52 protein-coding genes, 1 tRNA gene and 1 riboswitch (1 of these 54 running past the window's edge) are annotated in these 57,671 nt (G+C 44.7%); of the genes, 26 read left to right on the top strand and 27 right to left on the bottom strand.

Annotation, left to right across the window (positions count from 1 at the left end; translation table 11 throughout):
- Positions 1–1,305, bottom strand: partial view of a transcription-repair coupling factor gene (gene mfd / locus ACO1NU_RS10165; protein WP_448818364.1) — the beginning only. It extends 2,040 nt beyond the left edge of the window; 1,305 of the gene's 3,345 nt are visible here — the first part of the coding sequence; its start codon is at positions 1,303–1,305; its stop codon lies off the left edge, out of view.
- 181 nt (positions 1,306–1,486) lie between these two features.
- On the opposite strand from mfd, the gene ACO1NU_RS10160 reads away from it, so the two are divergent.
- The 6 genes from ACO1NU_RS10160 to ACO1NU_RS10135 all read left to right on the top strand — a co-directional run bounded on the left by ACO1NU_RS10160 (position 1,487) and on the right by ACO1NU_RS10135 (position 4,961).
- Positions 1,487–1,900, top strand: coding sequence for a DUF4199 domain-containing protein (locus ACO1NU_RS10160; RefSeq protein WP_448818363.1), 414 nt, complete (start codon positions 1,487–1,489; stop codon positions 1,898–1,900).
- Between the two features lie 90 nt (positions 1,901–1,990).
- Positions 1,991–2,200 carry a DUF2752 domain-containing protein gene (locus ACO1NU_RS10155; protein ID WP_448818585.1) on the top strand — a complete coding sequence of 70 codons (210 nt, stop codon included), beginning with the start codon at positions 1,991–1,993 and terminating at the stop codon, positions 2,198–2,200.
- On the top strand, positions 2,197–2,565 hold the full coding sequence (locus tag ACO1NU_RS10150; protein WP_448818362.1) for a TM2 domain-containing protein: 369 nt from the start codon (positions 2,197–2,199) through the stop codon (positions 2,563–2,565). The genes ACO1NU_RS10155 and ACO1NU_RS10150 overlap by 4 nt, the downstream gene beginning before the upstream one ends.
- Positions 2,566–2,633: 68 nt before the next feature.
- Positions 2,634–3,122, top strand: a complete 489-nt coding sequence (locus tag ACO1NU_RS10145) for a hypothetical protein (protein ID WP_448818361.1) — start codon at positions 2,634–2,636, stop codon at positions 3,120–3,122.
- The gene (locus ACO1NU_RS10140; protein WP_448818360.1) at positions 3,112–4,209 is read left to right on the top strand and encodes a Nif3-like dinuclear metal center hexameric protein; all 1,098 of its coding nucleotides are present in this window, start codon (positions 3,112–3,114) and stop codon (positions 4,207–4,209) included. The genes ACO1NU_RS10145 and ACO1NU_RS10140 overlap by 11 nt, the downstream gene beginning before the upstream one ends.
- A complete protein-coding gene (locus ACO1NU_RS10135; protein WP_448818359.1) occupies positions 4,209–4,961 on the top strand; it encodes a zinc ribbon domain-containing protein in 753 nt (250 codons plus the stop codon). The genes ACO1NU_RS10140 and ACO1NU_RS10135 overlap by 1 nt, the downstream gene beginning before the upstream one ends.
- Before the next feature lie 90 nt (positions 4,962–5,051).
- On the opposite strand, the gene ACO1NU_RS10130 is transcribed toward ACO1NU_RS10135, so the two are convergent.
- On the bottom strand, positions 5,052–6,137 hold the full coding sequence (locus ACO1NU_RS10130) for a PA0069 family radical SAM protein (RefSeq protein WP_448818358.1): 1,086 nt from the start codon (positions 6,135–6,137) through the stop codon (positions 5,052–5,054).
- A 303-nt stretch (positions 6,138–6,440) separates the two neighbouring features.
- Between ACO1NU_RS10130 and ACO1NU_RS10125 the strand changes: the two genes are divergently transcribed.
- From ACO1NU_RS10125 to ACO1NU_RS10115, 3 genes are read left to right on the top strand one after another with little or no spacing between them, the layout of a single operon-like run.
- Positions 6,441–7,223: an MlaE family ABC transporter permease gene (locus tag ACO1NU_RS10125; RefSeq protein WP_448818357.1), complete on the top strand. Its 783-nt coding sequence runs from the start codon at positions 6,441–6,443 to the stop codon at positions 7,221–7,223.
- Positions 7,223–7,996 (top strand): ABC transporter ATP-binding protein, encoded by a 774-nt coding sequence (locus tag ACO1NU_RS10120; RefSeq protein WP_448818356.1) that lies wholly within the window; start codon positions 7,223–7,225, stop codon positions 7,994–7,996. Before ACO1NU_RS10125 ends, ACO1NU_RS10120 begins: the two co-directional genes overlap by 1 nt.
- Positions 7,996–8,973 (top strand): MlaD family protein, encoded by a 978-nt coding sequence (locus ACO1NU_RS10115; protein ID WP_448818355.1) that lies wholly within the window; start codon positions 7,996–7,998, stop codon positions 8,971–8,973. The genes ACO1NU_RS10120 and ACO1NU_RS10115 overlap by 1 nt, the downstream gene beginning before the upstream one ends.
- A 34-nt stretch (positions 8,974–9,007) precedes the next feature.
- Here the strand turns inward: ACO1NU_RS10115 and rnc are convergent, their stop codons facing one another.
- The 3 genes from rnc to ACO1NU_RS10100 form a co-directional block, all read right to left on the bottom strand.
- Positions 9,008–9,736, bottom strand: a complete 729-nt coding sequence (gene rnc, locus ACO1NU_RS10110; protein ID WP_448818354.1) for a ribonuclease III — start codon at positions 9,734–9,736, stop codon at positions 9,008–9,010.
- A 142-nt stretch (positions 9,737–9,878) separates the two neighbouring features.
- Positions 9,879–11,132: a beta-ketoacyl-ACP synthase II gene (gene fabF, locus ACO1NU_RS10105; protein WP_448818353.1), complete on the bottom strand. Its 1,254-nt coding sequence runs from the start codon at positions 11,130–11,132 to the stop codon at positions 9,879–9,881.
- Positions 11,133–11,151: 19 nt separating this feature from the next.
- A complete protein-coding gene (locus ACO1NU_RS10100) occupies positions 11,152–11,388 on the bottom strand; it encodes an acyl carrier protein (protein WP_016194153.1) in 237 nt (78 codons plus the stop codon).
- Between the two features lie 150 nt (positions 11,389–11,538).
- Between ACO1NU_RS10100 and ACO1NU_RS10095 the strand changes: the two genes are divergently transcribed.
- Both ACO1NU_RS10095 and pyk read left to right on the top strand, forming a co-directional pair.
- The gene (locus ACO1NU_RS10095) at positions 11,539–11,955 is read left to right on the top strand and encodes an IPExxxVDY family protein (protein WP_448818352.1); all 417 of its coding nucleotides are present in this window, start codon (positions 11,539–11,541) and stop codon (positions 11,953–11,955) included.
- A 56-nt stretch (positions 11,956–12,011) separates the two neighbouring features.
- Entirely contained in the window at positions 12,012–13,442 is a 1,431-nt protein-coding gene (pyk, locus tag ACO1NU_RS10090; protein ID WP_448818351.1) for a pyruvate kinase, read from the top strand.
- A 313-nt stretch (positions 13,443–13,755) separates the two neighbouring features.
- Here the strand turns inward: pyk and ACO1NU_RS10085 are convergent, their stop codons facing one another.
- Together ACO1NU_RS10085 and ACO1NU_RS10080 are read right to left on the bottom strand one after the other, a co-directional pair.
- Positions 13,756–15,333 carry a PspC domain-containing protein gene (locus ACO1NU_RS10085; RefSeq protein ID WP_448818350.1) on the bottom strand — a complete coding sequence of 526 codons (1,578 nt, stop codon included), beginning with the start codon at positions 15,331–15,333 and terminating at the stop codon, positions 13,756–13,758.
- A gap of 4 nt (positions 15,334–15,337) precedes the next feature.
- The gene (locus ACO1NU_RS10080; protein ID WP_448818349.1) at positions 15,338–15,697 is read right to left on the bottom strand and encodes a PadR family transcriptional regulator; all 360 of its coding nucleotides are present in this window, start codon (positions 15,695–15,697) and stop codon (positions 15,338–15,340) included.
- Between the two features lie 256 nt (positions 15,698–15,953).
- Between ACO1NU_RS10080 and ACO1NU_RS10075 the strand changes: the two genes are divergently transcribed.
- From ACO1NU_RS10075 to ACO1NU_RS10050, 6 genes are all read left to right on the top strand, one after another.
- Positions 15,954–19,121 carry a SusC/RagA family TonB-linked outer membrane protein gene (locus ACO1NU_RS10075; RefSeq protein ID WP_448818348.1) on the top strand — a complete coding sequence of 1,056 codons (3,168 nt, stop codon included), beginning with the start codon at positions 15,954–15,956 and terminating at the stop codon, positions 19,119–19,121.
- A gap of 11 nt (positions 19,122–19,132) precedes the next feature.
- The gene (locus ACO1NU_RS10070; protein WP_448818347.1) at positions 19,133–20,560 is read left to right on the top strand and encodes a RagB/SusD family nutrient uptake outer membrane protein; all 1,428 of its coding nucleotides are present in this window, start codon (positions 19,133–19,135) and stop codon (positions 20,558–20,560) included.
- Between the two features lie 350 nt (positions 20,561–20,910).
- Positions 20,911–21,600 (top strand): hypothetical protein, encoded by a 690-nt coding sequence (locus ACO1NU_RS10065; protein WP_448818346.1) that lies wholly within the window; start codon positions 20,911–20,913, stop codon positions 21,598–21,600.
- Between the two features lie 3 nt (positions 21,601–21,603).
- Positions 21,604–24,402, top strand: a complete 2,799-nt coding sequence (locus ACO1NU_RS10060; RefSeq protein WP_448818345.1) for a TonB-dependent receptor — start codon at positions 21,604–21,606, stop codon at positions 24,400–24,402.
- On the top strand, positions 24,402–25,556 hold the full coding sequence (locus ACO1NU_RS10055; RefSeq protein ID WP_448818344.1) for a DUF4249 domain-containing protein: 1,155 nt from the start codon (positions 24,402–24,404) through the stop codon (positions 25,554–25,556). Before ACO1NU_RS10060 ends, ACO1NU_RS10055 begins: the two co-directional genes overlap by 1 nt.
- Before the next feature lie 8 nt (positions 25,557–25,564).
- Entirely contained in the window at positions 25,565–27,937 is a 2,373-nt protein-coding gene (locus ACO1NU_RS10050) for a hypothetical protein (RefSeq protein WP_448818343.1), read from the top strand.
- 42 nt (positions 27,938–27,979) lie between these two features.
- On the opposite strand, the gene ACO1NU_RS10045 is transcribed toward ACO1NU_RS10050, so the two are convergent.
- A complete protein-coding gene (locus ACO1NU_RS10045) occupies positions 27,980–28,873 on the bottom strand; it encodes a S66 peptidase family protein (RefSeq protein ID WP_448818584.1) in 894 nt (297 codons plus the stop codon).
- A gap of 76 nt (positions 28,874–28,949) precedes the next feature.
- On the opposite strand from ACO1NU_RS10045, the gene metG reads away from it, so the two are divergent.
- On the top strand, positions 28,950–31,019 hold the full coding sequence (gene metG / locus ACO1NU_RS10040; RefSeq protein WP_448818342.1) for a methionine--tRNA ligase: 2,070 nt from the start codon (positions 28,950–28,952) through the stop codon (positions 31,017–31,019).
- 58 nt (positions 31,020–31,077) lie between these two features.
- Positions 31,078–31,149, top strand: a tRNA-Arg gene (locus ACO1NU_RS10035).
- Positions 31,150–31,302: 153 nt separating this feature from the next.
- On the opposite strand, the gene ACO1NU_RS10030 is transcribed toward ACO1NU_RS10035, so the two are convergent.
- A complete protein-coding gene (locus tag ACO1NU_RS10030) occupies positions 31,303–31,914 on the bottom strand; it encodes a 2'-5' RNA ligase family protein (protein ID WP_448818341.1) in 612 nt (203 codons plus the stop codon).
- Between the two features lie 132 nt (positions 31,915–32,046).
- On the opposite strand from ACO1NU_RS10030, the gene ACO1NU_RS10025 reads away from it, so the two are divergent.
- Positions 32,047–32,754: an SAM-dependent methyltransferase gene (locus ACO1NU_RS10025; protein ID WP_448818340.1), complete on the top strand. Its 708-nt coding sequence runs from the start codon at positions 32,047–32,049 to the stop codon at positions 32,752–32,754.
- Positions 32,751–34,349: an FAD-dependent oxidoreductase gene (locus tag ACO1NU_RS10020; protein WP_448818339.1), complete on the top strand. Its 1,599-nt coding sequence runs from the start codon at positions 32,751–32,753 to the stop codon at positions 34,347–34,349. The genes ACO1NU_RS10025 and ACO1NU_RS10020 overlap by 4 nt, the downstream gene beginning before the upstream one ends.
- Here the strand turns inward: ACO1NU_RS10020 and nadD are convergent, their stop codons facing one another.
- The 3 genes from nadD to ACO1NU_RS10005 are packed head-to-tail and all read right to left on the bottom strand — an operon-like array spanning position 34,350 to position 36,397.
- Complete coding sequence (gene nadD / locus ACO1NU_RS10015; protein WP_448818338.1) at positions 34,350–34,922, bottom strand: nicotinate (nicotinamide) nucleotide adenylyltransferase; 573 nt, start codon at positions 34,920–34,922, stop codon at positions 34,350–34,352.
- A gap of 4 nt (positions 34,923–34,926) precedes the next feature.
- Positions 34,927–35,496, bottom strand: a complete 570-nt coding sequence (gene gmk / locus ACO1NU_RS10010; protein WP_448818337.1) for a guanylate kinase — start codon at positions 35,494–35,496, stop codon at positions 34,927–34,929.
- A gap of 25 nt (positions 35,497–35,521) precedes the next feature.
- Entirely contained in the window at positions 35,522–36,397 is an 876-nt protein-coding gene (locus tag ACO1NU_RS10005) for a YicC/YloC family endoribonuclease (protein WP_448818336.1), read from the bottom strand.
- Between the two features lie 118 nt (positions 36,398–36,515).
- On the opposite strand from ACO1NU_RS10005, the gene ACO1NU_RS10000 reads away from it, so the two are divergent.
- Positions 36,516–37,232: a carboxypeptidase-like regulatory domain-containing protein gene (locus ACO1NU_RS10000; protein ID WP_448818335.1), complete on the top strand. Its 717-nt coding sequence runs from the start codon at positions 36,516–36,518 to the stop codon at positions 37,230–37,232.
- Here ACO1NU_RS10000 and ACO1NU_RS09995 read toward each other — a convergent pair whose 3' ends face one another.
- Both ACO1NU_RS09995 and ACO1NU_RS09990 read right to left on the bottom strand, forming a co-directional pair.
- Positions 37,233–37,427: a DUF6358 family protein gene (locus ACO1NU_RS09995; protein ID WP_448818334.1), complete on the bottom strand. Its 195-nt coding sequence runs from the start codon at positions 37,425–37,427 to the stop codon at positions 37,233–37,235.
- Positions 37,428–37,485: 58 nt separating this feature from the next.
- Positions 37,486–37,803, bottom strand: coding sequence for a rhodanese-like domain-containing protein (locus ACO1NU_RS09990; RefSeq protein WP_448818333.1), 318 nt, complete (start codon positions 37,801–37,803; stop codon positions 37,486–37,488).
- A 145-nt stretch (positions 37,804–37,948) separates the two neighbouring features.
- Here ACO1NU_RS09990 and ACO1NU_RS09985 point away from each other — a divergent pair, with 145 nt between their 5' ends.
- Complete coding sequence (locus ACO1NU_RS09985; protein WP_448818332.1) at positions 37,949–39,058, top strand: DUF4407 domain-containing protein; 1,110 nt, start codon at positions 37,949–37,951, stop codon at positions 39,056–39,058.
- Here ACO1NU_RS09985 and ACO1NU_RS09980 read toward each other — a convergent pair.
- From ACO1NU_RS09980 to ACO1NU_RS09960, 5 genes are all read right to left on the bottom strand, one after another.
- Complete coding sequence (locus tag ACO1NU_RS09980) at positions 39,033–39,527, bottom strand: GNAT family N-acetyltransferase (protein WP_448818331.1); 495 nt, start codon at positions 39,525–39,527, stop codon at positions 39,033–39,035. The two genes, ACO1NU_RS09985 and ACO1NU_RS09980, sit on opposite strands and share 26 nt — an antisense overlap.
- 6 nt (positions 39,528–39,533) lie before the next feature.
- Positions 39,534–40,100, bottom strand: coding sequence for a thiamine pyrophosphokinase (locus ACO1NU_RS09975; protein WP_448818330.1), 567 nt, complete (start codon positions 40,098–40,100; stop codon positions 39,534–39,536).
- A 1-nt stretch (position 40,101) separates the two neighbouring features.
- Positions 40,102–40,737: a thiamine phosphate synthase gene (locus ACO1NU_RS09970; RefSeq protein WP_448818329.1), complete on the bottom strand. Its 636-nt coding sequence runs from the start codon at positions 40,735–40,737 to the stop codon at positions 40,102–40,104.
- Positions 40,737–42,389: an alkaline phosphatase PafA gene (pafA, locus tag ACO1NU_RS09965; RefSeq protein ID WP_448818328.1), complete on the bottom strand. Its 1,653-nt coding sequence runs from the start codon at positions 42,387–42,389 to the stop codon at positions 40,737–40,739. Before pafA ends, ACO1NU_RS09970 begins: the two co-directional genes overlap by 1 nt.
- Before the next feature lie 98 nt (positions 42,390–42,487).
- A complete protein-coding gene (locus tag ACO1NU_RS09960) occupies positions 42,488–44,941 on the bottom strand; it encodes a TonB-dependent receptor (RefSeq protein ID WP_448818327.1) in 2,454 nt (817 codons plus the stop codon).
- Between the two features lie 40 nt (positions 44,942–44,981).
- Positions 44,982–45,118, bottom strand: a riboswitch (TPP riboswitch).
- A gap of 90 nt (positions 45,119–45,208) precedes the next feature.
- Between ACO1NU_RS09960 and ACO1NU_RS09955 the strand changes: the two genes are divergently transcribed.
- A complete protein-coding gene (locus ACO1NU_RS09955) occupies positions 45,209–48,106 on the top strand; it encodes a DEAD/DEAH box helicase (RefSeq protein ID WP_448818326.1) in 2,898 nt (965 codons plus the stop codon).
- Here ACO1NU_RS09955 and aat read toward each other — a convergent pair.
- On the bottom strand, positions 48,103–48,735 hold the full coding sequence (gene aat, locus ACO1NU_RS09950; protein ID WP_448818325.1) for a leucyl/phenylalanyl-tRNA--protein transferase: 633 nt from the start codon (positions 48,733–48,735) through the stop codon (positions 48,103–48,105). The genes ACO1NU_RS09955 and aat overlap by 4 nt on opposite strands.
- Before the next feature lie 109 nt (positions 48,736–48,844).
- On the opposite strand from aat, the gene ACO1NU_RS09945 reads away from it, so the two are divergent.
- Both ACO1NU_RS09945 and ACO1NU_RS09940 read left to right on the top strand, forming a co-directional pair.
- Complete coding sequence (locus ACO1NU_RS09945; protein WP_448818324.1) at positions 48,845–50,236, top strand: DUF1800 domain-containing protein; 1,392 nt, start codon at positions 48,845–48,847, stop codon at positions 50,234–50,236.
- Between the two features lie 11 nt (positions 50,237–50,247).
- Positions 50,248–51,444 carry a DUF1501 domain-containing protein gene (locus ACO1NU_RS09940; protein WP_448818323.1) on the top strand — a complete coding sequence of 399 codons (1,197 nt, stop codon included), beginning with the start codon at positions 50,248–50,250 and terminating at the stop codon, positions 51,442–51,444.
- Here ACO1NU_RS09940 and ACO1NU_RS09935 read toward each other — a convergent pair.
- The 7 genes from ACO1NU_RS09935 to ACO1NU_RS09905 all read right to left on the bottom strand — a co-directional run bounded on the left by ACO1NU_RS09935 (position 51,437) and on the right by ACO1NU_RS09905 (position 57,379).
- A complete protein-coding gene (locus ACO1NU_RS09935) occupies positions 51,437–52,111 on the bottom strand; it encodes an energy transducer TonB (RefSeq protein ID WP_448818322.1) in 675 nt (224 codons plus the stop codon). The genes ACO1NU_RS09940 and ACO1NU_RS09935 overlap by 8 nt on opposite strands.
- A 41-nt stretch (positions 52,112–52,152) precedes the next feature.
- Complete coding sequence (rbfA, locus tag ACO1NU_RS09930; protein ID WP_448818321.1) at positions 52,153–52,527, bottom strand: 30S ribosome-binding factor RbfA; 375 nt, start codon at positions 52,525–52,527, stop codon at positions 52,153–52,155.
- 91 nt (positions 52,528–52,618) lie between these two features.
- Positions 52,619–53,797 carry a GTPase HflX gene (gene hflX / locus ACO1NU_RS09925; RefSeq protein ID WP_448818320.1) on the bottom strand — a complete coding sequence of 393 codons (1,179 nt, stop codon included), beginning with the start codon at positions 53,795–53,797 and terminating at the stop codon, positions 52,619–52,621.
- A 3-nt stretch (positions 53,798–53,800) separates the two neighbouring features.
- Complete coding sequence (gene trpC, locus ACO1NU_RS09920; protein ID WP_448818319.1) at positions 53,801–54,631, bottom strand: indole-3-glycerol phosphate synthase TrpC; 831 nt, start codon at positions 54,629–54,631, stop codon at positions 53,801–53,803.
- A gap of 5 nt (positions 54,632–54,636) precedes the next feature.
- Positions 54,637–55,200, bottom strand: coding sequence for an anthranilate synthase component II (locus ACO1NU_RS09915; protein WP_448818318.1), 564 nt, complete (start codon positions 55,198–55,200; stop codon positions 54,637–54,639).
- Positions 55,201–55,291: 91 nt separating this feature from the next.
- On the bottom strand, positions 55,292–56,713 hold the full coding sequence (locus tag ACO1NU_RS09910; protein WP_448818317.1) for an anthranilate synthase component I family protein: 1,422 nt from the start codon (positions 56,711–56,713) through the stop codon (positions 55,292–55,294).
- A gap of 219 nt (positions 56,714–56,932) precedes the next feature.
- A complete protein-coding gene (locus tag ACO1NU_RS09905) occupies positions 56,933–57,379 on the bottom strand; it encodes a cytochrome B (protein ID WP_448818316.1) in 447 nt (148 codons plus the stop codon).
- Positions 57,380–57,671: the final 292 nt, after the last annotated feature.

Below are 57,671 nucleotides of genomic sequence, written 5' to 3'. Positions count from 1 at the left end.
TTTTAGCTCTTTCAGCGTGATAGCCTGCGATTTGGTGTAGCCTTTCTTGAGTTTGTATTTGTAATACCGGTCAAATATCTGATGATCGGTATAGCATACAATTTTCTGCTCATAATCCAGAAAGCCTTCCCTGATGGATATATGAATAGGTGTAAAAGTCACCGTCCGGTCGATGTCACTAAATATCGTGTACAGACGTTCAACCTGTTTGGCAGAATCAGTAAAGATATAGTTGGTGAGTTTTTGAGCCTCATTTTGCCTGATATTATGGATAAGGAGATTGAAATCTTTATTAAATGAAGGCTGGGGCTTTGTATCGAATTCAATTATTCTACCCGCTGGATAGAAGAACTGCTTTCCAAATTCAACGATGGCAAAGTCTCTCAGCTGGTCTGCCAGAAGCTTATCTTCCGTAAAATTGAACTTCGGATCTATCCACTCCTGGTTCTGGTGTTTGTCTGCCAGACTTAGGCCTCTCCATAAATCAGTAGCTTTCTTATAACCTGTTTTGAGGATATCCAGCGTAAACTGCACATCCTTAAACCATATCGATGTATTCGGATCGATGTACTCGAGCAGGGATATATTATGTTCAGTCAGGAATTTTGATTGAACATTGGGAACTATCGTGATCGTTTTTACATGCTCCTGGGATAGCTGATCTTCAATCTGGAAGGTCCTGATACTTTCTACAAAGTCGCCAAAGAACTCGATCCGGTAAGGGAGGTCATGAGAGAAAGAGAAAATATCTACGATACCTCCGCGGATAGAGAACTGTCCCGGTTCATAAACGAAGTCCACACGCTCAAAATCATACTCAATCAGGAACTCATTGATGAACTCTATGCTTAGTTTATTTGAGATCCCAATCTCGAGGGTGTTTTTTTCAAGGGAGTCCCGGTTGATTACACGTTCTGCCAGGGCTTCGGGATAGGTAACAATCACCTTTCCGTATTCTGTTGAGTGAATCAGCTCATTCAGTACCTCTGCACGCATCAGTACATTACCACTGTCAGGCTGTGTAAATTCAAACGGTTTCCGGTACGAAGATGGAAATATCAATACCTCCTTCTCCAGCAGACTTTCCAGATCGCTCTGAAAATAGGCTGCCTCGTCCCTGTCTGGCAACACAAAAAGCATATTGGTATGTTGAATGAAATAGGTCGCAGTAGCCACCATGGCGTCACTGGAACCAATCAACCCCTTCACATGTACCCTCGGATTTTTTGAAGAGTTCAGCACGGATACCAGGCTTTCTACCCTCGGGTCTTTTTTATATTGATCTAATATGCTCCTTATATTCACGTTTCTAAATATTCACAAATATACATTTTCACAAAGGTATACCACAAGGCTCCTCATTGCCACTTTATGGCCTACATTCAATACTAACGCAATTTTCGAGGAAAATATGTTAAGCATAAGGAACAATTCTTGACGAGTATATGTTAAGGACTACAATACATTTACTAAATACCTTTTAGATATGAAAAACGCAGTCAAATACGGAGTGATAATAGGTCTCTTGAGTGGTATATGGATTTTCTTCCTTCATGTGATGGGGGTGTATGAGGAGCAGTATCCGAAAATAGACAAAGCTTCATGGCTGGAATATGTTTCAGTACTTATTCCTATGATCGGACTGTACTTAGGGATTAAAAGCTTCCGGAATAACTACAATGGCGGTAGAATGGAGTTCTTCGAGGGGATTTTCGAAGGCTTTAAGATCATGCTTGTAGGTGGGGTTATCGCAGCATTCTTTGTTGTGGTTTATATTCAGTTTGTCAATAATGAGCTCGGTGCCGATATCATGGGACGCGTGGGTGCTGCCGGATTTGTAGGTGTACTGTTTACGTTGGTTATTTCATTACTTTTAATGAATAAACAACGCAACCTCTAAGTGAAAATAAATGGGCTTCTAACCGAATTCCTCTTCTGGATACTGGCCATTTGCCTGCTGGCATATGTTGACCTCGATGGAGGCCGGCATATGTCATTGTGTCCCCTGGCCAGTTTGGGTCTGAGCTGGTGTCCCGGTTGCGGTTTCGGAAGGTCTATTACTGCCCTGCTTCAGGGGAATCTACAAAGATCGCTTGATTACCACTGGTTTGGAGTACCAGGCATGCTGATAATATTTCACAGGATTTTTTCTCTATGGCAAAAAATAAAACTATCTTTCCTGTCTAAATCAGTTATATGAACTTGCCTAACTTCCTTTATGGTATTAAAGGGATCACACCAGAAGAACTTCAATTCTTGACACAGCTTTTAAATGGAATGACTGACGAGCAGGTACAACGCTTTGTTATGATTTATTCTGGAAAGCGATTCAGTACAGACACCATCCTTCTGTTCACTTTGTTGGGCTTTGTTGGTATTTCCGGTGTTCAGCGGTTTGCTACCCGGCAGATCGGTATGGGTATTCTTTACTTCTTCACTGCAGGGCTATGCTTTATCGGAACGATCGTGGATCTGATCAATTATCGCAGTATAGCCAACGACTTCAATCAAACCATTGCAGTGGAGTGTGTGCAAATGGTAAAGATGTCATATAATGGATACTAAGCCTCAAGCTTATCATCCCGGCTAAATGCGTACTTTTGTCTGTTTAAGACAATATTTAACTCAGAACTATGGCTCCAATATTTATAGCCGCCTTTATTAGCCTTTTGATGACTGGCTTTTTTTGCTATACCATCACCAGGACTCTTGCTCATGTCTCTCCCGAAAATCAGGACATCAAACCAAAGTTTATCTGGCTGCTTCTTATCCCCGGTTTTAACTGGATCTGGAACTTTTTTGTGGCTTCCAAACTAAGCTCTTCCTTGAAGAAGGAACTGGTTGCGAGAGACTTTGAGGTAACCCAAAGACCTACCTTCACTCAGGGAATGCTGTATGCTGCTATATCGCTGATCTCTGTTGTACCCTCTATGATGATCAGGATGTCGGCAACGACCGCTGAGGAGATCCTCAGCGCAACAAAAAACATCCCGGAAAATGTAGCTATGGCTATTGAGATCATCGGGATACTGCAGATTATCCTCTTTCTGACTTACTGGTCCAAGATCAGCTGGTATAAGAATGTACTGGAGAAAGACGAGCAGACAAACTATGAAGATTAAGGAAATCACCACATATCTGGAGAGTATCGCCCCACTTTCCCTTCAGGAAGATTATGACAATTCAGGGCTCATTGTAGGAGAACCCGACGCCGAAGTAAAAGCCGCATTAATCAGCCTTGATTGTACCGAGGAGGTCATTGATGAGGCCATCAGCAGCGGTTGCAATCTGGTTATATCGCATCATCCTATCGTTTTCAAGGGTCTGAAGAAATTCAACAAGAAAAACTATGTTGAGCGGGCCGTCATGAAGGCGATCAAGCATGATATAGCACTCTACGCCATCCATACCAACCTTGATCATATTCAAGGCGGCGTTAATGGCAAAATATGTGAAAAGCTGAACCTTCAGCATATTCAGATACTTTCACCAAAGAAGAATATTCTTAAGAAACTCGTCACTTTTGTGCCCCTGTGCCACGTGGAACGGGTTAGAACAGCTATTCTGCAGGCAGGGGCCGGCCACATTGGCAACTACTCTGACTGCAGCTTCAATATAAGTGGTACAGGTACTTTCAAGCCTGGTGATCAGGCTAATCCCTTCGTGGGGAACATCAATGAATTGCATCAAGAGGAGGAGGTTCGCATCGAAACTATTTACCCTGAGTATCTGGAAAGGAAAGTACTCGTTGCTTTGATTGAAGCTCATCCCTACGAAGAAGTTGCTTATGACCTCTATCCCTTGTCGAATGCTTTTTACCAGGCTGGAGCGGGGATGATCGGCACGCTAGAAACGCCAATGGAAGAATTGGAATTCCTTCAGCTCACGAAATCAGCCCTGCGCGCGAAGGTTATCAGGCATACTGCTCTCCGGGCTAAGCAGGTGAGACGTGTAGCTGTATGCGGAGGATCCGGAAGCTTCCTTTTACCCGCCGCGATAGCTGCCGGAGCGGATGTTTTTGTTACGGCAGATTTCAAGTATCACGAGTTTTTCGATGCGGAGGGGAAAATAGTCATTTCTGACCTCGGACATTTTGAAAGTGAGCAATTTACGCAGGAGCTCTTATTTGATGTTATTAAGAAAAAATTTCCTAACTTTGCAATCCATTTAACATCAATAGATACAAACCCCATAAATTACTTAATTTAATGGAACAAACCGTAGAACAGAAGCTTAAGGCTTTATACGAACTGCAGACAATTCACACCAAAATTGATAAAATCAGACAGGTAAGAGGTGAACTTCCAATGGAGGTTTCAGATCTTGAAGATGAAGTTGCCGGTCTTGAAACGCGTATACAAAAAATAAAGGCTGATCTTGATGATCTGGAAGACTCAATCGTTACCCGGAAGAATATGATCAAGGATGCTCTTGCCAATACCAAGAGATACGAAACTCAGCTTAACGAAGTAAAAAACAACCGTGAGTATGACGCTATCTCCAAAGAGATCGAAATCCAGGGTTTAGATATCCAGGTAAGCGAAAAGAAGATTAAGGAGTTTAACTTCGAAATCGTCAACAAAACTCAGGTTTACGAAAAAGCACTTCTTGATTTGGAAGAACGCAAAAAAGACCTTGAATTAAAGAAATCTGAATTGGAGAATATCACCTCAGAAACGCAGAAAGAGGAGCAGGAACTTGCTTCTAAAGCAAACGAAGCTGAAGTGAATATCGATGAGAGACTTCTTACAGCATATAAGCGTCTTCGTGGAAACGCGAAAAATGGTCTTGCTGTGGTAACCATCCAGCGTGATTCATGCTCAGGATGTTTCAATCAGATCCCTCCTCAGCGTCAGCTGGATATCCGTCAGCATAAGAAAGTTATCGTATGCGAGCATTGCGGCAGAATCCTGGTAGACGAGGCATTAAGTGGCGAACACACAGAAGAAGGTGTATTCTAACCGACAAAACAGGTCAGATATACATTAGCAATATAATACTAACAAAGAGGCTATACGGGCAACCCCTGTATAGCCTCTTTTGCTTATAGCTTAAAATAGTGAGGTTTGTCTCCCCGAAGAAGGGACAAAATGGCTGAGGTCGAAGTCGGGAAGCTTGTTTTCCGGCATATACTTTTTTACTGCGATAGAAAACAGTGCATGGATGCTCTCCGCTATTTTCCCATCACCCTTTATACGGGTACCCCACCTGCTGTCGTTCAGTTTCCCTCCATGACAAGAGGCGATCATGTTAAGTACCTTCGTAGCACGGTCCGGATAGGCTTTGTGTATCCAGTCTGTAAACACCTCCGGAATGATCCCGTTCAGCCTGATTAGGGTGAAAGACGCTGATTTCGCTCCTTCTTCTGCAGCTGCCTTGATCAGGGCAGGTATTTCATCACTGTTTAGACCCGGCACAATCGGAGCAACCATCAGGTGTACCGGAATTCCTGCAGCACTCAGCTCTCGAATTACTTTCAGCCTGCTCGTAGCGGTCACCGTCCTCGGTTCCATCTTCTGTCGCAGGCTTTCATTCAGTGAGTTGATCGTAATAGCTGCATGCACGAGGTTGAGCTCAGCCAGTGGGCGTAGTATATCCAGATCGCGCAAGATGAGATTGTTTTTGCTGATCAGGCTAACCGGATGCTTATATCGGAGGAAGATCTTCAGGAGCTCCCTGGTAATGCCCAGCTTCCGCTCTATGGGCTGGTAGCAATCCGTATTTCCCGAGAGCATGATCGGATGGGGCGTATATCCGGGCTTGTTCAGGAATGCCTCAAGCAATTCAGCTGCATTCCGCTTCACGATGATCTTTCGCTCGAAATCAAGTCCGGCGCTAAATCCCCAGTACTCGTGCGAATTCCTGGCATAGCAATACAAGCAGCCATGTTCGCAGCCCTGGTAGGGATTAAGTGAATACATGAATCGGATGTCGGGACTCTCAGTCTTGGTTACTATGCTTTTCGGGTACGTGTCAATGAGCTGAGTGGCTGTATTCTCATACATTTCCTCATCAAGTCCCTCGATATGCTCCTTCACGTAACGGAGTTTAGAGAATTTGTTGTGCGTATTTATCTGGGCTCCCCTTCCCTTGAAATACGCGCTGTTCTGTTCAAATGTATCTGATTTGTTTTTCATGGTCAAAGAAGCTGTCGGAACCAAAGGTATTTTGCCCGATGATGTATAATCCTTTAGGTGAATGAGTAGGATTGATCAAAAATACTAAATATATTAGTATTTTCGTCTGCTTCTTTTGAGCGTATTTTTTTTATCTGAAACAATTGAGTGCTAAAATTTATCTTAATACAAGCTATTACATAAATATGAGAATAATCATATGTGATATAGTATATTTTGAAGTAAGTTTGCGCCGCGTATGAAGTTTTTGAACATAATGAACGAAAAGTCAGGAACCCATAGCAATACCTCTCACATTCATCTATGAAGAAATCAGGTAAATACGTTATTTCTAAAAAGATAGACGGGCTGTTTATAGCCCTGCATGATGTCTACAGGTTCTTGCTCAGGTTCTTTAAAGAGGTACTGCTCCCTCCCTACGAATTCAAGGAACTCGTCAAGCAATGTTATGATATAGGATATAAATCCTTGCCGCTGATCACACTGACGGGCTTCATCACCGGGCTTGTGTTCACCAAGCAGTCCCGCCCCTCTCTTGCAGAGTTTGGTGCTGCTTCCTGGCTGCCCAGTTTGGTATCCATTGCCATCATCAGAGCCCTTGCTCCTCTCGTAACTGCTCTTATCGCTGCCGGTAAGGTGGGATCACAGATCGGAGCTGAGCTTGGATCTATGAAGGTGACCGAGCAGATCGATGCCATGGAAGTATCCGGAACCAACCCGTTCAAGTTTCTCGTCGTCACGCGTATTCTGGCCACTACTTTTATGATACCTATTCTGGCTGTTTATACGGGGGTCGTTGCGCTTGCCGGTTCATTTATCAACGTGACTCAGAACGAGCAGACGAGCTTTTCTTCTTTCGTGGAAAGTGCTCTACAAAACATCTCCTTTCTCGATCTGTTCTCTTCGGTTATAAAGGCTACGCTATTTGGATTCACCATCGGCGCTGTAGGCTGCTATCAGGGATACAATTCATCAAAGGGTACAGAAGGCGTCGGTAAGGCTGCAAACTCTGCCGTGGTTGTTTCCATGTTCCTCATATTTATCGAAGAGATTTTAGTGGTTCAGGTAGTTAACGCGATACGATAATGATAAAACCAACTTCACCTATCGACCCGAGTAAGCACCCCATCTCAATTGTGGGACTGAAAAAATCGTTCGGGGATCTTCACGTACTGCGCGACATCGATCTCGAACTGTACAAAGGTGAGAACCTTGTTGTGCTAGGCAGATCGGGTACCGGAAAGTCGGTACTCATCAAGATTGTGTCGGGGCTACTTAAACAAGACTCGGGTACGGTAAACGTACTGGGTCAGGAAGTAGACAAGCTGAACACAAACGAGTTGCAGCAGTTACGTCTTAAAATTGGTTTCTCCTTCCAGAACAGTGCTCTATACGACAGTATGACCGTCAAGGAAAACCTCGAGTTTCCCCTTGTGAGAAATACTCCCAATATGACGAGAAAAGAGATCAATATCGCCATCGAGGATGTGCTTGAGGGTGTAGGTCTTTTGCAGGCGTTAAATCAGATGCCTTCGGAATTATCAGGCGGACAGAGGAAACGTATCGGCATAGCCCGAACGTTGATTATGCGGCCGGAAATCATGCTCTACGACGAGCCTACGGCGGGCCTCGATCCAATCACATGCATTGACATCAATAACCTCATCAATGAGGTGCAGGAAAAATACAATACTTCATCCATTATCATCACGCATGACCTGACATGTGCCAAATCAACGGGCGATCGCGTCATGATGTTACTTGACGGTCGCTTTGTTCGTACAGGTACATTCGAAGAGGTCTTCGCAACTGACGATGAGCGGATTAAAACTTTTTATAATTATAATTTTACATCTTGATGGAAACTTCAGAAAATAAGCGGTCAATAATAGTCGGGATCTTTGTCTTCCTGGGTATCGTTCTTTTCGTAGCCGGTATCTTTACCCTGGCAGGGCAGCAAAAGCGCTTTGTGAAGAGTATTGAGCTGAACGCGATATTCGATAACGTAGCGGGACTAAAAGTTGGAAACAACGTATGGTTCTCGGGCGTGAAGATCGGTACTGTAAAGAAAATTGACTTCTACGGCACCTCGCAGGTGAAGATCAAAATGAATGTGGAGCAGGAAGCTCAGAAGTACATTCATAAGAATGCCACTGCGCAGATCAGCTCTGAAGGCTTCATTGGAAACAGGATCATCGTGATAGAGGGAGGAAGCATCAATCTGCCGGTGGTCGAATCCGGAGACAACCTTCACGTGAAGAAAGCCCTGAGCACAGATGCCATGCTGGAAGATCTGCAGGCAAATAACCGTAACCTGATTGAAATTACAGGTAACCTGAAGGTCATCAGCGGAAAAATGGCCAGAGGGGAAGGCGCTATCGGTGCACTTTTATCCGACTCTCTGATGGCCGGAGATCTGAAGAATACCATGTCTGGACTCAATAGGGCCTCCCAGAACATCAACAAGACTGCGGTATCCCTTTCCTCCTTCTCAAACAAGCTGAATACAAAGGGAGGCCTGGTAGATGAACTACTTACCGACACAGGCGTATTCTCTCAGTTGGAAAGCTCCGTTGGAAACATCAGGAAGCTCTCTGTCGCAGCTGCTTCACTTTCAAACGACCTGAGCACTGCCGGACAGAAGCTGAACGACAAGAACAACGCTATTGGTGTATTGCTGAATGATCAGGAGTCAGCAGCAAGCATGAAGAATACTTTGCATAATCTGGAGACCAGCTCTCAGAAGCTAGACGAAAACCTCGAAGCGTTGCAGCATAACTTCCTGCTTCGCGGATTCTTCAAGAAGAAGGCAAAAGAAGAAGAAAAGAAAAAATAATTAAGGGATGGTGCGGGCAGAACGCCCGTGCCACTTAAATACCTAGCTCCTCACAGGCTTTCTCTGCCGCGAGCTTCTCTGCATTCTTTTTATTGTAATCGCGCCCTACGCCTCTGTTTTCGCCGTCGACCAAGGCATTCACGGTAAACAGTTTCAGGCTTTCCCCCTCACCATTCGGTACAATCTCAAAAAGGATTTCCTTTCCCTGCCGCTGACACCATTCAATGAGCTTACTCTTAAAGTTCGTCTCCGTCGTTTCCAGCGTCAATATATCGATATGCGGCTTGATGATCCGCATTAACAGGAAGTTATGTGTAAACTCGTATCCTTTGTCCAGATAGATAGCCCCAATGAGCGCCTCAAAGGCATCTCCAAGCAGAGAACTTTGTTTGGTAGGGAAGTTAACGATACGGTTATCATACTCAATCAGCTCGTCCAGGCCAAGCTTTTTAGCCAGCTGGTTCAGATTAACGCGACTCACAATTTTGGAGCGCATCTCAGTCAGAAAACCTTCCGTTTTGTAGGGATAGCGTTTAAAGAGCTCATCTGCTATTACAGCACCCAGGATCGCATCGCCAAGGAACTCGAGTCGCTCGTTGCTGTTCTTGGTGCCATTCTTCAAAATGATGGCTACAGAGCGGTGTCTGAAAGCCATTCTGTAAAGCTTTATATTACCGGGTACAAACCCAAGCAAATTGTTCATCAGGCTGATATACTTGCGCTGAGGGGAAAAATAAAGCTTATAAATAGTGGATATTGGCATTCCCTTGTATGATGCGTTTATTAAAGGTCAAAAGCCCGAAGTCGGTACTTAAAACATTTGAAACAAATCCCATCTCCGAAAAGATATTTATTTCAAATGCAAATCAGACAGACCCGGGCCTTATGGCTTTAATAATTCCAGATTAACCTTCGTACTTTCTGAAGATCACAGAAGCGTTATGACCACCGAAGCCGAATGTGTTGCTCTGAGCAGCACGTACAAGCCTTTTCTGAGCTTTGTTGAAAGTCAGGTTCAGACGTGGATCAATCTCCGGATCATCAGTGAAGTGATTGATTGTTGGAGGTATAATGTCATTCTTAACAGCAAGGATGGCAGCGATACTTTCAACGGCGCCAGCGGCTCCGAGTAAGTGGCCTGTCATAGACTTGGTGGAACTGATGTTCAAGCGGTAAGCATCTTCACCATAAAGAGCTACAATAGCTTTAGATTCGCTCTTGTCACCCAAACCGGTAGACGTACCATGAACATTGATGTAATCCACATCAGCAGTGGTCAGACGCGCATCTTTCAATGCATTAGACATAACCAGCTTTGCACCCAATCCTTCCGGATGCGGCGCGGTGATATGGTTGGCATCAGCACTCATGCCCCCACCGATAAGCTCAGCATAAATCTTCGCACCACGGGCAAGTGCATGGTCCAGTTCTTCCAGGATGATCGTTCCTGATCCCTCTCCTGCAACAAAACCATCTCTGTCTTTGTCAAACGGACGGGAAGCAGTAGCCGGATCATCGTTCCGGGTAGAAAGTGCATGCATGGCATTGAAACCACCCATTCCCGCTTCATTAATGATAGACTCGGAGCCACCAGATATGATCACATCAGCCATGCCGAGGCGGATGTAGTTAAATGCATCGATCAACGCGTTGGTTGATGAGGCACACGCAGAAACAGTAGAAAAGTTAGGACCTCTCAAACCATATTTAATAGAAATATGACCAGGCGCGATATCCAAAATCATCTTGGGGATGAAGAAAGGATTAAATCGTGGAGTTCCGTCACCGTGAGCAAAGCTCGTAACTTCGTCCTGAAATGTTTTCAAACCACCTATCCCAGAGCCCCAGATTACTCCGATGCGGTGGGTGTCAAGGTTTTCGAAATCAAGGGCGGCATCTGCTACAGCTTCGTCAGTAGAAACAAGTGCATACTGTACAAATGGGTCTAACTTTCTTGCTTCTTTACGATCAAGAAAATCTTCAGGTTTGAAATTTTTTACTTCGCAGGCAAACTTTGTTTTAAATAAACTTGCGTCAAACCTCGTAATCGGAGCAGCGCCACTTACCCCATTAATCAAACCGTTCCAGTATTCCGGAACCGTATTTCCAATTGGGGTAAGCGCACCAAGTCCTGTTACAACAACTCTTTTTAGCTCCATTTATGTTTTGGCAGCGTGATTACTTTACGTTTTTTTCCAAGTAGGCGATAGCCTGACCTACAGTACCGATTGTTTCAGCCTGGTCATCAGGAATAGCTACATTGAACTCTTTTTCGAACTCCATGATCAACTCAACGGTGTCCAGTGAGTCAGCTCCTAAATCGTTTGTAAATGATGCTTCAGGATTCACCTCACTCTCATCCACACCTAATTTTTCCACGATAATTGCTTTTACTCTTGAAGCGATATCAGACATAGTTTCTATTTTTTATATGGTTATTAATTATCTGCAAAGAAAAATAAAATCTGATAAATATCAAACCTTTTTGTTTTTGGTTAAAAATGATCAAAATCACATACCCAGTGGCTATTGTTTTGTACCTTCGTGGCGATTTCAACGATCATTTTGAACAGATTTACTCTTAAATACGAATTAGATCTTGGTTTTGTTTTGATAGCTATTACATCTTCGTTAAAAGATTATAGGCTAGCATTCAAGATCAACCGGCACATCTCAAAAGATTTTGCCCGCATAGAAGATTTGTCTGTTCCCCTAGCCAGTTCCGGACATTCGTTCTTCTCCAGGTATATTTATCAACTACCTGAATCTGAGACTGATCTCTTTTTACTGGCCAACAAAGGTACGGAGGGTTATTTGATCCCCGAAATGAAAAACGTAGATTACTTTATTTTGATTAAGAATTTTATCGATCAGGAAGACATTGATCAGCTGATTTCAGGGCTCAACGCTATCCCCGAAATAGTAGTAGCTGCCGAAGTTGACCCAGCGAAATTAAAATCTAAAGAAAATCTGATATTTTAGTAAATAATTAATGGTGTATAATGTACACCTTTACAAACATAATAGTTTAGGTTAAGATGAGACAAGTTCACAAAAGGACAAAAATAGTTGCCACCCTAGGGCCGGCTTCGTCCAGCAAAGAGACTTTGCTGGCTATGATCAAGGCAGGAGTAAACGTATGCCGTTTAAATTTTTCTCACGGAAGTCAGGAAGATCACCAGAAGGTGATCGATGTGATCCGCGAGATCAATCAGCAGTATAAACTGCACGTAGGCATCCTGGCAGATTTACAAGGGCCCAAGATTCGTATCGGTATGGTTCAAGACGGCGGCATTAAGCTGATTAATGGCAGCCAGATCGATATCACAACCGAAGAGATGGTGGGTAATGATAAACAGATCTACATCACTTATTCCAGCTTCCCCAGAGACGTTCGTGCAGGTGAAATCATCCTTTTAGATGATGGAAAGCTTCAGATGCGCGTAGTCGATACCAATAATAAGGATAGAGTGACTTGTGAAGTTGTACACGGAGGTATCCTGACTTCGAGAAAGGGTGTAAATCTTCCTAATACTAAAATCTCTATTCCAAGTTTAACAGAGGATGACCTTCATAATCTTGAATTTGCGTTAAAGAACGATGTTGAGTGGATCGGACTTTCTTTTGTTCGTACTGGTGAAGACATCATCGACCTGAAACGCATCATTAACAGGAGCGGCAAAACTGCCCGTGTGATAGCGAAAATCGAGAAGCCAGAGGCTATCGAAAATATCGATGCGATCATTGCAGCTACTGACGGTGTGATGGTTGCCCGTGGTGACCTGGGTGTTGAAATGCCAATGGAGCAGGTTCCTGTTCTTCAGAAGATGATTGCAAGCAAATGTCTGCAGGCTTCTAAACCTGTTATTGTAGCAACTCAGATGCTTGAAAGCATGATCACCACTCCTCGCCCAACACGTGCGGAAGTGAATGACGTAGCTAACTCAGTACTTGATGGTGCTGACGCAGTGATGCTAAGTGGAGAGACTTCGGTTGGTGAGTTCCCGGTTATCGTTATTGAGACCATGAGCAAAATCATCAAGAACATCGAAGAGACTGCGTATCCATACCAGACTGCTAAGAAATTAGACGAAAGCTCACCGCGCTTCATGTCAAATGCAGTTTGCGGATCAGCCGTATACCTTTCAGCAAAGACAAACGCAAGAGGTATCGTGGCCATGACATCTTCAGGCTATACTGCATTTGAAATATCTAGTCACCGCCCTAAGGCAGGAACATATATTTTCACTAATAATAAAAGCCTTTTAAATACCCTGAGCTTACTTTGGGGAGTAAGAGGTTTCTATTATGATAAAGCTGAATCAACTGACCGTTCTATCAGTGATGTAAACCGCATCCTGAAAGAAGAGAAGATGATTATGCCAGGTGATGTGATCATCAATACAGCGGCAATGCCGATTGAGAAAAAGGGTAAAACCAATATGATCCGCGTAACAACAGTTGACTAAGATCATCTTTTATAAAGAGAGGGCTATCAGAATCTGGTAGCCCTTTTTTTGTGCCCTTTGCGGCTGATCGCATCTATACTTATCCTCTTCTTACCTAATCTAAGCTCCGGTCTTGATCCGGGCATGTTCGTAAAAAGGTATAGGTAGAGCCGCGGTGCAGCCACATTACAGCCACAGTGATGCCACGTTTCGTGGCAAAAACGTGGCATCACTGTGGCTGCATCCTTGCATCATGGCGGCTTCACCCTGAAATTTGCCCGAAGTACAACTGAAGATGGTATATATGGGGACTACATCTGCATCCTTTGAAAGGCTACTCTGTTGCCTGCGATCTGTCCATTGAAGGATCGGCACACTTCAGGCCGGTATTGGTCATGATCCATTCTGAAGGTGCTTCCCATTCGCTGTCTTCGGGCAGGCAGTCGCGAAGGTTGACATCGCGAATAATACTGTTGATTTCACCGTCGAAAATGAGTCTGGTATTCAGTGGAACTTTCAGCGTCACCCTTACTTCCTGATCTCGATAGGCCTGTTTTGGGGGGAAATGCAGGTATTTATCCAATGTGATGATCGAATCACGTTGGACGGATTCATAGCCGCTCTTCTGAGCATTTCGAAGAGCAGATTCAAAATCGCGGCCACGAGCAGAAAAGTCTTTTACTATAAAAGCAGTGCTGTCATCACTTCTTTCTACATATAACCTGATTTCCCCTATATCATTTGCCATCTTGATCTTTCCCTGTCTTCCGTTGAAAGTAACATTATAGTTCAGGCTATCGTCTTTGGAGAAGAAGCGTTCTGGGTTAAGTTTAATGTGGTAAACGGGAAAGGTTTTGAAGCTTGTTTGTTGTTCAAAGCTGGCTTCGGACTTGAATTCAGCGCCAACTTTAGCGCCGTAGAATACGGCGAGCCCCAAGCCTGTAAGCCAAATGATCAAAAGCGCGAACGAGGTGGTCTTTCCCGTCAGCTTTCTGTTAAAGAGCACACGAAGCGCGAACAGGATGAGCGCTATAAGCGGGATAATAACCAGTATGGCCGCACTAAGATATATAGCAGACTGATACTCGGGGTTGATGACGTTGAAAGGAAAGGTATCAAGTTCATGTCCATCCAGGAATCCCATAATGAAGAGGAGTCCAAGCAGTGAGCTGAACAGCAAACTGCAGCAAACGAAGATGACAAAAGCTCCGATAATTTTAAAGATGATACCAAGCAATTTAGTGATGAAGGTTCCTGTCCGGTCGCCTGCCTCACGCAGAAAGTCTTCTGTGGCGTTAAGCCCCGGACGGAGCTGCGTTCCTGCTTCGTTCAGATTTTGTCTCAGAGCATCTACTTCTTCGTCGAAGTTGCGCTTAAAATTCTGGAGGTTGATCGGCTCCCCTTTCATGGCCATTCGGTCGGCTCTGGTTTTTGCCCGTGGAATAACCATCCACAGGACAAGATAAATAATTAGTCCGGCCGCACCTAACATCGCTGCAAGCACTGTAATCAGTCTGACCCATTTTGCTTCTATATCAAAGTAATGACCCAGGCCGGAGCAAACTCCACCGATCATTCGATCCTCGGGATCGCGGAATAGGGTTCTATGAGCGGCCCGTGTTTCGTAGAAGCTTTGATCGCCGATCTCGACATCGAAGTCGTTCACATTACCCATTCTGGCTGTAATGTCAAGCACATCCTGTAGTACGATCACCTGTTTACTTTGCTCTGCGAGACGTTCAGTGAACATTTCTGCCAGACGGTTTTCGATATCCTGAACGATCTCTTCATTGTCGGTAGAATAGGCAAAATGACGTTTTACTTCTGTCATATATGCCCTAAGGACTTCGTAGGCATCTTCTTCTATATGGAAAACGATGCCGTTTATATTGATAATAATGGTCTTATTCATGTGATTAAGCGTTTGAGGTTTCGTTATTCTGATTTGGTCGGCCTTGCATGGATACATTTACTGCATATCGTAGCTCTTCCCACGTTATATCCAGCTTGCTTAAGACATCCCGGCCGGCTGCGGTGAGCTGATAGTATTTTCTAGGAGGGCCGGAAGTCGACTCGATCCAATTATAGCTAAGCAGCCCGTTGTTTTTAAGCCGGGTTAGCAGTGGATAAAGAGTTCCTTCTACAACGAGCATTTTCGCTTGCTTAAGCTCGTTTATTATATCGGAGGCGTAGATCTCACCCCTTGATATAATAGAGAGGATGCAATATTCTAGAATGCCCTTCCTCATTTGGGTTTGTGTATTCTCTACTATCATAATGCAAAGATATATGTTTTATATACTACTATGCAATACATGGTAGTATATTTTTTGGTATTAAATTGTTTTTAGATTTTCGGAGGCTATTGTTGCAGAATTCGGTTTTTTTTATGTTTTAAATCAACAAAAATTGATGAAAGTCAATTTTTGCTACTTTTTTGTTGAGAAATTAAGAAAATAGTGCATTTAAAAATTTGATAAATGAAATAAACTCACCATTTTTATACTTTAATCATTAATTAGAAAAGAACATATGAAGCAAATTCTATCAAGTTTGTTCATCTTGATGCTGTTATGCACCAGTGTAATAGCACAAGATCGTACCGTAACTGGTACAATCAAAGGAAAGGATGACGGTCTTCCTCTTCCGGGAGTTAGTGTTAGGGTGAAAGGCACGACAGCCGGAACTCAAACTGGCGCAGATGGTAAGTACTCTATCCGGATATCGGCAAACAATGCCGTGTTGGTATTTACCTACATTGGTTATGCTAATCAGGAAGTTTTAGTTGGAAACAGATCAACACTAAACGTTTCCCTAAGTTCAGACGCTACTCAGCTTGGAGAAGTAGTTGTTACTGGTTATGGCACGAAACAAGTTAAAGATCTGACAGGATCAGTTGGCTCTGTTAAAGGCGACAAAATCGCCCAACAACCGTTGCCTAGTTTTGACCAAGCTTTATCAGGAAAATTAGCCGGTGTTCAAATTGGATCTTCAGGTGGAATCCTCGGAGATGGAGTCTCAATCAGAATTCGTGGGGTTAACTCAATTTCGGCTAGTTCATTGCCATTAATTGTTATTGACGGAATACCAACAAACAACGTAGAAAACATCAACCTTTTCAATGATGGAAATGGTACACGATTCAATCCGTTAGCGTTGTTAAATCCTAATGACATTGAGTCTATCGAGGTTTTGAAAGATGCTGGAGCTTCTGTACTATACGGTTCAAGAGCAGCAAACGGAGTTGTCATAATAACTACTAAAAAGGGAAAGAAGGGAACATCTAATATTTCTTTTGACTCAAAAGTTGGATTTAGTGAAGCAGCTAGCTTACCGAAACTGTTAACGCCGGAGCAATTCATTGAAATCAATAACGAGAAAGCGGCTAATGCTGCTGCAAGATTTGGTGGAAGTGTTGTACAGATCGCTAAAGATAGTGATCTTGATGGCGATGGCCAGCCTGACAGAGTGAATTGGTTGGACGAGTTGTACAGAACTGGATTCTCATATGATAATTCCCTAACTATGAGTGGTGGTTCTGAGAAGTCAACTTATTATGGTTCTGCAAGGTATATTGACCAGAAGGGTATAAACGTCGGGAACTCATTGAAGACCGGACAGGTGCGTTTAAATTATGAAGTGACACCTAAAACATGGCTTAAGTCTGGAATAAATCTGGCTTATTCAAAGTCATTCAATCAAGGAATTCTTTCAGATAGGTATTTAGCTGGAGCGACAGTTTCGGGCTACAATGCTTTCCCTACAGTTGCGGTGAGAAATCCTTCTACGCTGACAGGGTACAATCTAAACGCTAACGGTACATTAGATTACGGAAACAACTTAGTTAGATTGAATGGTACCAGCTTGATTCAAAATACCATTTATAATCCTATAGCAGCGGTTAACCTAAATCGTAACCAAAGTACTCCTGAGAGTATCCAGGGAAATATCTACATAGAGGTTCAGCCTATTCAGGGATTAAGAGTGACATCAAAGTTCGGTGTAGACAACTTGAGAAACTTTGAAGATCAGTTCAGTGATCCAAATATTGGTGGACTTGGTCTATCTTTCAATGGATTAGTTCAGGATTACTATCGAACCAGAAATCAATGGGTTTGGCAGAACTACTTGTCATACGACAAAACGTTTGCGCAGCAGCACAGATTATCTTTAACCGGAGGTGCTGAGTATCAGTTTGTAAAAGAGAGACAAACATATGCGGGTGCATCTGACTTTGCTGATCCTTTCTTTAAAGACATCATTGATGGAGTATACTCAGGAAATGATTCTGGAGGTGATTTACAGTTATGGTCAGGTGGAGATTTGTTTTCTAACGGCGTTCAGTCTTATTTTGGCCGTGTAGGTTATACCTTCAACGATAAGTATATGGTTGAAGGGGCTTTTAGAGCGGATGCTTTCTCTGGTTTCGGTGAGAACTCTAAATGGGGTTATTTCCCTTCTATCTCTGCAGGCTGGACTGTCAGTCAGGAGGATTTCATGAGCAGTGTTGACTGGATAGACTTCTTGAAAGTAAGAGGTAGCTATGGTAGAGTTGGTAACTCCAGAGGTGTTGGATCGTATGCTGCGAGAACCTTGTATGGTGGTGGTCTTTACGCTGCGCAAAATGGCTTTAGCACTTCCCAGTCTGGAGACGCTAACCTCGAGTGGGAGACTTCTAAGAAGTTTGATTTCGGTGTTGATGCAAATTTCTTAGGCAGCAGAGTTAATGTTGTGGTAGATTACTTCAATAATGATATTTCAGGATTGTTATTGCAGGCACCAGTTTTATACACGGTCGGTATTCCGGATGCAAGTATATTTACGAATATTGGATCCATGTACAACAGAGGATTCGAGTTCACTGTCAATACTACAAACATCAAGAAAAGAGACTTTACCTGGACAACATCTTTGAACTTCACTGCTGTGAAAAACAGAGTGACTAAATTGGTTACTGAAGGTGCTGACCTGACAGATCCAAATTTTGGATCTTCAGTTGCCAGCGTTGGAAAACCATTGGGTGAGTACCGCCTAATTCGTTGGGCTGGTGTAGATCCACAGACGGGAAATGGATCTTTTTATACTGCTACAGGTGAGAGAAAGTTTTTCGATCCTGCAACCCAGTTATGGACTCTTGAGAACGGTAGCACAACTACAGCTATTACAGCAGCAGATGCTGTTTACACAGGAAAGACAGGGCAGCCTAAATTCTACGGTGGTTTGGATAATACCTTTACTTATAAGAACCTAGATTTAGGTCTCTCTTTTGTTTATACCGGTGGGTTTTATGTGTATAATTCTACCCGTTCGGGAATGTTAACTGGATATTTCCAGAATAACTATGCCGAAATAATGGATAGATGGACCACGCCTGGCCAGGTTACCGATGTACCTCGCGTGTATTTGAACAACAATACTGCAAATCAAACATCAGATAGATTCTTAGAAAAAGGCGACTTCCTAAGACTTCGCACCGTTAGCTTAGGATATACGTTTAGACAACCCGTGTTTTCTAAGCTTGGCTTTACCAACCTGCGCATCTATGGACAAGTTTATAATGCTTTCTTAATTAGCGGCTATTCAGGTCCGGATCCAGAGGTAAACTATAACAGAAATAACACCAACATCGCTACGGCTATTGATAACCGTGCGGTTCCTCAGCCTCGTACTTATACATTTGGGTTAAACGTAGGATTTTAAGAATGAGATTTATGAAAATGACAAAACGATTATTTTTAAGCGTAGGCATGATGGGTATCATGCTTGCTATAAGTTCTTGTGAAAAAAATGTTTTCGAAGAGCCATATTCAAGTCTTTCACCTGCAGATGCTTTTGGATCTGCAGATAGAATTGAAAAGTCTGCTGTAGGTATGTATGATCAACTGCAAAACTTGAATTTCTTCGGTGGAAGGGTTTTAATTTATGCTGATATCCGCGGTATTGACACCCGGCCGACTGCGTATTTCGGACAGATGCCAAATTTTAATACGCTCTTGTCATCAGATGCGACTACAGCCGAAGCTTGGGAAGGTGCCTACCGTACTATTTATGAGGCAAATAATTTCATGAAAAATCTAGCAGCGAACCCTGGCAGGATTTCAGATGCGCAAACTGCACAGTTTAATTCAGAAGCCAAATTTATCAGGTCATTATGCTATTTTTACCTCGTAAATCTATGGGCACAGCCATATAAGTTTACGCCTGACGCGAGTCATTATGGTGTTCCTCTAATTTTAACAGCGACAGATTCGCCTTTTGATGCTACTAACCAAGTAGGAAGAAATACTGTTGCTGAAGTATACACACAAATGGAAACTGATTTGCTTGAGGCTGAAGCTGGGCTTCCAGTATCAGCAGCGTTAGGAAGTAAGGACTTTACAGATGTTGCCCGTGCAACTAAAGGAGCGGCTCAGGCGTTGTTAGCGAGAATTTATCTTTATAAAGGCGACTATGCAAAAGCGGTGACTTATTCGGATAAAGTGCTGGCAGGACCTTACAAATTAAATGCATCTCCGGTTACTGCATTCCGTAATCCTTATACTACTGATGAGAATATTTTTTCAGTAGCAATGAACGGAGCGGATAATCCGAATACCAATAATGCGATCGCTCAACACTATGCACCAGACAAGAGAGCTGATATTGCAATTAGCCCAGAGTATGTTGCTCTGATGTCAGTTACAGATTTGAGAAGAACTGAGCTTACCAGAACATACGCCCCTTCACCAGGACTGTTTTTTACTACTAAGTATACTGGTATATCTGATTGGGTGCCTGTGATTAGACTGAGCGAAATCTTGTTAACAAAGGCAGAGGCACTCGCTAATATCGCGTCAGGAGTTGATGCTACAGCTGTCTCATTGCTTAATGAGGTTCACAGAAGATCTGATCGTAATGCAGCGGCCATTGCTCCTGCATCTAAGCAGGCTTTGGTCGACGCGATTTTATTGGAGAGAAGAATTGAGCTTGCATTCGAAGGTCAAGGTATATTCGAGTTTTTGAGAACAGGAAGGGGTATACCCACACACGGTGCTGTTTCTGCTCAAGCTTATGGGTCCAACTATGTAGTATTGCCGATTCCGAAATATGACACTGATAAAAGCCCGATATTGCAATCTCAGCAGAATCCTGGTTATTAGAAGATCATACACATTTGAAGTCTTATTAATTTTTTCTTAAGTATTCAAACCAATTAAAGAGCCCCTATAGATGTTCACACATCATAGGGGCTCTTTAATTGGCTATAGGTACCTATTGTTGAAGTTGGGAGTTAACGAAGGTTATTAACTAGACCGAAGCTCCGATTATAAAATTTACTTTTCTTCCGAAAATCATTAGTGGCTTCCAGAATGTGACCGGTCGAGAAGTCATAGGCAACAGGGTAGTTGTTCTCCTCAATATTATTGATTAGATTGCACCTGTAAATCTTATCCAATTTACGCCAACGTGGGTGTATACATCTTTTAAATTTTCGGTCTTATTCCTTATCATGGGGGTACATTCAGCTTATGCGCAGGCAGATATGTATGGATCCTCTCTTTATGAACGAGCTCTTCTTCGTTCGCGAAATTATCTCTCTGAGATCCTCTTGAGGGATTTGTACTTGTATAATGGCATTGAGCATCCTGGATATCTGAGAACAATCAAGGGCATTGCGTATCTCAACGATGATCAGATGACTGAAGGTCAGGTGCAGTACAACGAGGTATGGTACACCCTACCCATGGTCTACGATCTCTACGCCGATAAATTGGTTATAATGCATCATGATAATTCTTTTAGACTTTCTCTGATCAACGAGAAAGTTAGCCAGTTCATACTCCATAATCGTCAATTCAGATACCTTCCAAACGAAGGAACTGGCAACAGTCGGCCCTTAGGGCTTTGTGAGGTATTATTTGAGGGTGATTCAGTGGCCTTATTTGCAAAAAGGCGTAAGCTTTTGAATGAACAACCTGGACATCAAGTCATAGAAAGGGAGTTTATTGTCAGCGATCAGTATTATTTGAAACACCGCGGAGCATTCCATCTGATCAGGTCGAAGGGCGATATGTACGCGCTGATGAACGACAAGAAAAAAGAAGTGGTTGCGGAACTACGCCGCAGTAAGGTGAAGTTTAAGAAAAATAGAGAAAAAGCCTTGATTATCGCTTCGAGGATTTACGATGAAAAGATTTGATAAATGCAAATGATGTCATGTGCCCGAACCTTGATCTGCGTCTGTTTCACCTTTTTATACGGGATAGCTTACGCTCAGAATAAACCTGATTCTCTGATTAGTGGTAAGCTCAGTGACGCCGGTATCGAGCAGTTTGCTGAGTTCCTTGCGTCCAATGGATATAGGGTGTATTATGATAAGCAAAAGTTCGATAGTCTGAAGGTTAATCTGGATATTTCTAATCAGTCCGTAGAATCTGTTATTCAGGAGGCGTTTCGGAATACTTCTTATCGGTACGCAGTCGATTTCCAAAAGAATGTTTATCTGACATCGGGCGACCAAATGGTGGTTACCTTGGAAAAGTTCCTTCTATCGCAGCAAAAGGAGCAGCAGATCATCTCTTCAACGAAGGCCTCGGGCAATGAAGTGAAAGAATTTCTGAGAGAATCAGAGCCACAGCTCACGAATGTAGGGTCTGGTAGCCGGATTTTTGATATAGGCCGAAGAACATCAGAATTTAAAAAGGGAAATGTGACGCTTGCGGGATTTGTGCGGATTGCTCAGACCGGGGAACCCGTGATCGGAGCGAACGTGTTTATTACCAATCCCCGTATAGGTGTGAGTACAGACCAATCGGGCTTCTATTCGTTAACCTTGCCTGCGGGCAGGCATACGCTGAATATCCGGTATATCGGCATGCGGGATGCAGTGCGCAGCATTAATCTGTATTCGGAAGGTAAATTAGACATTGAGCTGATTGAACAGGTACGCTCACTGAAGGAGGTTGATATATCGGCGGAGAAGGTGGCGAACATACGGAGCACACAGATGGGGGTTGAGAAGTTGACGATGGCAACCATCAAACAGATTCCGACCGTATTCGGCGAGCCGGATATCTTAAGGGTTATCCTAACCTTGCCGGGGGTGAAGTCGGTCGGGGAGGCCAGCACAGGATTTAATGTTAGAGGCGGAGGAACAGATCAGAACCTGATTCTGTATAACGATGCAACGATCTATAATCCTTCCCACCTGTTTGGGTTCTTTTCGGCCTTCAATTCGGACGCGGTTAAGGATATCGAACTCTATAAAAGTAGTATCCCGGCTAAATATGGAGGCAGGTTATCTTCGGTGCTCGATGTCAGCAGCCGGGAAGGTAATTCCAAGAAAATTGCGGGTTCCGCAGGAATTGGTCTGCTGACCAGCCGCTTTAATATTGAAGGCCCCATCATCAAAGACCGGACTACATTTATGCTGGGAGGGAGAACCACTTATTCAGACTGGCTCCTGGGTGAGCTTCCCGCGAAGTCGGGATACCGTAACAGTAAAGCCGCATTTTCTGATCTTGATGTTCATTTGAATCACAAGTTTAACGACAAAAATACCATCTCATTCACCGGGTACTTAAGTAACGATAAATTCAATCTTAACAGCGATACGGTTTATAGCTATTCGAACAGAAATGTTTCGCTTAAGTGGAAGCATATTTTCACGAATAAATTCAATATGTACCTCACTACCGGAATAGATAGATACGAGTATGATGTTGAAGCCCATGAGAATCCGGTAAATGCATACGACATGGGCTTTGATATCAATCAGTCGAACCTGAAAGCAGATTTTACCTATTACCTCAGTAATAAACATACGCTCGACTTTGGTGCCAGCAGTATCTTGTATAAGACACATCCCGGGAAATTTGTTCCCTGGGGAGATGAATCTTTAGTGAAAACGGATATTCTTCAGGCGGAGCAAGCTGTAGAAAGCGCGGTGTATCTGGGCGATCGTTTTGAAATTACACCGGACCTGTCGCTGAATATGGGTATTCGATTTTCCCTGTACCATTATCTGGGGCCTCAATCGACCTACGCCTATCCTGAAGGATTGCCTAAGAGTGAGTTTAATATAAGCGACAGTCTTAATTTCAAGAAGGGCGAGGTGATTAAGCGATATGGAGGGCCGGAATACAGAATATCAGCCCGGTATGCGCTCACCGGCGATATGTCAGTCAAGCTAGCCTTCAACACGTTGCGGCAGTACATACATATGCTTTCGAATACGACCGCGATTGCGCCTACAGATATCTGGAAACTCAGTGATCTGCATATCAAACCGCAATCTGGGCGTCAGGTTTCGTTGGGTCTCTATAAGAATTTCAAATCCAATACCATAGAGACATCTGCAGAGGTTTATTACAAGTGGTTAGATAACTACCTGGATTACCGCAGTGGCGCCAGTCTGATATTGAATCATCATCTGGAACAGGATGTGATCAATACACAAGGTAAGGCATATGGAGCCGAATTTCAGATCAAAAAGACCGCAGGGAAACTGAATGGCTGGGTTAGCTATACCTACTCCAGGACTTTCCTGAAAATGGATGATCCGACATCTATACAGCTAATCAACGGGGGCGAATATTATCCGGCCAACCACGATAAGCCACATGATTTCACACTGGTAGGAAACTTCAAGGCTTCTCACCGATTTTCGGTATCTGCAAACGTGACCTATAGTACCGGAAGGCCAATCACCCTCCCTGTAGGTAAATTCTATTACGGCGGAGCGGAGCGGGTACTTTATTCGGATAGAAACCAATACCGCATTCCTGATTATTTCAGAACCGATTTATCGATGAACATTGAGGGTAACCACAAGGTCCATCAAAAGATTCATGGCTCCTGGACTATCGGAGTATATAACATGACCGGGAGACATAACCCGTATTCAACCTATTTTACCACGGAGAACGGATCAGTAAAAGGATACAGGCTATCTATTTTTGCCACTCCTATACCTTTCGTTAACTATAATCTTAGATTTTGATGAGAAGGCTTTTATATCTTTCCCTTTTGTTAGCGGTCGTGCTTTTGGCAGTCAGATGTAAGGAGGCCTATGAGCCGCAGGTGGATTTCAAAGCCACGAATCTACTGGTAGTGGAAGGCTTCCTGAATGGCAATGGGGTTACCACCATCAAATTGTCGCGTACGCAGGGCAATGATACGAGAGGAAGGGTGGTGGAGCGGAATGCGACAGTGACAATCAAGGACGATGGAAATCAGGAGTATAGGCTTTCCGAGCCGGAACCCGGTGTTTACAGGACGAATGTGTCTTTAGCATCATCGGGGAAATACACATTGCATATCAGATCCGCCGATGGGAAAGAATATGCTTCCACGGAGGTATCGCTTTTGCAAACTCCTCAAATTGATGAGGTATCCTGGAAAAGATCCGGTTCGGGGCTTCAGATTTATGTAGATACACACGATCCGCTAAATAATACGCGCTACTACAGATGGGAGTATGAAGAAACATGGGAGATCGTGCCACGGTATATCTCTTATTACGAACTCGTGCCTAAAGATCCCTTTATTCCGGGAGACCGCTTTCCCTACCTGTTCATCCGAAGAAGGCCAGAAAATGATTTTCCTAGAGCCTGCTGGCAGTCTGAGCGATCCGACAATATCATTATGGCGTCGTCAAACAAGCTGGCGCAGGATGTTATACATCTCCAACCTGTCTGTCTTGTTCCGAATAACTCCTGGAAGCTGGATACACGATACAGTATTCTCGTTAAGCAGTATGCATTAAGTGCTGCAGGGTTTGAATATTGGGAGAATATGAAAAAGAACACAGAAGGGTTGGGCAGTATATTCGATCCGCAGCCTTCAGAAATCCGGGGGAATATTAGCTGCATTTCCAATCCGGAAGAACAGGTGGTGGGTTTCTTTGATGCTTCCACAGTATCGGAAAAGCGAATTTTCCTCACCAAGTCGGAAGTCGGCGGCTGGCTCTACTATGATGGATGCATCGATAAATATGCGGTGAATGATCCGGATAGCCTGCGTGTAATATTCCCCGCAAATACTCCCGTTGATGCGAGAGGGGCGGGCAACAGGATAGAGGGGTATACCGGCGCTTCACCTGAATGTGTGGATTGCCGATTGAAGGGTTCACCGATAAAGCCTGATTTTTGGTAATGCTTAGTATGATGTATAAGAATTTATTAGTGCTTTGTTTTTTGCTGAAGCCATTTATAGGCTCTACCCAGACAAGTGGCATTGACAGTATCCCGGGCGCTTTCGAGCGATATCGTACATCTCATCTTCAGGAGAAGATTTACGCGCATATTGACAGGCAGACCTACCTGGCGGGTGAGTTGTTATGGTTTAAGTTGTACAATGTAGACGCGGTCTTTAACCGACCGGTCGACCTGAGTTCGGTGGCTTACGTGGAGCTTCTTGATGCACAGTCGAACGCCGTTGTACAAGCTAAAGTATCGTTGAAGAAAGGTAAGGGCAACGGGTCCTTGTATCTTCCGGTTCGGCTTGCATCTGGTACATATCGCATTAGGGCATATACCAGATGGATGCGTAATTTCTCAGCTGAGTTATTTTTCGAAGAAGACATCAGGATCATCAACACCTTGACTGAGCAAGCTTCCAGCGAGAAGGTCAGGCGCAGGCACTACGATGTGCAGTTTTTCCCCGAGGGCGGAGATCTTGTGCCGGGAGTGAGCAGCAAGGTTGCCTTCAGGGCGGTTGATGAATCGGGAAAAGGAGTGAACATCAGCGGAACCATTCAAGACGAACAGCGTCATGTTGTTGCTGAAGTCAGACCGGGCAGGTTCGGGATAGGCAACTTTGTGATCACTCCTGAAGCGGGCCTTAAATACAAGGCCCTAATCCGATTGCCGGACGGCACGAGTGCTGAATACAGCTTACCTGCGGCGAGAGAAAGCGGTTACAGACTGGCTATCGGAGCTGCTAATGATCAGGTTGTTGTGGACATCGCATCCGGTAATTCGGATCAATCAGCACTCTACCTCTTTGCTCATGCATCAAACAAAGTAGAATTTGCGTCAAAGATCGTTTTGAATAACGGCCGGGCACAGGTCGCTATACCGGAGGATAGACTGCATGAGGGCATCACTCACTTCACGCTTTTCGACTCGTCATACAGGCCTGTTTCGGAGCGCTTATGGTTCAGGTTAGGTGCCAGCCGGTTGCAACTAAAGGCAGCGAGTGATCAAGAGGAATACGAGCAACGTAAGAAGGTAACGATGGATATTCAGACATCGCTGGCAGGTGCTGCGGTGTCTGCTGATCTCTCTGTGGCTGTTTACCGGGCAGACTCATTGCAGCAAGGACTTCAGCCAGGGATTGCCGCATACCTGTTATTGAGCTCAGAGCTTAAAGGTACTGTAGAACAGCCCGATTACTACTTTTCGGGGGACGCTCAGGTATCTGCGGCTTTAGACAATCTGATGCTGACACATGGCTGGCGCCGTTTTAAGTGGGAGGATATTCTTAGTCCAAGTTCCTTTAAGCCCCGGTTTGTGCCAGAAACGAACTATCATATTATCCAGGCAAAGGTGCTGAATTCGGCATCTCACCGGCCTGCAGCGGGTGTAAAAAGCTACCTGTCTGTTCCCGGAAAATCCGTGATCTTCTATAATGGACTGAGTAAAGAGAACGGGATCGTTGACTTTTATACGAAGGGTCTGAGCGGGGTTAAGCCTATGGTGCTACAGACAAATCACGCTGATACAGCACTTTTTTCGTTTGATCTGCTGAGTTCTTTTTCGGATCAGTACTCAGGCCGCCTGATGCCGGCGATGTCACTTGCTTCGCTGCCAACAAATACCTTATTGATCAACAGTATCAATATGCAGGCACAAAATATCTATCTGAAAGAGCGCCTGAACCGGATCAGGGAGGTATTACCAGACAGCGTTCCCTTTTATGGAAGTGCAAGGGAGAAGTATCAGCTGGACGATTATACGCGGTTTCCGACTGTAGAAGAAGTGCTGAGAGAATATGTACTGAGTGTAGGAGTGCGCCGCCGCAACGGAAAGCCGACGATGTTGGTTTATACCGGGGAGGTAAACAAAGGATTTTTTGAGGAGGATCCGCTGGTTCTGATGGATGGAGTTCCGATGTTTGACCGGACTAAGTTTTTTAGTTATGATCCGCTTAAGGTGAAAAGCGTAGAAGTAGTTCCGAAGAGATATTTTTACGGTCCCGATGTTTATGGGGGATTAATCCGTTTTAATACGTATAAGGCTAATCTGGATGGTATGGAGCTTGATCCGGGCGCCGCTATTCTAGATTATGAGGGACTGCAGGAGATGCGTGAGTTCTATTCACCACGCTATGACTCGCAAGATCAGTTGAGCAGCCGTTTACCTGACTTCAGGAATCTTTTGTTTTGGAAACCTGAGGTTGAAACAGCGAAGGATGGAAAAGTCCAGCTTAGCTTTTATACATCAGACCGTGCAGGAGTTTACCGTGCCGTGATCCAGGGTATAACAGTCCGGGGAGAAGCAGGCAGCCATTCCTTTGAGTTTACCGTTAAGTAGGTATGTTCTTGAGTCTAAGCGGCTGTATGTTACCGGAGGCAGCTAGCGATAGTTTAGTTCTACGCCTGTTGTAGTGACTTCCAGAATGGCTTCGCGACCGAAGATCAGTGCGTGGTTGTCGGGAATATGGCCGGCCGGGAAGTCAAAGGCAACCGGGTATTTGTATTCCTTCACATGGCTCATCACCATATCTTCCACGCTTTCCCCGAAAGGAATGGTATTGTCTTTTAAATCGGTAAAACCGCCCACGATGAGTCCTTTTATTTCAGACAGCTTACCAGCGCGTTTAAGCTGCCACAGCATGCGATCTATGGAATAATAGTATTCGCCTACATCTTCGATGAAAAGGATCTTGTCGCGGAAGCTCATCTCGGAAATAGATCCGCTCATCATGATAAGCAAGGTGAGGTTGCCGCCAACAAGTTGTCCCGCGGCAGTACCGGTTCGTCCACTTGTAGATTCATAACTGTAATTCAGCGACTCACCGAAAAATGCTTTGCGCAATGATTCCAGAGAGGGTTTTGTTCCATCAGGAACATTCAGGGGCATTTGGCCGTGTATGCTTTCTACGTTGCATACAGCGTGGAGATGACTGTGAAGGACGGTAATGTCGCTGAAGCCTGCTATCCACTTCGGCTGGTGGAGGAAAGCGGTAAAGTCGAGCCTGTCGATGATTCTCACGGTTCCGTAGCCTCCTCGCGCGGCTATAATCGCTTTCACGGATGGATCATCAAGAAAACGCTGAAAGTCTTTCGTCCTTAATTCATCGCTGCCAGCAAATTGATGGTGCGAAGCAGTGACGGTATCTCCGAGAATAACCTCGAGCCCCCAGGATTCGAGAAGTTTAACTGCGCTGGTGATATCTCCCGGTAAGCTTTTTGCCGGGCATGTGATCGCGATTTTATCGCCTTTTTTCAGGTACGGAGGAGTGATCATGTAAGTGCAAAGGGCTAATTTACGTGTTAAGATTTCAACATCTATGATGTATCTTTGCAAAATACACGATTTATTCATGTCTGAACTAGATTCCTTCAAACGATATACCATTACATCTGCTTTGCCCTATGCAAACGGACCTTTACATATTGGACATTTGGCTGGTGCATATATTCCAGCTGATATATTTGTGAGGCACTTACGTCTGAAGAAAAAAGATGTAGTTTATATATGCGGATCGGATGAGCACGGTGCTGCGATAACCATCCGGGCCAAAAAAGAAGGTATTACTCCTCAGGAGATCATCGATAAGTATCACACGCAGATTAAGGAAAGCTTCGCGGAGTTTGGAATATCTTTCGATATTTATCACCGCACCTCCTCTCCTGTTCATCACGACCTTTCACAGGAGTTCTTTTTGAACCTTTACGAAAAGGGAGAGTTTCTTGAAAAAGAATCAGAGCAGTATTACGATGCTGAATACGATCAGTTCCTGGCTGACCGGTATATCACCGGCACTTGTCCGAATTGTGGTAGCGAGGGCGCTTATGGCGACCAGTGTGAGAAGTGCGGAACATCTTTGAACCCTACGGATCTGATCAATCCGAAATCTACGCTTAGCGGCAATGCGCCTGTTTTGCGGACTACCAAGCATTGGTATCTTCCGTTAGATAAATATCAGCCCTGGCTGGAAGAATGGCTGCTGGAAGGTAAAAAGAATAAGTGGAAGACAAACGTTTACGGGCAGTGTAGCTCATGGCTGAAGGCCGGCTTGCAGCCGCGCTCTATGACCAGGGATCTGGATTGGGGAATTGACGTACCTTTAGAAGAAGCAAAGGGCAAAAAGCTCTATGTATGGCTGGACGCTCCTATTGGTTATATTTCGGCTACAAAGGCATGGGCAGAAAATGCCGGTAAAGACTGGCAGAAGTATTGGAAAAAGCAAGAGAATGAGGAGGACAATGCTTGTTTGATCCACTTCATCGGAAAGGATAATATCGTTTTCCATTGCATCACCTTCCCTTCTATCCTGCATGCTCATGGAGAGTATGTCCTGCCACAGAATGTTCCTGCCAATGAGTTCCTGAATCTGGAGGGCGATAAGCTTTCTACATCGAGAAATCATGCCGTATGGCTGCATGAGTACCTGAATGAGTTCCCGGGCAAGCAGGATGAGTTACGCTATGTGCTGACTTCGATTCTGCCGGAAACCTCGGATAGTGAGTTTACCTGGAAAGATTATCAGGCCCGTATCAATAACGAGCTGGTAGCTATCGCTGGTAATTTTGTGAACAGGGTGATGATCCTGATGCACAAGTATTACGAAGGTAAGGTTAGTGGTATTTCAAACTTTAACAATCCGGAGCTGCATGATCTGATCGGCAAGCAGTACAATGAAATTGAGGAGCATATTGAAACGTATAAATTCAGACAGGCATTGGCATCTCTAATGGAAGTAGCACGTCTGGGAAACAGATATCTGACGGAGAAAGAACCTTGGAAGACATTCAAGACTGATCCGGAAGCCACGCGTGTTGTTCTGGAGGATTGCCTGTTGATCATTGCGCACCTGGGTGTGCTTGCTCAGCCTTTCCTTCCTTCGGCATCAGGCAAGATCTTCTCCATGCTTGGACTGGGTAAGGACGTGTTCTCATACGATGAGGAGATCAGGTTTGAGGCTGGTCATCAGCTTGGAAAACCGGAGCTTCTGTTTGAGAAAGTGGAGGATGATGTTATCGAGGCACAATTGAAGAAGCTGGCTGATAAAGCTCAGGCTGTTGTTGCCGCTGCTGAATCGGTGGCTGTTACCCCCGCAAAAGAGAATGTGAGCTACGAGCAGTTTTCTGCTATGGATATCCGCGTGGGAACGATCCTTACGGCGGAGAAGGTTGCGAAGACAAAAAAGCTCCTGAAGCTGACGATTGATACAGGTATTGATACCAGGACGGTAGTTTCGGGTATTGCAGAATATTTTCAGCCTGAGATGATTGTTGGAAAGCAGGTTAGCATTTTAGTTAACCTGGAGCCTAGAGAAATCAAGGGCATCATGTCGCAGGGAATGATTTTGATGTCCGAAAATTCGGATGGAAAGCTTAATTTTGTTGCTCCATCGGAAAGTACGGCGAACGGAAGTACCATCAGATAAATTTAGGGTTCGGGTAGGTATATTCAATTTGAAATCCTATTTTCGGACTTTAATTCGAGGCCCTGTAGTTCAACGGATAGAATAGGCGTTTCCTAAACTCTAGATGTGGGTTCGATTCCCGCCGGGGCTACTAAACCCGCTTTACTGTAAGTAAAGCGGGTTTATTTTTCTATAGAACTTATGGTACTTAATTCTTCAAATTGAGGTCGTTCAACATCGAGCTTCCTAAAAAGTAGAGCGTCAATGAAAGCCTCTTACTAGCTTCTGAAGTAATACGTTATTCTTAAAATCCATCGCCAAAAAGCTTTAATTGTGTATACTGATGGCCTAAACTTTGAAACGGGAAGTCCGCCACAAATGCGTAACTGTTTGATATTGAGCTTATCTGTCGTTTGAGCAAACGCATCTTTGATACAAAAGAGGTCGCATCATAAGCTCTGGTTTGCCAGCTCGGCCATGCCTCTTTAAACTCAGCTTCTGATATCCCCCTGGCTATTGTAAGATGCGGTGTTAGCGAATACACAGGAGAATAACCGCCGCCGCGCTGCAGTATGGGCTTACTCGACCTACGGATGTATTTAACAAAGTCCGAGATTTGCTCGCCATTATGAACATTGACGAATATAGTGTTCGTAGGTCCAGTAAATCGTCCGAAACCTGATAGTTGAACTGAGAAGGGAGACATGCCTGCTGCTACCCTCTTATACATATTTATGAGTATACCCTCTATTGAGAGTGGCTGGACCACATTGGCCAGTGTGATATGTGGTGATGTTATTGAAGCGGTGGAGGTCTGCTCAGCTTTATATTTGGCTTTTAAATCTTCAATCTCAGACAAGACCGGATCGTCCAGAGGTATTACTAACAGGTACTCAAACAATGATGTCTCTGGCATGATCTTGCAATTTTCTGTAATATACTAGTTTAGAATATAATAGATACTCTATCTGTCACTCTTGTCGTGTAAATATCACTCAGAGAATGATGCTTATTACGGCTTTCATGATAAAATGCTCAAATTTGCAGTATGTCTAAAGGAACGCTCTATTTACTTCCGGTACCCCTCGCTGAAAATTCTATAAACCAGACTATCCCTGCAGATCAGTTGTCTTTAATTAATAGACTGAATGTCTACATCGTCGAGAACGAGAAAACTGCGCGGCGCTGGCTGAAGGAGATGGGACTTAAAACCCCGCAGAGTGAGCTGAAGCTTTATCCCTATGGTAAGCATGCGGAGAAAAACGATTTTAGTATGTTTTTCAAAGAACTGGAGAAGGGCGAGGACGTGGGACTGATGAGTGAGGCAGGCTGTCCGGCTGTGGCAGACCCTGGTTCAGATATTGTTGCTGAGGCGCACCGGAGAGGTATACAGGTGGTGCCTTTGGTTGGGCCTAGTTCAATCCTGCTGGCATTGATGGCCTCGGGTTTTAGCGGGCAGAACTTTTGCTTTCATGGTTATCTTCCAATTGATAAATCTCAGCGGTCGAAGCGTATTAAAGAATTGGAGCACAACTCCGAGAAGTACCGTCAAACACAGATCTTCATAGAGACCCCTTTCAGGAATAATCAGATCATAGAGGAGTTACTGCGTACGTGTTCTGATAAAACGCGTTTGTGTGTCGCGGTGAATCTAAGCGGCGAGAATGAGCAGATAATTTCAATTCCGATCGAACAATGGCGCAAGAAGAAGGTTGATTTTCATAAAATACCCGCCATATTCTTGTTGATGAAATGATAAAACTTCCGGATCATGTCAGTGTGATAATTGTTGGAGCAGGCCCTTCTGGTCTGATGATGGCTGCTCTTTTATTACGCCAGGGGGTTCATCCGGTAATTATCGATTCAAAGAAGGAACTGACAACCCATTCGAAGGCCCTGGCTGTGCAGGCACGGTCTCTCGAGATATTGCGTCAGCTGGGTTTATCCGAAGCTTTTCTGAGAGAAGGGTCGCAAGTCCGGGGATTCGATCTCCATTTCATGGATGATGAATTCCCTGCGGAGCTTCGGCTGGATGGAGCCGGTAAGACGATGTTCCCGTTTGTTCTGATGCTGGAGCAGAGTAGGACTGAGAAATTTTTGCTGCAAGATCTAACCGCACACGCTTGTCCGGTGTTTTGGGATTGTTGTCTCAAGGGAGTGGAACAATCTGATGATCGCGTGGCCGTTCAAGTTGCTCAGAGTGGGCTGGAAAGAAGAATAAGCTGCGACTGGTTGATTGGTGCCGACGGTGCGTCTAGCCTCGTCAGAAGGGCTCTAAACGTCCCATTCTCCGGAGGCTCCTATCTTCAGCGATTTTATTTAGCCGATTTAAAGTTGACGGCGCCGCTTGCTGGAGATTATATCAATATATTTTCCAAAAAAGAGGGCTTCAATGCTTTGTTCCCGATTCATGAGCATCTGGTGCGCTGTGTTGGGATCATCCCGGCGTCTCTCCAGGAAAGAACAGATCTTAGCTTTGAGGATATCAAGCCGTATATCACCTTCACCTTGGGAATGCCTCTGGGGGTTGAGTCAAGCGAATGGTTTTCAGTTTACTCTATACACCACCGGATGGCTGACAAGTTCCGATCAAGAAGAGTGTTTCTGATCGGTGATGCTGCACATGTCCATTCGCCTGTTGGTGGCCAGGGGATGAATACAGGTCTTCAGGACGCCTATAATCTTGCATGGAAGCTGGCGGGGGTGATCACGGGTGAATTTGATCCGGGTGTGCTTGACTCATATGCGTCAGAACGTATGCCGGTTGCCAGGAAATTGCTGAAGACGACAGACCGGCTGTTTTCTATTATCGTGTCGGACAATAAACTGGTAAAGTGGGTCAGAAACTGGGCGGTGCCTCTTCTTCTCCAGCGTGTAGCTGGGGGAGAACGTGTCAAGAATGAGCTGTTCAACAGGATATCACAGATAGGAATCAGTTACAGGAAGAGCAGTTTATCGGTGCACCATTCTTCTTCAACGAACATCAAAGCTGGAGACCGATTACCATTCTTGCGAGTTTATGACGAAAAACGAAAGGAAGATACAGATCTTCATCAGTGGTGCTCAAAGGGTGGATTTACCTTACTTGTTTTGGGAGAGCTAAGTCCGATGGCTGTCTCTGGAATGGCTAAATGGATCAAATCGGCTTACCCTTTTCAGCTCAACTTCTTTTATTTACCGCGATCGGAGAATAATAAAACAGTTTTTGAGGCCTTCGAGATCCATGGAGAGAAGGATAAAAGGGCGGTAATCGTTCGGCCGGATCTTCATATCGGGTATATCAATGATGTTGTTGATACCGAACTTATCGATGGTTACTTGAAGCAGGTAATTGGTTGGAGGAGGAAGTGATTAACCATATAGATTCTTCGCTTCAATAAAGCGGATGACAGGGTCTGGCACCATAAATCTGACGCTTTTTCCTTCTTTGATTGCCCGCCTGATGAAGGTTGAAGATAGTTCCATCAAGGGTGTTTGGGTGAGGGTTACAGAGGGATGATCTATCAATTCGAGATTATCGAAGCCGGGGCGAGGGTACACGAAGATCTTGTAATCCCTCAGTAGGATCTCATGGTTCTTCCATCTTTTTAGAGAGGCAAGATTGTCTGCTCCCATGATCAGCGAGAAGTTATGCTCAGGATAGCGCTCCCTAAGGTGCGTTAGCGTATCTATTGTATAAGACGGTTGCGGAAGCTTGAATTCGGCATCGCTCACGCTGATGTTAATGGACTCTTCTACCGCCAGGCGTGCCATTTCCAGTCGGTCGTACATATTGATGAGCGCGTTTTTATCCTTTAAGGGATTGTGTGGCGATACCATGAGCCAAACCTTATCCAGGTCGGTATAGCTTGCCATATGATTTGCAATGATGAGGTGACCGACATGTACAGGGTTGAAAGAACCAAAGAACAGACCGATATTCATGGTACTACTTCGCTAAAAAGTCGCTGATTAACTTCTCTGCATCTGCGCAGGCGGTTGCAAGATCATTGTTCGGCAGGATGACATCGAAGCGTTCTGCATAAGTAAGTTCTTTCCCGGCTTTGGCAAAGCGCTCTTTCAGCTTCTCTTCGCTGTCTGTTCCTCTTCCGGTAAGGCGCTCTATAAGTACCTCAAGGGATGGTGGTTGTACAAAAATGGCCAGGGCTTTGTCGCCGAATTTCTTCTTCAGTCTGAGTCCGCCTTCTACGTCAATGTCAAATACCACACATTTTCCCTGCTGCCATATCCGCTCGATTTCAGAGTTCAGCGTTCCGTAGAAAGTCCCTGAATACACTTCTTCAAATTCTGCAAACTCGTGTTTGGCTACACGGTGAAGGAATTCTTCTTTGCTGATGAAATAGTAATCTTTTTCGTGCGTTTCTTTCCCTCTTGATTCACGGGTTGTCGCAGAAATGGAGAATTCCAGCTGTGGAAACTGTTTGAGTAGATGGTGTACTATTGTTGTTTTGCCAGCACCTGAGGGTGCAGAGAATATGACCAGTTTGCCGTCGGACATGGTGTATTGATGTTATATTTTAAAATTAAAGAACATTCAGGAGTTGTTCTTTGGCCTTTTCAAGCTCTTCTTTCATTCCAACAACGATTTGCTGGATCTGTGCGTCATTTGCCTTGGAACCCATGGTGTTGATCTCACGGCCTATTTCCTGGGAGATAAACCCAAGTTTCTTGCCGTTCGCGTCGTTCGATTTCAGAGCCTCAAGAAAATAGTCGCAATGGCTTTTAAGGCGTATCTTTTCTTCGGTGATGTCAAGTTTGTCGATGTAGAAGATCAGCTCCTGTTCGAAACGGTTGGGATCGGTATTTTCCTTCCCAACAAATTCTTCCAGTAGTTGAGAGATTCGCTCGCGAATAGCTGGAATTCGCTTAGGGTCTTGTTCCTCTACGTTTTTCAGGGCATTGAGGATATTACTGATCCTTAGCTCCAGATCCTGGCGCAAAACACGACCTTCATCTTTCCTGAATGTCTGGAAGTTGTTCATGGCGTCTGCAAAGGTCTGCTGAAGCTGTATCCACTCCTGCTCTGATACTAGGTCTTCTTCGTATTTTATTACTTCGGGAAATGAAAGGGCAAGCTGCAGGAGATTGTTTCCATTGTCGTTAAGGCTGGTTGCAGCCTGCTTGAGCTGATCGTAATAAAGTGCTAGTAGTTCCTGATCAATGGTAGCTGCTTTCTTCTCGTTTGATGCGTATTCTACAGTTACAGTGATGTTCACTTTCCCGCGTTCGATCTGTTTCGAGCAGTCGTTACGCAAAAGAAGTTCCTTGTCTGAAAATGCTTTGGGAAGTTTCAGCGCTAGCTCAAGAAATTTACTGTTAAGTGATTTGATCTCGACAGTATACTTGGTATTAGCAAAATCATTAGAGGCTATACCATAGCCGGTCATTGACTTGATCATCGACAAAGATACTAATCTCGCAGAACTATTCTAAGGATCGCGTCGTTATATGGTAAATTAGAGGGACAAGACCGGATATTAACTTACTTTAGTATACTTTATGGATAATCATCGCATTATGGCATTCGTTCTGGTATTGCTCACGTTGTTTTTAAGCGAAAAGGCGCTTTCGCAGACGATTAAAGCTCAGCAGGGTGCTGTGCTGAAGCGAGGCAGTAACCTCCGGATCAGCGGAGCTTCCATTAAGAATAAGAGGAGTCAGTTTTCTGTTGCAAGCAACGGCATGGGAATATTCAGTATCCTTGCTTCTCCGGGAGACACACTCGAGGTTTCAGCGATAGGTTATATGTCATATTCCCGGGTTGTAACTGATTTTAACGATGCGATCGTTTATCTGCAGGAGATTACGAGACTGGAAGAAGTTGTGGTAACAGGAAAATCTCTTGAATCGGATCTGAATGATATCAAAGACGCCTACCGAAGCAAGGGCTCTTATTATGGTGGCAAACCTCCAGTCCTGGCCTACATATTCAATCCCCTCTCCGCTTTGGGAGAACGGTTCGGAAAAACCGGAAAAGGGGCAAGAAGGTTTAATGAGTTCGCGAATCAGGAGCTTGAGTACCAGGAAGTGGCGCGGAGATTTAACGACCTGTCGATCAGGAATGCGATTCCGGATATCAAGCCCGAAGAGCTTCAGGATTTCAGGGCAGACTACCTGCCTACAGTGGAGCAAATGCGTTCCTGGAATGAATATGACCTCGTAGTCTATATCAGAAAATCGTATAAAGAATTCAAATCAAAAGAGAAGGCACCTGCCGGGAAGCAGACGCCCTGATTACTTCTTTTTCTCCTTAAACATGGCTTTTACTTCTTTTCGTAGCTGAATTTTCAGAAAAATAATGAAGGCCAGAATGACGCCAGAGCCAAGTGTTACAGCATACTGTTCATGCTTGATGCTCCAGAAGAAGCAGAGAATCATCACCATCATGGCGGTATTATAAAGGATATTCAGGAATATTTTCTTTCCCATTAAACGTATAGCGATTAAAGTGGAGAGGTGCATTGAGCACCCCTGAGATGTATCGTAATTAGTAAACTGAAATTGACGGGTCTATTTTTTCTTTCCACGCCAGGATACCACCTTCGAGATTATACAGGTTTTCGTACCCTAACTGCTGCTCCAGTTGCATGATGGCTGCAGCGCTGCGTTTTCCGCTTCGGCACTGGACGATAACAGGCTTGTCTGTCGCAATCTTGTCTGACTCTATAATGATGCCAGATAAAGGAATATTTTCGCCATTCAAATTGGATACTTCATATTCAAAAGATTCGCGAACGTCAATCAGCTGAAAGTCTTCAGCGTTATCTATCATTTTTTTTAGTTCTTCGACTGTTATTTCTTTCATGACAAAAACGTTTATTCTATTCAAAGATAGGAATTAAGATTTAAGGAGAATGTTAATGCGGGATTTGGCTGTATTGACAGGTTTTTTTTACATTTTTCTGTAACAAGTGCCCGGTGATGATGTTCTAAGATGGTAAAGTTAAGGGATGGATAGTGTCAGTCGTTTTTTTTGGTTTTGCTCTGGTGTTCATGTAGATACGTTGAAAAACTTTCCGACTGAGCATAATAAATATGTCGGTATCGGTGCTACGATTTTTTTTACCGCACTGTTTGCGGCGCTCTCCGGTGGCTACGCGATGTATTTCGTGTTCTCAGGTGATGATGGCGCGGTCTTCTTTGCCATATTATTCGGTCTAATCTGGGGATTGGCGATATTCAATATGGATCGGTACATCGTTTCGAGTATTAGTAAGAATGCCTCGGTTAACAGGCAGATTCTTCAGGCAACTCCGCGTATTCTACTTGCCATTATGATTGGGATCGTGATCTCCAGACCCCTTGAGCTAAAGATTTTTAATAAAGAGATCAGAGAGAAGCTTAAGCTCTCCTATCTGAATGGTCAGCGATCCAAAATCGACACGTTAAATAACACGTTTCAAAATAAGTACGGTACAGAGCTGAGTAAGTTGAAGGACCTGACTGCCGAAAGGGATTCCCTGCAGGCGGACATTACCCGATCGCGGTATCTCTTAAATCAGGAGATATTCGGGGATAAAACCAATCAAACATCCGGGAAGGTTGGCTTTGGTACATACGCCAAGCAGAAGCAGGAGGTGCTGAACCAGAAGATCGCGCGTCTCGACGCGGTAAGGCAGGAAATTACGGCCATGGACGCGTTTGTTAGGCTAAGAAGGGAGCAGGATGGACTAACCAGTCAGCGGCTTTTTAGCAACAGGCAGCTAGACAGTCTGGCTAATGTAGCCGGCTTTGCCGACCGGAACTGGGCTTTGGGGCAGCTGAGCTTCAAAGCAGATGGCAGCAGAGATCTGGGGACATATCTGGCGGTTGCGTTTATTGGCTTATTATTCATCTTGTTTGAATGCTTGCCAGTGTTTGTGAAACTGATGAGCGACAAAGGTCCTTATGATGTCGCTTTACAGAACACAGAAGAGGCAGCTGTGCATAGCTCATTTAAGAACAAAGACTTTGATATAGCTGTAACAGACGCCGTCCAGGATACCCGCATTGACGCGGAGACGGAAAAGCGAAAGCGGATGATCCTTCGGGATGCTAACTCAGATGTTTACGAAGAATAAAGTCGTTCATCCAGTATTGATAGTAGGGGATATCTTCTTCTCTGAATATTTCAAACCCAATCTTTTTATAGAAATTCAAGGCTTTGTTGTTGCGGTTGACATTGAGCTCCAGAATAGATATATGGCGGTGTCTGGCATGCTGTTCAATGTGTTGAATAAGCGCAGCCCCGGTACCTCTGCCCTGCTCCGATGGATGTACGTATAGCTTGTGGATACTTAATAGAGCCTCGTCTTCGTGGAAAGAATACCCAGCGAAAGCGATCGGTGCGGTATTTCGTTCTGCAAGCAGAAATTCGACGCCATCAGCCGCTTGTGCTGTAAGGGCATCTAAGGAGTACATATTATCGAGCATGAACCTGATCTGGTCTGCCTGGAGTATGTCCGAGTAGGTAGGCCACCATATTTCTTCGGCGAGACGTTGGATGATGGAAAAGTCTTCAGATACTGCTGGTCTGATGTGTAAACCCATGGTGCCTTATAAATTTTCAGCTATGAAGATGAAGGGCTCCTGAAACTGGAGTGAATAGAATCCGTCCAAAGTTGTTTTGAAAGTGGTAGATGTTGTTTGCTGTAAGCCGGTATGTGTGAGTTGTGTAACGTCGGAGAGGATCTGAATGTCTTCACTGGCTGGTTTCCACTTACTAAAGCCGCTACGCACCATGAAGATGCGGTTTCTTGCAGTGAGGACTACTATATTTATCTTTTCGCAATATGGAAGGTATTCGCTAATCTCTGTCGTGCTGTTGATGATGTTAACCGCAGGATATTTTTCGTGTACCAGAAACTCCATGGCTTCACTTAGCACGTTCCCCTCCGCAGGAACTATACGGGTTCTGGGTTGTAATAAATGCTTGTCCTGACTGCCAACCAGAAAGTCAATTTTTATCCCCAGAGACTCGGCTTCGTCATAAGCATCGGCGGCAACTATCACAGACGGACTCCACTCCAGCAATTGTCCCAAATTTTCAGGATCGAAGCTCTGCAGATCAAGGATCAGCAAGGCAGGCTCTTGCTTTTCCCTTACGATATGATGGGAGGACATATCAATGTAGTTTTTTATAAATTTCTTTAAAAGCAGAAGCCGGGTTGCTCGCTTTATTGACAGCAGCAGACACGGCCACGCCATATATTCCGGCTGCTACGAGTTCTTCAATGTTTGCAGCAGTAACGCCGCCTACTGCAAGCAAAGGAATGTTTATCCCAAGCTCTCTCAGTTCAGCGGCTATTTTGCTGTACCCTTCAACGCCCAGAATAGGGTAATCGTTGGGTTTTGTAAGCGTCAGAGCAAAAGGTCCGCAGCCGACGTAGTCAACCACTCCGCTCGCGGCAATACGCCTCACATCCTCGAGAGTATTGGCAGATGCACCCAATGTTTTATCCGGACCAATTTTTTCTCTGATGGAGATGAAGTCGGCAGACATGTCTTCGACATGGAGCCCCTGAATATCGGCCTGGGAAAGCAAATCACTGTGATCTGTGATGATCAGGGTTGTACCCCAATCGTCGCAGATTTCAGCAATACGGTTCACCTCGTCCAGAAGCTGCGCTTCTGGTTTAGAAAAGCAGCGGTACTGGATCCAGTTAGCCCCAGATTCGCAAGCCATAACGACTTGCTCGAGGTGTGTCCTGTCAGGAAGATCCTGAGTGAGGTAGTGAAACCGGGAAATATATTTGTTCATTAATGTACCTCGTTAAGCAAAGCTTCCGTTACTGGTTTTCCAATATTTCCGTTTGGTGCCTGAATGCGCAGCAATGCAGAGATGGTTGGAGCGATGTCAGTCATTCCTGTTGGACGGCTGGTACTGCCATGTCTGACCCCCCAGCCCATCAGCACGAACGGGATGTGAGTGTCGTAAGGGTTCCAGGTACCGTGCGTAGTGCCTGTGCTGCTCCCGCTGAAATAGCCAGGTTTAAGCACGATCTGCACAACGCCACTTCTCTCCCTGTTATATCCGTTTATGATCTTGGTTTTCAGTTCCTGAGGAATGCTGGCCTGCTGTACTTCCTCCATATCGACAGCGTAAGCTACGTCTTCTCTTTTCTTCAGCAGTCTGATACATGCTTTTTTAATAGCCGCTTCATCAAGATTGTTCTTTTGAATCAGAGCATTGTTTAGGCTCACCTGATAGTTGGATAAGCTGATTACAAGCTTTTCTTGTTTGAATTCCTGCGCCAAAGATGCGTTCAGCTCTTTCGTCACCGTACTGGTAGGAAACAGACCGGCAGGTATATTATGCGAAGTCAGGAAATTAGGGTTGTGAGCCGCACCATGATCCGCAGAGATGAAGACCGTATAGCTTCCCTTTCCTACCTTGCTGTCGAGATAGCTGAAGAAAGCTGACAACTCGCGGTCAAGACGAAGATAAGTGTCTTCAGCCTCGATGGAGTTAGGGCCAAATCGGTGGCCAATGTAATCGGTGGATGATAGGCTGACGGCAAGGAAGTCGGTTATGTCTCTCTGGCCCATCTTCTCGTTATCTATTGCGGCTTTGGCCATATCCAGTGTTATGGTATTGCCGTAAGGGGTTGTTCTGATGATTCCAAAATCTTTCCCATACATGGTTGATGTTTGGTAAGGAAATACGGGAGCAGCTGTTCCGCTGAACTTTGCTTCGAAACGGCTGTCATCTTTTTCACTTTGTACGTAAGTGTCTATCGGAAACAAGGTAGTCCAGTTCTGATCAAGATACTTCTTAGGCAGCTTTTTGTTATTGAAATCCTGAACCCACTTTGGAAGTTCGTTCATGTAGAATGTGCTGGTAATCCAGTTACCCGATTCATCATCAAACCAGTAGGCTGCGTCTGCACTATGTCCAGCCGGTAAAATTCCTCCACGGTCTTTTATTGCAATGCCAATGACTTTAGACCGGAAGTTTGTTGCCAGTTTAAGCTCATCGGTCATCGTAGTGCTGAGCAAGTTTCTTGGCGACATCTCTCCTGCAGATGAAGGGCTTCCAACTGTCTTTGCAGTTGTATCTTCGGTGCAGTACATGGATTTTCCGGTGGCCTGAATAATGAAGTCATTCCCCGCAATCCCGTGTATTGACGGAACAGAACCTGTATAAATGCTTGAGTGACCTATAGCAGTGACCGTAGGCACGTAGTCGATATTGGTGTTCTCAGCAGTAAAACCCTCGCTGAGGAGGCGTTTAAAGCCGCCATCGGTATATCTGTCCTGATAACGATAGAGGTAATCCCATCGCATCTGGTCAATGACGATGCCGACTACCAGCTTTGGTCTGGATGCTGGTTGTGATGCTGATTTCTTCTGTGCTGAAGCGTTAAGAGCCAGCAGGATGGCTGCTGCTTGTAATACGTAGCGTAAGTTCATTCTAAAGGGTGTATGTACTCAAATATCGCAATTGAAAGTTAAAATGCCAGGATAATAACAAAACAAGCTCCGGATACATTCGGGAGCTTGTTTGACTTTTAAAATTTAAGGTTGGCCGACAGCAGGAAGTTCCTTGTGGCCTGAGGGAAGTAGGCGTTGCTGGTAGACAGCACATTTCCGTAGAGATAGCTGTAGGTAAACCCGTTTGATTCGTATAGTTCACTGAAGACGTTATTTACAACCAGGCTTAAACCAAGGTTTTTAATCTTGCCAGCAGAAGTATTATAGCGCAGCCTGAGATCGTTTACGAAGAATGCATCCAGAGAGCGACTGCCATTAGAGGTATTATCCATATACTGCTTGCTTACATATTTACTTAGCATGGCAACTTCTGCATTCTTAAGCGGGCGATAAGAGATTTCGCTTGATCCGACGAACGAGGGTGAGAAAGAAATGTCGGTATTCTGATGTATAAAGCTTTCCTGACCGCCGGTATCCCAATTGTCAACATACTCCTGAAAGGTGTCAATCTTATTGCGGCTCAGACTGGCAGTTACAGCCCAGCTCCATTTGTCGGAGAGAAGCCATTGGGCATCAGCTTCCACACCAAGCCTGTAGCTATCGCTCACGTTTTGGCGGAGTGCTTCGCCATCGTCATTTACCTTTCCGGTCAAAACAAGCTGGTCTTTATAGATCATCCAATATCCGTTTATGCCGGTCCTGAAAGATGAGCCGCTGAATCTATAGCCGGCTTCTATATCTTTTAAGTTCTCGCTTAGAGGGCTTTCGCCGGTCGGGATGTTGATGTAGTCGTCACGGTTTGGCTCTTTATTGGCAATTGCAAAAGATGCGTAAACGTTACTTCTGGTATTCAGCTGGTAGGTGATTCCTGCTTTTGGATTGAAGAAGTTCATCCTGTCGTTTACGTCAAGGTTGTTTCTGTTTTTATCGGTACCCGATATCTTGTATCCTGTACGACGATATTGCAGATCGCCATACAGAAGGAAATCCTCTATCTGATAGCTGATCTTACCGAAAATATTGAAATCAGTTTTAAATCCATTACCCTGATAGTAGCGGTCCCCCGGCTGGGAGGTTGAACTATTTTGAGCCCAGGTGATCTCGCCAAAGTGGTCACCGTCGTATTCGTTATAAGCCCCTCCAAGGGTGAGGTTCAGGTCGTTCTTCGGCGTATAATTAAGTGAATACGTAATGCCGTAGAAATGATTGTCGAGCCAGCGGCGTCTTACGAGGTTGGTTTCTTTAAGAGTATCCGTGCCTGTTATCACGTTAGGCAGCCCGTATTTTCCAAACTTCGCATTGTTTTTATACTCCTCATAGTACCCGCTTCCATAGGTATAATGGAGGCCTGTATTCAGAGAAACCTTGTTGCTGAAGGTGTGCGTATAGAAGGCTTGATAGTGATCCTGTTTGTAGTTATCTGTTTGATCTTTATAGAGAAATGAATTGTACGTGCGCTTTCCTGACCCGTATAGATTGGCAGAATCAGCCGGGGTAAAAAAGTAAACACCTTTATTGTTTTGATAGTAGTTGTCGAGATCTTCAGCGGAGCCTCTCAGTTTCTCCTCAGGCACACCATTCCAGGCTTGATAGGTCTTCTCCTGCCCTGAAAATACATTCAATCTGAGCATATCTTTTTTGCCATAATACGCTCCTGAGAGGAAGTACGACTTCAGGTCGGATGCTCCTCTGTCGATGTAACCATCAGACTTGATCCTCGACAGCCTGCCGTCAAATGTAAATTTTCCGTTCAGTAAGCCGGTACCTATATTAATCGTATTCTTCCAGGTATTGTAAGATCCAAAGGTGTTATTTAGTTCAGCATAAGCGGAGTCTCTCCGGGTGGTTGTCTGGATATTCAGGCTTCCACCGAATGCTCCTGCGCCATTAGTTGATGTTCCAACTCCCCTTTGTATCTGGATGTTATCTACAGATGATGCGAAGTCGGGTATATTCACGAAGAATGATCCCTGACTTTCAGGATTGTTTAGCGGAATACCATTAAGTGTAACGTTGATTCGTGTAGCATCACTGCCGCGGATACGCAGCCCGGTATATCCGATCCCTGTGCCGGCATCAGAAGAGACAACCACAGAAGGAGTCTGGTTGAGTAGAAAGGGTAGATCCTGCCCTTGATTGTACTTCTCCAGTTCTTCTTTATTCAGGTTACGGTAAGTTGTAGCTGAGTTTTCTGTTGCTCTTGTAGAGCGTACAATTACCTCATCCGTCAGAATATTCAGGGGCAATAGTGCGGCGTTGAATACCGTATTGCCGGATACCTTCACGGTCGAAGTGAGTTCTTCAAAGCCAATGTAGCGGATAGATATGCGATACGTTCCTGCCTCAAGGTCTCCGATAGAGAACTCTCCTGATGCATTACTTTTTCCAGCTTGATTTCCAATGACAATGCTTGCACCTGATAGTGGTCGATGGTTCTGTTTGTCGGTTACTTGTCCCCTGATTGAAAACTGAGCCCATGCGAGGCAGGGCATAATGAGCGCCATAAGGGCAGCCAGATAAACTTTTTTCACAATGTGTTTTGTTAAAGTGAATGCGTAACGGGGTTATACGCACAATCTTTTTTGTTAATTCCTACGCCGGCATTATCCGGATCAGGTTCACAGAGACAGAAGGTATGCTATTATACAATCTTCTCTGATGGGTGTAATCTCAGCCTGTTCTAACAACAAGCACCCCTTAAGATGCGGCGAAGTTACGCATCAGATTTTGATTTAGCTATTTTTCTGCATAAGTTTAGAATTTTTTAAGTTCGGCTTATTTTCTTTAGTCTACCTTTCATGTTGCGTGTTGATAGTTCCAAGCCTTTTAAAGTGGTTTACTCATTATGTAAACACGAATTCCTGGGATGGCTGATTGAGCCTCATGCGGTTCAGTTGAATTCTGACGGGGGCTTTTCGCTTACGCACCAACGTTTATTTAGCAATACGGTTGATGAGTTTTCCGAAGGGCTGGATAATATGGATTTCAAGCTGATTAAGCTGCTTGATGAGATGGAGCAAAGCTTTCTGATCAAGCGGTATTATAAGAAGTTAATCAGGCCTGTAGAGTTTTTTGCGAGGGTTTTTGATGAAAAACTTTTTAACACTATACGACCCAAAATTGAAAAGAGGCTTGTAGAAGCGATCGCGCTCTTACGCTCCAAAAAAGTTTATCTGATGAGCCGGGAAGGCTGGCCTGTAGATAAGCCACTCTCCATAGCCGAGGAGCCTGCGTCTGTATTATTTCATTTCAGGCGGTCAGATACTGAAACCCGATACTTCCCCACCATCAAATATCAGGGCATCAGAATCGAGTTTATGTATAAAGATGCTCAGGTGATCTGTAATGATCCTGCCTGGCTTCTGCTCGAAGGGGTCTTATATAGCTTCCAGGATGATATGGAAGGGAAGAAATTACAGCCCTTTCTAAGCAAGCGTTATATTTCTATTCCGAAAACGTCTGAACGAACGTATTTTGAGAAGTTCGTTACCCCGCTGATCGAGAAACATAATGTATTTGCAGATGGCTTTCAAATCAATACAGAAAAGTATGCCGCCGTTCCTGTACTCAGAGTAAATTATGTCCCAGAAGGTACATCGCGATTACAGTTATTTTTTAGATATGGCGAATATGTTTTTCCTGCAGGAGGATCCCGGAAGGTCTCTGTAAAGATGGAGACAGATGGCGAACATTATACTTTTCATCGGATAAAGCGCTCGCAGACCTGGGAAAAAAACAAACAGGAAGAGCTTGTGCGTTTGGGATTAAAGAAGACGGCGGATATTTACACTCAGTTTGAAGTAGGGGCCGGAGTAGAAGCAGCGGATAATGCTCTCAGTGTGCTGGACTGGCTTAACGTTCATCACGATGAGCTGATGGATTCTGAATTTACAATTGAGCAGGATGAAGGTCAGAAGCGCTTCTTGTTTGGATCCAGTAAGGTTGAATTGGGCTTCAAAGAGAATAACGACTGGTTCGACCTGGAAGCTGTAGTGCATTTTGGACCGTATCAGGTACCGTTTATTGACTTGAGGCATCATATACTTAATAAAGTGCGGGAGTACCTGCTGCCTTCGGGAGAGATAGCAATCATTCCCGAAGAGTGGTTCTCTAAATATGGCGATCTGATGATGTTCTCTGACAAGTCCGGTAGTCGTCTAAGATTAAGGAAACACCATATAGGCCTGATATCTGACTTTGCTAATAGCGATCTTGCCACCCTGTCTATGGGGCGGAAGCTGCAGATGCTGAGTTCTTTTGAGGAAATTGAAGATACAGAGATACCGGTCCAGTTTAAAGGGAAGCTCAGGCCATACCAGAAAGCAGGTTATAACTGGTTTCATTTCTTGCGAAAGTATAACTTCGGGGGATGCCTGGCAGATGATATGGGATTGGGTAAAACTGTGCAAACCTTAGCGCTGCTACAAAAGATCAAGGAGGAGAATCAAGACGTACAAGTTGCCTCCACCTCTCTCATCATCATGCCTACGTCGCTGATCTATAACTGGCAGAATGAAGCCGGCAAGTTTGCACCCGATCTGAAGATCCTGATCCATACAGGCACAACAAGAAGCAAGGATATTGGCCGCTTTCTTGACTATGATGTTGTGCTGACCACTTACGGTGTAACGCGGGTTGATATTGACCTGCTTGTTCAGCTTCAGTTCAATTATATCATTTTAGATGAGAGCCAAAACATCAAGAACCCAGCATCTAAGGCATACAAGGCTGTCAGACAGCTCAAAGCAAAGCATAGGTTAATTCTGAGCGGTACGCCTATAGAGAATACGGTTAATGATCTGTGGACGCAGATGTCCTTCATCAATCCGGGCTTGCTGGGTAACCAGACCTTTTTCCTGAACGATTTCGTCAATCCTATTGAAAAGAAGAAGGATGAGGAGAAGTCAAGAAAGCTGCAGGCGCTGATCAAACCCTTTGTATTGAGGCGTACGAAGAAGCAGGTTGCCGGAGAGCTCCCTGAAAAGACTGAACAGTTGTTCTATTGCCGAATGAGCGAAGAGCAGGCCGAGTACTACGAGAATGTCAAGTCAGAATACAGGAACGCACTGCTGGAAGCATTGGAGGATGGTACCTACGTGAAGACGCAGATCCAGGTTTTACAGGGACTTACCAAACTTCGGCAAATTGCAAATCACCCTCTTTTGGTTGATGAGGGATTTGAAGGCGAATCTGGTAAATTCGAAAACGTTATTCATACGTTGGAGAACGTTCTCGCCGAGGGGCATAAGGTCCTTGTATTTTCACAGTTTGTAAAGCAGCTGGATATCTATCGCAGGCATCTCGATAAAAATGGAGTCACTTATTCTTACCTCGACGGAGCTACAAAGAATCGGGGAGAAGTGGTCGAGGAGTTTCAGAAGAACGAAAATATTAAGCTATTTCTGATTTCCCTGAAAGCTGGCGGAGTGGGGCTCAATCTCACGGAGGCTGATTATGTATTCATGCTCGATCCCTGGTGGAATCCTGCGGTTGAACAGCAGGCTGTGGACCGTACGCACCGGATCGGCCAGAAGAAGAACGTGTTCATCTATAAGTTCATCACCAAAGATAGTGTTGAAGAAAAGATCCTGGCCCTGCAACAAAGAAAGCGCATCGTCGCCGAGTCGCTTATCACCACCGAAGAGAGCTTTGTTAAGTCTCTGAGCCCCGATGACATTCGCGACATCCTGAACTAAGTGCTCAGGAATGTCATGTAGTCTTCCCGGCTTATCATTTCGGCACCCAGGGATTCGAGGTGATCACTTTGTATCTGACAATCGATCATTTCATACCCCTTGTTTTCACAGAGCCAGATGAGCGCGAGTTTAGAACTATTGCTGGCGTGGCTGAACATGCTCTCTCCACAGAAAACTTTTCCGGAGGATACACCATATAGTCCTCCCACGAGCTGTCCATCAGACCAGACCTCGACGGAATGAGCGATGCCAAGTTCATGCAGGCGTATGTAGGCATCCTGCATGTCCTCCGTTATCCAGGTACCGTCCTGATCTTTCCGGATCTTTCCCGAGCATTCACTGATTACCTCTTTGAAGGCTTTGTCCCAGGTGATGCTGAACTTCTCTGAACGCATTACCTGCCTCATGCTCTTCGAGATTTTTATCTTTTTGGGAAATAGTACGAATCGTTCGTGAGGCGCGTACCATAAGATGGGCGTTTTTTCTGAGTACCAGGGAAAAATTCCCTGGCGGTATGCGCTGATAAGCCGTTCAGGACGAAGGTCGCCACCAACAGCAAGCAACCCATCCTCTTCGGCAAGCTCTGCGGGTGGAAAGGTGATGTCTTCTTCGTCAAGCCTGAAAATCATGGATGTAAAAATATCAATTAAGCCATGTGGATCGAGGATCTATTCTTTAAATTTTGCTATTTTAAACCAATTGCCTGGCAGCTTGTCTATTAACACTTAAGCGACAGAAATGAAACGGTCAGAAAAAACCGATGCTATCAAACATCTATACTCGCGGGCTTCGTTCGGCATCACCTACCCGGAATTGATACGACTTTCCAGGTTGAGCCAAAAGGAGGTTCTCGAAAGGCTGTTGAAAGAAGCAGAGCCATTTACGCCACTGGCCGAAGCGAAGGAAAATATTCTCAGGCCTTCCAGGCAAGATAATCCTTCCGAGGAAGATATAAGGGCATATACAAAGAAACGCACGGAACAGGAGGAAGCCGTTAATATTTCCTGGGTGAGTAGGCTTTCAGCGGATAAGGCCGATCTGAGGGAGAAACTCACCCTCTTCTGGCATGGGCACTTTGCCTGTAGAACAACCAATGGCTACTATAATCAACAGTTGAATAATGTTCAGAGGAAGCATGCTCTTGGCAACTTCCGTACGCTGGTAACAGAGGTTGCCAAAACACCTGCCATGCTCTCCTTTCTTAATAATCAGCAGAATAGAAAGGGAAAGCCCAATGAGAACTTCGCCAGAGAATTGATGGAGCTGTTTACCCTGGGCCGGGGGCACTATACAGAAGCGGATATCAGAGAGTCGGCACGTGCGTTCACAGGATGGCAGTTCCGACCTGAAAGCGCAGGTTTTTTCTTTAACGAGCGCCAGCATGATCGAGGCACAAAGGTCTTCTTCGGACGGTCCGGCAACTTTCAGGGAGAGGACATTATCAATATGATCCTTGAACAAAAGCAATGTGCTTATTTCATCGCTGAGCGGATGTACCGCTTCTTCGTAAATGATACGCCCGACCCCATGCATGTACGTGATCTTGGAGATTATTTCTACGGTCAGAACTATGAAATAACCGCACTTATAAGAAGGATGTTCTCCAGCAAGTGGTTCTATAATGAAAAGAACGTAGGTAATAAGATCAAGTCGCCAATTGAGTTTCTTGTTGGCTTAAACCGCAGTTTCTACATTCAATATGCTCGTCCCAGAGTGCTCCTGCAGCTGCAAAGATCTCTTGGACAGGCTCTTTTTTATCCTCCTAATGTTGCCGGATGGCCAGGCGGTACCAGCTGGATCGATAGCTCTTCACTCCTTACCCGCCTGAAACTGCCTTCAACTTTGTTAAATGGCGGAATCCTGGAATCGGAGGGCAAGGCTGATCCGGAAGACGAAGCCTATCTCGCAACGGCAAGACGAAGTCAGCCGAACGTAGAGCGAAAGACGCAGGCTTTCCCCGATTGGGAGAGATTCAGGAGAACCTTACCGGCAGCAATCACCAGGGAACAACTTGCCTATGTTTTGCTGGCATCTCGGGTTAAAGCTGTTTCTCTGGAGAAAATTGAGCAGTCAGACCTCGTGCAAATGGCCATACAACTGGTAAGCACACCAGAATATCAGCTCTGCTAATTACAAGGACTATGAAAAGAAGAGATTTTTTAAGGCGCTCCGCTCTGGCATCAGGCGCATTTCTAATGCCATCCTTTTTAAAGCCGCTCGAGGCACTTGCCTTCGATCGACTTACTGGTCACAAGAACCTGGTGATTATTCAGCTCTCGGGTGGCAATGATGGTCTGAATACCGTAGTTCCTTTCGGAATGGATACCTACTATCAAAAAAGGCCTGGAATCGCCCTGCCTGCTTCCGATATTATCAAACTCACCGATCTTCAGGGTTTAAACCCCAATATGGCTGCGTTGCAAGAGGTATACGACCAGGGCTGGATGTCTGTGATCAACAGCGTTGGCTACCCCAATCCCGATCGTTCACATTTTCGTTCCATGGATATATGGCAAACAGCCAGTGACGCCGATGAGTATCTCAGTACCGGATGGATAGGGCGCTACTTAGACTCCAATTGTAAGGTCTGCCAGGATCCCTATACGGCCATAGAAGTTGACGACTCGCTTTCACTCGCTCTTAAAGGCATGTCAAAGAAAGGCATAGCAGTAAAGGATCCCGGCACTCTCTTTAAGAATACAAGGGAACCTTTCTTCAAAGAAATCTTACAGTCGCACGATGAGCATCTAAACGAAGATAACCTGGGGTATTTATATAAGACAATGGTCGAAACGTATTCATCTGCTGCTTATATCCAGAATACCTCCAAAACATTTAAATCTACAGCAGAATACCCTCAAACAGCATTCGCTAACGAGTTGAAAACAGTAGCCAGGTTCATTAACAGCGGCTTGAGTACAAGGGTTTATTATATTTCGCTAAGTGGCTTCGATACCCATACCGGGCAGGTAGCTCAACAGGGAAGATTGCTTCGTCAATTCAGCGAGGGTGTAGCGGCACTGCTTAAAGACTTAAAAGCTAACGATAAGTTGAATGACACCATGGTCATGGCCTTCTCTGAATTCGGTAGAAGAGTAGAGCAGAATGCCAGTAACGGTACCGATCATGGCACGGCAAATAATGTCTTTATCTTTGGGGGTAAGCTGAACAAAGCTGGAATTTACAATAAGGCCCCCGATTTGATCAGTCTCGACAATGGCGACCTGAAGTATGAAGTAGACTTTCGTGAGGTATATGCCACCTTACTCGACAGATGGCTGGAGGTAGACAACAAGCAGGTGCTGAACAGAAAGTACGCCGGACTCAACTTTATTTGATACGATTACAGTTTTCGGCAATCAGCTTATCAGCGCGGTTGCTTCCGATCTTTTTCACGAACATCAAGTCGCTGCAAGCACCTTCTCTGTCGCCTTGTTTAATTTTCTTCGTGGCCTGCTCGATCACGCGTCCTATATATTCGTCATTATAGCCGAGCTGTTCTTTTATTTGGTTGATCTTCTGCTCTGCAAGCTCGTCATAGCCACCCCTATCCTTCTTTTCATAATAGGTAACCACTGCATCAGAAAGAAACTCCTGAGCCTTATACGCGTTGATAGCCGCTTTGATCTCCGCTTCAGACCTCCAGCAATTGAGTTCCCTCAAAGAAAAATTAATAGGTATCGTGATAGTACTGGTAGTATCATAGCCGGCAGGAATACGCCAGCTGCCTGATGTGAGCTTAACGAGCCTTAAAGCCTCTTCATCGAGGTCGATTCCAGGTCCTTTGGAAACCTTTGCATCCTGCACCTTGCCTGTTGAACTCAGGCGGAAGCTTACCTCTATGGTGCCTTGAATGCAATTAGATCTGGAATATTGGGGATATATCAGTTTTTCATTGATGAAATTACGCAGTCCCTGTGCTCCTCCCTGAAAAGAAGGATCTTCTCCCGGCATGAATGATGTCAGGAGAAGAAATAACAAACTAAGGAGACTAGACGATTTCATTGTTTTATAACGAAATGATAGCCAATTTATTGAGTGTTAGTTTACTCTTCGGTGTCAGGTTGCCGGGGTTCTTTACTGATCTTATCAAAGATCTGATCCATACGTTCTACGTACTCGTTTGTATCGTCAATAAAAAATTCCAGATGAGGAATGATACGAGCCTGATTTTTAATCCTCGCTCCTAATTTATAACGTATTTCGCTGGCGTGCGCCTTGATGGTATTCAAAGCCAGACCGGAGTCCCGGCTGTTAAAGAAACTAAGAAACACCCGGGCAATAGCGAGGTCAGGCGTCATCCGCACCTTCGTGATCGTAACCAGCATATTAGGCAGAAAGTTCATGCCTTCTCTTTGAAATATTTCCGCTAAGTCCTTCTGAATAACCCCTGCGAATTTTTGCTGCCGTTTGCTTTCCATTTTTTTCTGTATAAAGCCTCAGCTTGTTTTTGCTGAGGCGGTTCAAAGATAATGATAAGTGTCAAGAGTATAGGCCAAGCCTGTTGGCAGCCTAATACAACAGGTTATCGTACGGATATCGTTCTGTATGAATTGCCTTCGCCTTATCGTACACCAGCTGCTTAAACTCTTCTACATTTTCTTTTCTAAGTGCAGAAATGAAGACGGCAGGACTGTTGTGTTTCCCCATCCAGCTGTTTTTAAATTCATCTATAGTCAATGCCGGTGCATCTTCTCCTGACTCAGGCGTCCATGCGTCGATCTTATTGAACACTGTTATCGTATCCTTGTCGGCTGCACCAAGATCTTTCAGGGTTTCGTTAACCGTATTGATATGATCCTCAAAGTTGGGATGCGATACATCAACCACATGGATCAGGATATCTGCTTCGCGTACTTCATCGAGCGTAGATTTAAAGCACTCTACAAGGTGATGCGGTAGCTTGCGAATGAATCCAACGGTATCCGACAACAGAAAAGGCAGATTGTCGATCACCACTTTTCTTACTGTGGTATCCAGTGTAGCGAAAAGCTTGTTCTCTGCAAAGACGTCCGATTTCGATATCATATTCATGATGGTCGATTTACCGACGTTCGTATAGCCTACAAGCGCCACTCTTATCAGCTGGCCACGGTTCTTTCGCTGCGTTTCATTCTGCTTGTCGATGAGCTTGAGCTTTTCTTTAAGGAGAGAAATCTTATTCTGAATCATCCGGCGGTCACTCTCTATCTGGCTTTCACCGGGACCACGCATACCAATCCCTCCTTTTTGTCTTTCAAGGTGGGTCCACATACGCGTTAGTCGGGGTAGCAGATACTGGAGCTGCGCCAGTTCAACCTGCGTCTTTGCCTGAGCCGTCTGGGCTCTGCTTGCAAAGATGTCGAGAATCAGGTTGCTCCTGTCTAAGATCTTTACCTTCAACTCATTTTCAATGTTCCTGATTTGTGAAGGGGAAAGCTCATCATCAAAAACAACGATGTCAATCTCCTCTGACTTTACATAGGCCTGGATTTCTTCCAGCTTCCCCTTTCCTACAAATGTGGAACGGTCCGTATGGGCCATCTTCTGTGTAAATGTCTTTTCGGTTATTCCGCCGGCGGTATCGACGAGGAACTCAAGTTCCTCGAGGTATTCCCGAACCTGTGCCTCTGTCTCATCGGGAGTGATCACTCCTACGAGGATGGCACGTTCTGGTTTTATAGCGGTATCAAAATATTCTTGTCTGGGCATTTGTTACTTTCTTAATTCGTTTACAAAACTCTGTATTGCCCGTCCCGGATCGCTCTCCTTCATGAAGTTCTCTCCAATCAGAAAGCCGTTAAATCCAGCAGCTCTCAACTCGGTTATGGTATTCGGATCGCTTATTCCGCTCTCAGAGATTTTCAAAAATCTGTCGGGAATAAGGTTTACCAGGTCGTGAGAGTGTTGAACTGAAACGGTAAAATTATCCAGGTTGCGGTTGTTGACGCCTATTGCGTCTAAATCATCAAATATGTTATTTTCAAGTTCCTCGCGGTTATGTACTTCTAACAATACATTCAAGCCAAGGGTTTTAGCCAATTTAGCAAAGCCTGCAACTTCGCCGGGACTTAAGATTGAAGCAATCAGCAGGATGATATCTGCTCCGATAGCTTTTGCTTCTACAATCTGGTATTCATCGATGATGAAGTCCTTCCGGAGAATAGGAATCTGGTTGGCCTCCCTGGCTTCAATAAGATCCCGGATTTTTCCTCCGAAGAACTTCTGATCAGTAAGCACAGACAGCGCTGATGCACCCGCTTCCGCATACTGGCGCGTTACCATCGACACCTCAGCCTGATCATTGATGATGCCTTTTGATGGAGACGCCCGCTTGAATTCAGCGATAATTCCTGTTCGTGCCTCATCCAGCATAAATTCAGGTAGTGAATAACATGTGCGGCCGAAATACTCGCTTTTCTCCAGGGCAGAAAGTGATATGCGCGATTTGGCTTCCGCAACTTCAATACGTTTATGTTCAACTATTTTATTTAAAATACCAGCTTGAACAGAGGTGGTATTTTTAGTTAAGTTCTTATCTTCCATGATAGTTATGAGAGCCAGTTAGAAATCATCGTTTTTCCATGTTCTGTCAGGACTGATTCCGGGTGGAACTGAACGCCCCTGACATCAAACTGTGTATGTCTTAAAGCCATGATCACCCCTTCAGCATCTTTAGCAGTGATTTGCAGGTCTTCAGGAAGGCCTTCCCTGCTAACAGCCCATGAATGGTAGCGCCCAATGTTAAAGGTTGCCGGCAGGCCTGCAAACAAGTTCTCTCCCTGGTCCAAAACCGACATTTCAGTTGCCCTGCCATGAACCGGATATGACAGGTTGTACAAACTGCCGCCGAAGACTTCAGCAATAGCCTGAACGCCTAAACAAACGCCCAGAATGCTCTTCGTTGGAGCGTAAGTCTGGATAACATCAAGCAGTAAACCAGCTTCTGATGGAATGCCGGGGCCGGGTGATAGCAATATTTTGTCAAATTCCTCCACCTCCTCCAGTCGAAACTTATCGTTTCTCCAAACCACAGGCTGTTGTCCGCACTCGTTCAAAAGATGAACAAGATTAAACGTGAAAGAATCGTAATTGTCGATAACCAATATTTTCATATAGATATATTTTTTGGTAGTGATGATTGATCAGGTCCCGTTCAGCTTCTTGCTTGCTAAGGGTTATCTGAATCATCTCACCGGTGCATCATTAAACCTTCTCCAGCGTAGGAACTATCGTCTTGGCCATATCAATCGCCTTGCGCAGAGCCATAATCTTATTATTCACTTCCTTCAGTTCACTCTGCGGATCTGAATCGGCCACAATACCGGCACCGGCCTGGTAATGGAGGACATTGTTGCGGCTCATAAATGAACGGATCATGATCGCATGGTTGAAGTCTCCGTTAAATCGCATAAAGCCGATCGCACCGCTATAAAAGCCTCTCCCTGAGTTTTCATACTTATCGATTAGCTGGAGCGCTTTGTACTTCGGAGCACCACTGAGTGTTCCCGCAGGGTAAGTATCGCCAACAACCTTAAAAGGATCAACATCCGGCTGTAAAGCACCGGTCACTTTCGAAACCAGGTGAATAATATGAGAGTAGTACTGAACCTCCTTAAATGCCTTTACCTGTACTTTGTCACAATGCCTGCTTAAGTCGTTACGGGCAAGATCAACCAGCATCACATGCTCTGCACTTTCCTTTGGATCATTCTCAAGCTTCTCTGCCAGTTGGGCATCCAGTGCATCATTTCCTGTCCTCAGGAAAGTCCCTGCAATAGGAAAGATGGTCGCCTCTCCCTTTTTCACAGTAAGCTGAGCTTCGGGAGATGAACCAAACAATTTAAAGTCGCCGTAGTCGTAGTAAAACAGATACGGAGAGGGATTTATAGAGCGCAGTGCCCGGTAAACATTGAATTCGTCTCCGCTGAAAGGCTTGGCAAAAGCCCGCGATGGTACAATCTGGAATACATCTCCTCTGAAGATATGAGTCTTCATTTTTTCCACCACTTCAATGAAGCCTTCATCTGAAAAGTTAGAGGTTTCTGGGGCAGCAGATTCAAACGGATATTCCGGAAAATCTTTATTCTGAGTCAGATACTGAAGCTTCTCCAGGCCCGACTCCTCCTCTTCTGAACTCCGGTGCTCAAACAGATAAAGCTCATTCTTGAAGTGGTCAACGGCAATTACATATTTGTAAACATGATACTGCAGTTGCGGAATTGCTCTTTCTTCTGTCAGCGTAGAGGTAAGCTTGATATCTTCGAACTTCTCAATCGTTTCGAAGGTAAAGTACCCGAACAACCCGTTGGATATGAACTTGAAATCTCCGTCTTCGAACTCAAACTTCTTTCTGAAAGCAGTCACTTCTTCCTGCAGATTGATCTCTTCAGATGGAATCTCCGTTCTGCTTCCATCAGGGAAATAAGTGGTCAGCACTTTCTTGTCCAGTACTATTCCGGCAATCGGGTCACAACATATAAAGCTCATGCTGTTCTCCCGGCTGTGGTAATCGGAGCTTTCAAGAAGGATGCTGTTGGGAAACACATCTCTGATCCTGAGATAGATACTTACCGGGGTCGTTGTGTCAGCAAGCAGCTTTCGATATGATGTAAATAACTTGTACATGTTTATCTTGATATCTTAATTAACGGAAATTTAAAAACAAAAAAACCCGGTGTTCATGCACCGGGTTCTATATTTATCTTGAAAAAATTAGATCAATGGATTATAAACATACAACGTTCCGGTGCACAGAATTGTGCCACCACCAGATTTGAGTATATTTATTATTCAACATATTACAAATGAAAGTAAAGCAAGTTGGATTTCCAAATGTTTTTTCAATTAACGGCTCATGCCCAACAGAGGTCTGCCACTCTGAACAATCGCAACAACGATCAGTAATAATGCCAGCCCGAAGAAGATCGCTACAGGACGGTGTTTAGCTGTTAATTCCGCAATTTTCTTTGACTTTGCATTTCCAATAGTGATCAGTACCGCTGCTGCAATCATCATCGCCACATGCTCCACTTTCCAGTAGCGTAGTGTGCTGTCTTTCATCGCCTCACCCATGGTGCTGCTGGTCACGATCGGACTTACAAAATACAGGAACAATCCGACGAGCACCTGCACGTGTGTCGATATCAGGGTAACCAGATTCAGTGTTTTATTGGCTTTGCTAAACGGTTTTTTTCCAAACCAGCCGGCAAATGCCAACAATGTCGCGATTACCAGAGCAAAGAATACTACAAACCGCAGCGTAGAATGCGCGTGGAATAAGAAGTCGTACATAATTTTTTAATTGTTAACCAAAGAAACGAAAATTGTAGTGATTTACGAACTGGACTACTGCTAAAAGATGATCAAAAGTGTAACAAATCTTTTGTTTGTTCAATAATCTTCCAGAATATCTTTTTAATTTTAACGCAAAAAAATAAGCTCCCGATGGGCGAGAGCTCAAACTAACCAATTATAAACCTAAATTATTGAAAGGAGCTGTAAGGGAAGGAATCGAACCTTCAAGGAGTGGTTAGCCATTGCTGGTTTCCCATATTCTCCGCCACCGAGACAAGGAGGTGTGTCT

Source organism: Arcticibacter sp. (genome assembly GCF_053551015.1).
This window is presented reverse-complemented; position numbering and strand designations above follow the sequence as displayed.

What these genes read in the sequence shown, in the direction of transcription:
- ACO1NU_RS10160 (WP_448818363.1), top strand. Translation starts at nt 1,487, where the DNA reads ATGAAAAACGCAGTCAAATACGGAGTGATAATAGGTCTCTTGAGTGGT.
- ACO1NU_RS10155 (WP_448818585.1), top strand. Translation starts at nt 1,991, where the DNA reads ATGTCATTGTGTCCCCTGGCCAGTTTGGGTCTGAGCTGGTGTCCCGGT.
- ACO1NU_RS10150 (WP_448818362.1), top strand. Translation starts at nt 2,197, where the DNA reads ATGAACTTGCCTAACTTCCTTTATGGTATTAAAGGGATCACACCAGAA.
- ACO1NU_RS10145 (WP_448818361.1), top strand. Translation starts at nt 2,634, where the DNA reads ATGGCTCCAATATTTATAGCCGCCTTTATTAGCCTTTTGATGACTGGC.
- ACO1NU_RS10140 (WP_448818360.1), top strand. Translation starts at nt 3,112, where the DNA reads ATGAAGATTAAGGAAATCACCACATATCTGGAGAGTATCGCCCCACTT.
- ACO1NU_RS10135 (WP_448818359.1), top strand. Translation starts at nt 4,209, where the DNA reads ATGGAACAAACCGTAGAACAGAAGCTTAAGGCTTTATACGAACTGCAG.
- ACO1NU_RS10130 (WP_448818358.1), bottom strand. Translation starts at nt 6,137, where the DNA reads ATGAAAAACAAATCAGATACATTTGAACAGAACAGCGCGTATTTCAAG.
- ACO1NU_RS10125 (WP_448818357.1), top strand. Translation starts at nt 6,441, where the DNA reads ATGAAGAAATCAGGTAAATACGTTATTTCTAAAAAGATAGACGGGCTG.
- ACO1NU_RS10120 (WP_448818356.1), top strand. Translation starts at nt 7,223, where the DNA reads ATGATAAAACCAACTTCACCTATCGACCCGAGTAAGCACCCCATCTCA.
- ACO1NU_RS10115 (WP_448818355.1), top strand. Translation starts at nt 7,996, where the DNA reads ATGGAAACTTCAGAAAATAAGCGGTCAATAATAGTCGGGATCTTTGTC.
- rnc (WP_448818354.1), bottom strand. Translation starts at nt 9,736, where the DNA reads ATGCCAATATCCACTATTTATAAGCTTTATTTTTCCCCTCAGCGCAAG.
- fabF (WP_448818353.1), bottom strand. Translation starts at nt 11,132, where the DNA reads ATGGAGCTAAAAAGAGTTGTTGTAACAGGACTTGGTGCGCTTACCCCA.
- ACO1NU_RS10100 (WP_016194153.1), bottom strand. Translation starts at nt 11,388, where the DNA reads ATGTCTGATATCGCTTCAAGAGTAAAAGCAATTATCGTGGAAAAATTA.
- pyk (WP_448818351.1), top strand. Translation starts at nt 12,012, where the DNA reads ATGAGACAAGTTCACAAAAGGACAAAAATAGTTGCCACCCTAGGGCCG.
- ACO1NU_RS10085 (WP_448818350.1), bottom strand. Translation starts at nt 15,333, where the DNA reads ATGAATAAGACCATTATTATCAATATAAACGGCATCGTTTTCCATATA.
- ACO1NU_RS10080 (WP_448818349.1), bottom strand. Translation starts at nt 15,697, where the DNA reads ATGATAGTAGAGAATACACAAACCCAAATGAGGAAGGGCATTCTAGAA.
- ACO1NU_RS10075 (WP_448818348.1), top strand. Translation starts at nt 15,954, where the DNA reads ATGAAGCAAATTCTATCAAGTTTGTTCATCTTGATGCTGTTATGCACC.
- ACO1NU_RS10070 (WP_448818347.1), top strand. Translation starts at nt 19,133, where the DNA reads ATGAAAATGACAAAACGATTATTTTTAAGCGTAGGCATGATGGGTATC.
- ACO1NU_RS10065 (WP_448818346.1), top strand. Translation starts at nt 20,911, where the DNA reads ATGGGGGTACATTCAGCTTATGCGCAGGCAGATATGTATGGATCCTCT.
- ACO1NU_RS10060 (WP_448818345.1), top strand. Translation starts at nt 21,604, where the DNA reads ATGCAAATGATGTCATGTGCCCGAACCTTGATCTGCGTCTGTTTCACC.
- ACO1NU_RS10055 (WP_448818344.1), top strand. Translation starts at nt 24,402, where the DNA reads ATGAGAAGGCTTTTATATCTTTCCCTTTTGTTAGCGGTCGTGCTTTTG.
- ACO1NU_RS10050 (WP_448818343.1), top strand. Translation starts at nt 25,565, where the DNA reads ATGATGTATAAGAATTTATTAGTGCTTTGTTTTTTGCTGAAGCCATTT.
- ACO1NU_RS10045 (WP_448818584.1), bottom strand. Translation starts at nt 28,873, where the DNA reads ATGATCACTCCTCCGTACCTGAAAAAAGGCGATAAAATCGCGATCACA.
- metG (WP_448818342.1), top strand. Translation starts at nt 28,950, where the DNA reads ATGTCTGAACTAGATTCCTTCAAACGATATACCATTACATCTGCTTTG.
- ACO1NU_RS10030 (WP_448818341.1), bottom strand. Translation starts at nt 31,914, where the DNA reads ATGCCAGAGACATCATTGTTTGAGTACCTGTTAGTAATACCTCTGGAC.
- ACO1NU_RS10025 (WP_448818340.1), top strand. Translation starts at nt 32,047, where the DNA reads ATGTCTAAAGGAACGCTCTATTTACTTCCGGTACCCCTCGCTGAAAAT.
- ACO1NU_RS10020 (WP_448818339.1), top strand. Translation starts at nt 32,751, where the DNA reads ATGATAAAACTTCCGGATCATGTCAGTGTGATAATTGTTGGAGCAGGC.
- nadD (WP_448818338.1), bottom strand. Translation starts at nt 34,922, where the DNA reads ATGAATATCGGTCTGTTCTTTGGTTCTTTCAACCCTGTACATGTCGGT.
- gmk (WP_448818337.1), bottom strand. Translation starts at nt 35,496, where the DNA reads ATGTCCGACGGCAAACTGGTCATATTCTCTGCACCCTCAGGTGCTGGC.
- ACO1NU_RS10005 (WP_448818336.1), bottom strand. Translation starts at nt 36,397, where the DNA reads ATGATCAAGTCAATGACCGGCTATGGTATAGCCTCTAATGATTTTGCT.
- ACO1NU_RS10000 (WP_448818335.1), top strand. Translation starts at nt 36,516, where the DNA reads ATGGCATTCGTTCTGGTATTGCTCACGTTGTTTTTAAGCGAAAAGGCG.
- ACO1NU_RS09995 (WP_448818334.1), bottom strand. Translation starts at nt 37,427, where the DNA reads ATGGGAAAGAAAATATTCCTGAATATCCTTTATAATACCGCCATGATG.
- ACO1NU_RS09990 (WP_448818333.1), bottom strand. Translation starts at nt 37,803, where the DNA reads ATGAAAGAAATAACAGTCGAAGAACTAAAAAAAATGATAGATAACGCT.
- ACO1NU_RS09985 (WP_448818332.1), top strand. Translation starts at nt 37,949, where the DNA reads ATGGATAGTGTCAGTCGTTTTTTTTGGTTTTGCTCTGGTGTTCATGTA.
- ACO1NU_RS09980 (WP_448818331.1), bottom strand. Translation starts at nt 39,527, where the DNA reads ATGGGTTTACACATCAGACCAGCAGTATCTGAAGACTTTTCCATCATC.
- ACO1NU_RS09975 (WP_448818330.1), bottom strand. Translation starts at nt 40,100, where the DNA reads ATGTCCTCCCATCATATCGTAAGGGAAAAGCAAGAGCCTGCCTTGCTG.
- ACO1NU_RS09970 (WP_448818329.1), bottom strand. Translation starts at nt 40,737, where the DNA reads ATGAACAAATATATTTCCCGGTTTCACTACCTCACTCAGGATCTTCCT.
- pafA (WP_448818328.1), bottom strand. Translation starts at nt 42,389, where the DNA reads ATGAACTTACGCTACGTATTACAAGCAGCAGCCATCCTGCTGGCTCTT.
- ACO1NU_RS09955 (WP_448818326.1), top strand. Translation starts at nt 45,209, where the DNA reads ATGTTGCGTGTTGATAGTTCCAAGCCTTTTAAAGTGGTTTACTCATTA.
- aat (WP_448818325.1), bottom strand. Translation starts at nt 48,735, where the DNA reads ATGATTTTCAGGCTTGACGAAGAAGACATCACCTTTCCACCCGCAGAG.
- ACO1NU_RS09945 (WP_448818324.1), top strand. Translation starts at nt 48,845, where the DNA reads ATGAAACGGTCAGAAAAAACCGATGCTATCAAACATCTATACTCGCGG.
- ACO1NU_RS09940 (WP_448818323.1), top strand. Translation starts at nt 50,248, where the DNA reads ATGAAAAGAAGAGATTTTTTAAGGCGCTCCGCTCTGGCATCAGGCGCA.
- ACO1NU_RS09935 (WP_448818322.1), bottom strand. Translation starts at nt 52,111, where the DNA reads ATGAAATCGTCTAGTCTCCTTAGTTTGTTATTTCTTCTCCTGACATCA.
- rbfA (WP_448818321.1), bottom strand. Translation starts at nt 52,527, where the DNA reads ATGGAAAGCAAACGGCAGCAAAAATTCGCAGGGGTTATTCAGAAGGAC.
- hflX (WP_448818320.1), bottom strand. Translation starts at nt 53,797, where the DNA reads ATGCCCAGACAAGAATATTTTGATACCGCTATAAAACCAGAACGTGCC.
- trpC (WP_448818319.1), bottom strand. Translation starts at nt 54,631, where the DNA reads ATGGAAGATAAGAACTTAACTAAAAATACCACCTCTGTTCAAGCTGGT.
- ACO1NU_RS09915 (WP_448818318.1), bottom strand. Translation starts at nt 55,200, where the DNA reads ATGAAAATATTGGTTATCGACAATTACGATTCTTTCACGTTTAATCTT.
- ACO1NU_RS09910 (WP_448818317.1), bottom strand. Translation starts at nt 56,713, where the DNA reads ATGTACAAGTTATTTACATCATATCGAAAGCTGCTTGCTGACACAACG.
- ACO1NU_RS09905 (WP_448818316.1), bottom strand. Translation starts at nt 57,379, where the DNA reads ATGTACGACTTCTTATTCCACGCGCATTCTACGCTGCGGTTTGTAGTA.